The sequence below is a fragment of the Spirillospora sp. NPDC047279 genome (assembly GCF_040643285.1).
Classification (GTDB): domain Bacteria; phylum Actinomycetota; class Actinomycetes; order Streptosporangiales; family Streptosporangiaceae; genus Spirillospora.
The window spans coordinates 394864-449826 of record NZ_JBEYUA010000007.1; the positions used below are offsets into that span (position 1 = coordinate 394864).

A 54963-nucleotide genomic window follows, 5' to 3' on the forward strand; every position below is an offset into this window, starting at 1 on the left:
GAGGAGCCGTACCTGCGGCGCGTCCACGGCGCCGCCTACGCCCGGTACTCGGCGAGGGTCGGCCGGTTCCTCCCCGGCGTGGGCCGCCTGGCGCCGGGCGCCTGACCCGGCCGCGTGACGCGTCCATGGGCTCTGACCAGGGGAGACCGTCCGTTGCGCAGCGGTCGCAAGAGCGGCGTCCCGCAGGAGCGTCCGCTGCGCACCTGTCGAGATGCCGCAGCGGGATATTCCGGCCATGATGCGGTCATGGGCGAGCACCACCACCACGGATTCCGTCACCTGATGCGCCCGCACTCGCACGAGGCGGCCGACAAGGTCGACGGCGCGCTCGAGTCCTCCGCCGAGGGCATGCGCTGCCTGTGGATCTCCCTCGCGGTGCTCGGCGCGACCACCGTGGTCCAGGGCGCCGTGGTCGCCCTGTCGGGCTCGGTGGCGCTGCTCGGCGACACCCTGCACAACGGGGCCGACGCCCTCACCGCCGTGCCGCTCGGCATCGCGTTCCTGCTCGGCCGCCGCGCGCCGACCCGCCGCTACACCTACGGGTACGGCCGCGCCGAGGATTTGGCCGGCGTGGTGATCGTGCTGACGATCGCCGCGTCGGCCGCCGCCACCGCGTACACCGCGTTCGACCGCCTGCTCCACCCGCGCGACGTCACCGATCTCGGCGCGGTCGCCGCGGCGGCCCTGGCGGGGTTCGCCGGGAACGAGCTGGTCGCCCGCTACCGGATCCGCGTCGGCCGCCGGATCGGCTCCGCCGCGCTGGTCGCCGACGGCCTGCACGCCCGCACGGACGGGTTCACCTCGCTGGCGGTGCTGGCCGGCGCGGCCGGGGTCGCGGCGGGCTGGCGCCAGGCCGACCCGCTCGTCGGCCTGCTCATCACGGTCGCGATCCTGGTCGTCCTGCGGCAGGCCGCCCGCGAGGTCTACGGGCGGCTGATGGACGCGGTCGACCCCGCGCTGGTCGACCGCGCCGAGAGCGCGCTGCGCGCCACCGCCGGGGTGCTGGACGTGGGTCAGGTGCGGATGCGCTGGATCGGCCACCGGCTGCGGGCGGAGTGCGACGTCGTCGTCGACCCCGCCATCACCGCCGCCGCGGCGCACCGGGTCGCCGTCGCGTCCGAGCACGCCCTCGTCCACGCGATCCCGCGCCTGGTCGCCGCGACCGTGCACGCCGACCCGTTCCCGCACCGCGACCACCACGCCCTGCGGCACTGACGGATCGTTGCCGCGCGGCATTGACGGGCCGTGTTCGGCCAGGTCAAGCCCATCCCCCTGGGGCGTCCTCGTGGCCCCCCGCGGTCCGGCGCGGTACAGTTCCCCGAGGTTCGAGTATTGCGGTGGAGGCTGTGCGGTGGAGTCAGGCAGGGTGCTGCGTTTCGATGAGGTCCGTGGATACGGCTTCATCGTGCCCGATAGTGGCGGTCCCGACGTCTTCGTCCACGCCAACGAGCTGCTGGACGACAAGGCGCTCTTCAGCCCGGGCACGCTGGTCGAGTTCGAGGTCGCCGAGAGCGACCGCGGGCTCAAGGCCTTCGCCGTGCGCCGGCTGGACGGCGACGCCGCGCCGCCGTCCACGTCGAGCCGGGGCACGCCCGACGGCGTGGGTCCCGATGACGACGACGTGCTGTGCGACGTGCTGTCCACCCGCGAGTTCCAGCAGGAGCTCACCGAGCTGCTCCTGGACGCCGTGCCCGAGCTGACCGGCCGCCAGATCGTCCAGCTGCGCGGCAGCCTCCTCGGCACCGCCCGCCGCCACGGCTGGGTCGACGACTAGGACGCCGCCGGTGGCGCGGCCGGGGCCGCCGCCTCCTGCGACCCGGACGACCAGACCGTCCAGTGCTTGATCGTGGAGAGCCGCCAGCCGTCCGCCGTGCGGACCGCGTCCCAGCGGGAGCGCCCGCCGAGCTGGAACTCCGCCTCTGCCGCCAGGGCGCCCGGCGCGGCCTCGCCCGGAGCGAAGGTGACCATCGCGTTGGAGTGCACCACGGCGCGGTCGCCGTCCACGTCGACCAGCACGTTGGTGAGCAGGTGGTGCACCCTCTTGTCGGGGGAGTGGTTGCGGGTCGCCAGCGCCACCACCGCGTCGATGCCCGCCACCTGCCCGCCCGGCGTGTCGGCCGTGGCGTCCTGGGCGAAGACCGACGAGGGCTCGCCGATGCCCTCGTCCAGCCAGCGATAGGTCCGGTAGACCAGCTGCGTGATCTCGCTGCGGTCCGCGAGTTCCTGAATCCGTGCGTCCATGACGTCCCAACCGTTGGTAGAACCTATATTGGCACGGCCAACGATAACCCTATTTCATTGGGGACGCCAACCTTCTCACCCGGTCAGGGTGGCGGAGTGGTCGGGGACATAGGTCTGCACGTCGCGCGGCGAACGTTCGTAGCCCTTGGGCGGCGGCCGCTCCGGCAGCTTGATCCGCTCCTGCTTCACCGTCGTGTACGGGATGCTGGACAGCAGATGGGCGATCATGTTGATGCGCGCGCTCCGCTTGTCGTCGCTCTCCACCACGTGCCACGGCGCCTCGGGCAGGTCGGTGTGCACCATCATCTCGTCCTTGGCGCGCGAGTAGTCCTCCCAGCGGGTGATCGACTCGAGGTCCATCGGGGACAACTTCCAGCGGCGCATCGGGTCGTCGAGCCGGCTCTGGAAGCGGCGCTGCTGCTCGCGGTCGCTCACCGAGAACCAGTACTTGCGCAGCAGGATCCCTTCCTCGACCAGCATCCGTTCGAAGATCGGGCACTGGTGCAGGAAGCGCGTGTACTCCTGCTGCGTGCAGAACCCCATGACCCGCTCGACCCCGGCGCGGTTGTACCAGGACCGGTCGAACAGCACGATCTCCCCGGCCGCGGGCAGATGCGCGACGTACCGCTGGAAGTACCACTCGGTCCGTTCGCGCTCGGTCGGCTTGGGCAGCGCCGCGATCCGGGCGACCCGCGGGTTGAGCCGCTCGGTCACCCGCTTGATCGCGCCGCCCTTGCCCGCCGCGTCCCGTCCCTCGAACACCACCACGACCCGGGCGCCCTCGGTGCGCACCCACTCCTGGAGGTCCACCAGCTCGCTCTGGAGCCGGTAGAGCTCCTGGTCGTAGATCTTGCGCGGCAGCCGCTTGACCTTGCCCATGCGCGCCTCACCCATCCGCACCCCGGGTCATCCGCCCCGTGCTCATCGCACCCCTACCCGTTGGCCTTACCGATCCGCCCTAAAAGTTCGCGCCGTCCGCGCGGGTGAGCCGGAACACCGGATGGCGATCAGCCTCCGCCGCGAACGCGTCGAGACCGGCGTCCTTGCCCACGTCGAAGTAGGGTCCCACCGTCCGCGGGTGCTCCGCCAGATAGCGCTTCAGGACCGGCGCCGCCTCCTCGGGGCCCAGCTCGGTGACCGTGTAGCCGAGCTCCGTGCCGCCGCGGCGCAACGACACCCGCCCCGCCGCGCGCGCGTTCCGCGCCCATCCGTCCGGTCCGTACGGGGCGACCAGCCACTTCTGCTCGCCCTCCTCCAGCGGCGCGACGGGCGTGGTCCGTGGGAGCCCGCTCTTCCTCCCCGTCACGGTCAGCAGGTAGATCCCGGGCGGTCCCACCCCTTTGGCCAGCATGAACGTCATTAAGCGATCACGCAGCCGGCCGAGCGGGGTCGATCGATACGTCCGTGCCACACTGCCTCCTTCGTCGGTGATCCCAGTCCATCCCCGACGGAATCCCACCGCAAGCCCTCCCCGGCGCGCGTCGCGGCGCACGATCCCGGTGGCCGGTGGCGGCCAGTCCGCGGACGGATTCTAGCCAGTGATTGCTGGCGGATTTACTCTCGCGGCACGCGGACCGCGTGACGGTTCGTCCGGCCACTGGGAGGCCCCGTGAAACCCTCGGCGACACGAACGCGGCTCTCGGTGGTGCCGCTGCTGGTCCTGGCGTTGTGCGCGCTGGCCCTGCCCGGCCGGGCGACGGCGGCGGAGACGGAGACGGTGGCGGCGGCCCCGGCTCAGGCCGCCGCCACGACCTACACCAACCCCGTGGTGACCGGGTTGTCGGCCAACCCGTCCGTCATGAAGTCGGGGTCGACGTACTACGCCTACGTCAGCGGCTTCGACTACTACGTGCCGTTCCCCGTGCTGGCGCTGTCGTCGACGGACCTGGTCACCTGGACCCAGGTCGGCAACGTGCTGCCCACCGCGCAGGCCGGATCGTGGGCCGACGTCTCGTCCGGCTGGAAGTTCCGTTCGCCGTCGGTCCGGCACATCCCGGGCAACCCGGCGGCGAGCCGGTACGTCATGTACTTCAGCGGTACGCACAAGACCACCGGCGCCACGTGCATCGGTGCGGCGACCGCCGCCGGGCCCGCGGGACCGTTCACCGGAGCGGCCGAGCCGCTGATCTGCCCGCAGGGCGGCGCGACGGACCCCAGCGCGGTGCCGCTGCCCGCCGACGCGCCGATCCAGGAACTGGTCTACGTCAAGAAGGGCACCGACGCCGGCATCTACAACCAGGTCCTCAGCGCCGACGGGCTGTCCCTCTCCGGTGCGCCCTTCCTGCTCTACAAGGCCAACCCCGGCTGGTGGCACCAGGGCGTCGTGGAGCGCCCGGCGATCACCCTGACCGCCGACGGCAGGATCTACCTGCTGTTCGCGGGCGGCCCGGCCGGCACCAAGGGCCGCGCCATCGGCTGGACCACGTGCACGCAGGGATTCGGCGTGGTCAACGACTGCCGCCGGCAGACGCGGTTCGGCGGCTGGATCGGCGGCACGGCACAGGCCGACAGCCCGAGCGGCCCGCAGGTGTTCAGCGACGGGACGCACCAGTGGCTGGCCTACGACGGCCTGCCCGGCGGGTCGTGCCCGGCCACCGGCGCGTGCACCGGCACCCGTTCGATGCGCATCGACAAGCTCTGCTTCACCGACCGGGGCATCGGCGAACCCCGCACCAACGCGCCGAGCACCACCGCGCAGTCCCTGACCAGGCAGTCCGGCTGCTCGCAGGACCTTCCCGGCAGGCCGTTCGGGATCGTGCCCGGCAGCGTGGCCGACGACACGGTGGTCGGCCAGGCGCCGAAGATCGCGTTCCGGGACGGCGGGTCGACCTCTCCCATCGCCGGCCGGACGGTGTGGAACTTCTCCGACAGCCTCAACACCGGCGGCTGCCCGTCGCGCTCCAACACCGCGGCGCTCGGCGCCCCCGCCGCGGGCGCGACCGGGCCCGCGTGGACCACCGAGATGGTGGACGCCAACGGCTGCCCGCCGCAGTTCATCCCGTACAACGCCGCCGAGACCGCCTACAACCAGAACCCCGCCTGCCCGCCCGACCAGCCGGGCTGCAACTGGCGCATGGCGCTCTGGGAGGTCGGCATGGTGCCGCTGCCCGACGGCGACGTCGCGGTCTTCTTCCTCAAGCTGATCGACAAGCGCTGCTGGGCCTGTTACGAGTTCCTCGGCATCGGCGTGACCCGGATGAAGGCCGCCGACGTCTCGTCCGGCAACACCGTCGTCACCCGGAACACGCCCGGCGCCTGCAATCCCGACTGCCTCTTCCAGGGCGCCGACAAGCACTACTTCCGCCCGTTCGCCGACCGCGGGTACGTCTACATGTACGCCACCGCGACCCTGACGCGCGCACCGCTGGCCGAGCTGCAGGACCGTTCGAAATGGAGGTTCTGGACGGGCTCCGCCTGGAGCGCCCAGCAGTCGGACGCCGTCGACGTCCCCGGCCTGTTCGAGGGCGGATGGGACAAGGGCGCGGGACAGATCGTCTACAACCCGCACCTCGACCGCTACCTCAACATCGTCGCCGACAACTGGCCCGAGACCTACAAGTTCGTCGCCCAGACCTCGCCCGAACCGTGGGGCCCGTGGACGGCCGAACAACCCGTGCACGACGCCACCCCGCACAAGTGCGCCGACGGCGGCGACCCCTACGGCGCCCTCCAGGCCCCCGAGTTCTGGGAGAACAACGGCCGCGGCCTCAACCTGACCTACGCGCGTCCCGGCCCCAACCTCGGCACCAGCCCCACCTGCCCCGGCCAGGTCCGCTACGTCACCGCCCAGCTCCAACCCTGACGGCCATCGACATCGACCGGCCCCCGGGTTACATCTGAACGAGACGAATGGGGGCCACGATGTCCGAGCTCGACGACCTCTCCATCGAAGAACTCCGCGCCCGGCTGGACCGGCGGGGCCTGCGCGACGACCATGCCGAGATCGTCCGCACCCTCCGCGCCAAACAGAAGGTCATCTACGGCGTGGACGACCGCGTCGACGTCTTCCGCGTCACCGACGCCGCCCTCCTCGCCGACGCCGACAGCGTCGTCGCCCTGTTCAGGTCCGCCGACATCACCGACAACTCCGACGGCACCTCGGCCCTCGCCACCGAGAACTTCGGCGAGAGCATGAACCTCTGCGGGGGCGAGCCGTTCCGCGACCAGCCCACCGGCGCGTTCTGCTCGGGCTTCCTCGTCGCCCCCGACGTCATCGCCACCGCCGGCCACTGCGTCAACGCCGGCGACGTCACCCAGATCCGCTTCGTCTTCGGCTTCCGCATGCGCGACGCCGCCACCGCCGCCACCACCATCGACAACGCCCAGATCTACCGGGGCACCGAACTCCTCGGCCGCGAGCTCGACAACGACGGCCCCGACTGGGCCCTCGTCCGCATCGACCGCGAGGTCACCGACCACCCCGTCGTCCGCGTCCGCCGCTCAGGCCGGATCCCCGACGGCGAGCCGGTCCACGTCATCGGCCACCCCAGCGGCCTCCCCACCAAGGTCGCCGACGGCGCCGCCGTCCGCGACAACTCCCCGTCCGCCTTCTTCGTCGCCAACCTCGACACCTACGGCGGCAACAGCGGCTCCCCGGTCTTCAACACCACCACCCACGAGGTGGAGGGCATCCTCGTCCGAGGCGAGAACGACTTCGTCTCCCAGGGCGCCTGCAAGATCTCCCTCATCTGCCCCACCACCACCTGCCGAGGCGAAGACTGCACCCGCACCACCCAGTTCACCCACCTCCTCCCCGACGACTGAGCCGCCTTTGTCGGCCACGCGTCAGCGTCGCATGATGTCACTTTCTGTTGGGAGCTATCTGTAGAATGTGACACGCCGCTGGTGGGGCGGTATCCGGGGGAAACCCGTACCTTCAGCGGGAGCGGCGGGCGATGACGCGGAGGTCGATCGCGGCCGTGACGACGATGATCAGGCAGACGGCGCCCAGGGCCCAGTAGAGGGCGCCGCCGTCGCGGACGCCCAGGACGACGAAGAGCACGGTGGCCGCTCCCGCCCACACCAGCGTGATCACGGAGAGCACGGCTCTCAGACGCAGCGGGCTGCGGGCGGTCACCGGCTCGTCGCCGGGCGGTCGCCCGTGGTCAGGCTTGATCTCGCTCATACCGGGCTCGTGCCCGGCTGGAGCCCGTTGATGCGTCAGGGGGCGGTGGAGTCCTTGGAGTCGGCGAAGTGGCAGGCGACCGTCTGGGGGAGGCCGTCGCGGGTGGTCAGGGCGGGGACCTCGGTGGCGCAGACGTCGGTGGCCATGTAGCAGCGGGTGCGGAACCGGCAGCCGCTCGGGGGCGAGGAGGGGGAGGGGACCTCTCCGGTGAGGACGATGTCGTCGGTGGTGGAGGACGGGCGGTCGGTGACGGAGGGGGCGGCCGAGAGCAGGGCGCGGGTGTACGGGTGCTGCGGTGAGGTGAAGACGTCGGCGGCGGTGCCGTACTCGACGACGGTGCCGAGGTACATGACGGCGACGTCGTGGGAGATGTGGCGGACGACGTCCAGGTCGTGGGAGATGAAGAGGTAGGCGACGCCGAGCTCTGACTGGAGGTCGGCGAGGAGGTTGAGGATCTGGGCGCGGACCGAGACGTCCAGGGCGGAGACCGCCTCGTCGCAGACGATGAGCTTGGGGCGGAGGGCCAGCGCGCGGGCGATGGCGACGCGCTGGCACTGGCCGCCGGACAGCTCGTGCAGGTGGCGGGCGGCGTGTTCGGGCCGCAGGCCGACCAGGTCGAGGAGGCGGGCGACCTCGGCGTCGCGCTCGTCGCGGGCGACGATGCCCGGGTGGACGCTCCAGCCCTCGGCGATGACCGCGGCCACGGTCATGCGGGGGTTGAGCGAGGTGTAGGGGTCCTGGAAGACCATCTGGAGGTCGCGGCTCAGCCGGCGGCGGCGGCGCGGCGGCGCGGCGGCCAGGTCGGCGCCGGCGAACTCGATCGTGCCGGCGAACGGCGGGCGCAGCCCGACGATCGCGCGGGCGAGCGTGGACTTGCCGCAGCCGGACTCGCCGACGACGCCGAGGGTGCGGCCCGCGTTCACGGTCAGGTCGACGCCGGCCACGACGGGGACGCGGGTGTGGCCGAAACCGTGCCGGCCGGGCCGTTCGTAGCCGGCCTCCAGGCCGCTGACCTTGAGGACAACGTCGGTGACGGTCATGCGGTCTCCTTGGTCACCTGGTCGGAGTGGTGGCAGGCCACGGCGCGGGCGCCGGTCTCGACCAGCGGCGGGTCGTCGGTGCGGCAGACGTCGGTGGCGAACGGGCAGCGCGGGTGGAACGCGCAGCCGCCGGGCGGGCGGCGCGGGTCCGGCGGGAGTCCGGGGATCGGCTTGAGCCGGGTGTCCTCGGCGGCCTCCGGCATCGCCTGGAGGAGCCCGAGGGTGTACGGGTGCGCGGGCCTGGTGTAGACGTCGTCCAGCGGCCCGCGTTCGACGATGCGGCCCGCGTACATGACGGCGACGTCCTGGGCGAGGCGGGCGACGACGCCGAGGTCGTGCGAGACCAGCAGGGTCGCGAGGTCCGCCTCGCGCTGGCGCTGGGCGAGCAGCTGGAGGATCTGGGCCTGGACGGTGACGTCGAGCGCGGTGGTGGGCTCGTCGGCCAGCAGGACGGCGGGTTCGAGCGCGAGGGCCATCGCGATCACCGCCCGCTGGCGCATGCCGCCGGAGAACTGGTGCGGGTGGTCGCCGAAGCGGGCCGGGGCGTCGGCGATGCCGACCTCGCGCATCAGGGCGATGGCACGTTCCCGCGCCGCCCTGCGGTCGAGGCCGAGGCGGCGCCGGAACGGCTCGGCGATCTGCCAGCCGACGGGGAAGCCGGGGTTGAGCGCGGCCATCGGGTCCTGGAACACCATGGCGACCTGGTCGCCGCGGGCGTCGCGCCAGCGGCGGGACGAGAACCCGGTGGTGTCCTCGCCGCCGAGCGTGACGGTGCCGCCGGTGATCTCGGCGCCGGGCGGCAGGAGCCCGATGAGCGCGAGCGAGGTCAGGCTCTTGCCGCTGCCGGACTCGCCGACCAGGGCCAGCACGCGGCCGCGGCGCAGGGTGAGGGAGATCCCCCGGACGACGGGGGTGACGTGCTTGCCCGAGCGGAACCCGATGTGGACGTCGCGCAGTTCGGCGGCGGTCTCGCCGGCGGGGGCGGGGCGGGTTTCGGAAATGGTCATGGGTGCCTCTCAGAGCTGGGCGCGCGGGTCGGCCAGGTCGCGGAACGCGTCGCCGACCACGCCGACGCCGGTCACCACGGCGGCGAGCGCGAGCGCGGGCATGGTGGAGATCCACCAGGCGGAGCCGAGGTAGTCGCGGCCCGCCGAGACCGTCGCGCCCCACGAGGCGGCGTCCGGCGGGATGCCGAGGCCGAGGAAGCTCAGCGACGCCTCGGCGACCATGGTCAGTCCGATCTGCACGGTCGCCGCCACCAGCAGCGGCTGCCAGCAGTTGGGCAGGACGTGCCGGGCCAGGATGCGCAGGTGGCCCGCGCCGAGGACCCGGGCGGAGTCGACGAACTCCAGGTCGCGGGTGGCCATCGCGGAGGCCCGCACGACCCGGGCGAAGATCACCCAGCGGGTGACCGCGAGGGTGATGACGACGTTGGTGATGCTGGGACCGAGCACCCCGGCGATCAGGATGGCCAGCAGGATCGAGGGGAACGCGAGCTGGACGTCGCCGATCCGGGACAGGACCGTGTCGGTCCAGCCGCCGAAGTAGCCGGCGGCCAGGCCCGCGACGAGGCCGATGGCGCCGCCGATGACCACGGTGGCGAGCGCGACGATCAGCGAGACGCGGCTGCCTGCCAGCAGGATCGCCAGCATGTCCCGGCCGACCTGGTCGGTGCCGAGCCAGGCGACGGAGCCGTCGCCGAGCTGCGAGCCGGGCGCCAGCAGGCGGTGCGGCAGGTCGGTCGCGACCGGGTCGTACGGCCGGATCCAGGGGCCGACGATCGCCGCGAGGACGAACAGGGCGAGGACGGCCAGGCCGATCCAGGCGGTGACGGGCAGGCGGCGCCGGCGCGACGCCGTGCCCGGAGCGGTCGCCGCGGCGGGTACCGCGGGGGCGGGTGCGATGGTGCTCATGAACGATCCCCTATGCGTTCTCGGGGGTGAGGCGCGGGTCGAGGGCGACGCACAGCACGTCGACCAGGAGGTTCAGCGCGATGTAGGAGACGGTGATCGTCACGATGGCGGCCTCGACCACCGCGTAGTCGCGGTTGGTGATGGCGTCGACCATCAGCGACCCGATGCCCGGCCAGGAGAAGACGACCTCGACGATGACGGCGTTGGCGATGAAGTTGCCCATCAGCAGCCCGAGCACGGTGACGACGGGCAGCGCGATGTTGCGGGCGACGTGCACGTACATGACGGCGGTCTCGCCGGTGCCCTTGGCGCGTGCCGTCCGGACGTAGTCCTTGGCGCTCTCCTCCAGGGCGCCGTTGCGCACCAGCCGGGCGAGCCAGCCGACGAACGGCAGCGCGAGCGTCACCGACGGAAGGATCACCGCCAGGGCGCCGCCGCCGGCCGTGCTCGGCAGCCAGCCGAGCGAGCGCGCGAAGATCAGGATCAGCACGATCCCAACCCAGAACGAGGGCAGCGCCTGCCCGACCAGCGAACCGGTCGACACGACCAGGTCGGCGACCTTGCCGGGACGCCGGGCGCAGGCCATGCCGAGCGGGAACCCGACCGCGATGGTGATCAGCAGCGCGAGCAGGGCGAGCGCCAGCGTGGCCGGGAACCGGTCCAGCGTCGCCGCCATGGCGTCGCCGCCGAGCCGCCACGACTCGCCGAAGTCGCCGCGCAGCACCTCGCCCATGTGCGTGAGGTACTGCTGCCACAACGGCCGGTCGAGGCCGAAGTCGGCGCGGACCGAGGCGATCTGGTCGGCGCCGGCGTCCGGGCCGAGAATGAGGGTGGCCGGGTCGCCGGGCACCACCCGGACGACGACGAACACCAGGCTGATCGCGCCGAGGGCGACGACGACCGCCTGCCCGGCGCGGCGGAGCAGGAACCGGCCCATCAGGGCACCTCCGGGGTGGAAGCGCGGACGACGACCTCGGCGGGCAGCAGGGTCTGGCGGGGCGGCGGGCCGGGGACGTCCCGGTCCGGCCGCGCGTCAGGGCCCGCCATCCGTTCGAGGAGCCGGTCCACGGCGGTGGCGCCGACCTGGGCGGCGGGCAGCCGCACGGTGGTCAGCGGGGGAGCGAGGTAGGCGGCGAAGGGGTGGTCGCCGTGGCCGACCACGGCGACGTCCTCCGGGATCCGCAGACCGTGCTCGGTGAACGCCCGGTACAGCCCGAGCGCGAAGTAGTCGTTGCCGGCCAGCACGGCGCCGCCGGGCTCGATCCGGCGGGCGAGGTCGCGGCCGATCGTGTACGAGTCGATCGGGTCCCAGGGCTGGGAGCTGGCCTCGCGGCGCCGCGTCGGCACCCGGATCAGGTGGTCGTCGCCGACGGTAACGCCGTGCTCGGCCATCACCTCCTGGAATCCCCGGACGCGCTCGGCGACCGGGGAGATGTCCAGGTCCTCCTCGACCAGGTACACGTCGCGGGTGCCGGTGGCCATGAGCAGCTCGGTGGCCCGCCGGGCGCTGTCGCGGTAGTCGACCGCGACGAGGTCGGCCGCCAGGCCGGGCAGGTCGCGGTTGACCAGGACGACCGGGGTGCCCGACTTCTCGAGCCGTTCCCAGTGGTCGGTGCCGTGCTGTATCGGGACGGCCAGCACGCCGTCCACGCCCCACCGCATGAGCTCCTCGGCGACGCGCCGCTCGTTGTCGGCGCTGTCCTCGGTGACCATCAGCATGAGCGAGTAGCCGTGCACCCGCCCGCGCGCCTCGATGGCGCTGATGAGCCGCGCGTAGAACGGGTTGGACGGGTTGGTGATCACCAGCCCGATCGTCATCGCGTTCTGCAGCACGAGCGACCGGGCCATGGTGTTGGGCACGTACCCGAGCCGGTCGGCCTCCGCGCGCACGCGCTCGCGGGTCTCCTCGCTCACCGCGTCCTTGCCCGCCAGGGCGCGGGACACGGTGTTGACCGACAGGTCGAGCGCGGCGGCGATGTCGCGCAGGGTGGCCCTGCGGCGCGGGCTCATGGCGTCCTCCCGGGGGCGGCGGTCTGGGCGTGGCGGTTCATGCGATCACCCTCTGCGCACCGGGGCCAGGTCCGGCTGGTTGTTCGCGGCGGGCGTGAACCCGCTGACGTCCGACCGCAACCCGTACGCGGTGGTGAGCGCGGCCGGGAAGATCCCCACCGCGTCCGACCAGATCGTCTTGCAGGCCTCGGCGTACAACCTCTCGCGCGCCGCGGTGTCTGGCTCGGCGCCGGCCGCGGCCAGGACCTTGTCGAGCGCGGGGTTCTTGTAGCCCATCCGGTTGGCCTTGGAGGTGTAGAGGCGGCCGAGGGTGAACGCGGCGTCGCCGGTCGTCACCGTGTTGGTCTGCAGCTCCATGTCCCAGTCGAGGGTGTTGAGCCGCTGGAGCCACTGGGCCTTCTCGATGCTCTGCGGCGTGACCTTGACGCCGATCTCGTCCCAGGCCGAGATCATCGACTGGGCCAGCTCGCGGGAGAGCGGCCCGGTGGCGTCGAACCACATCATCGTGGTGGTGAAGCCGCGGGCCAGGCCCGCGTCCGCCAGCGCCCTGCGGGCGGCGCCGGGGTCGTGGGCGAACGGCGGCTGCTCGGCGTACCCGAACACGGTGGACGGGATCGGGGCGCGCATCTGCTCGGCGCCCGCCCCGAACAGCTTCCCGACGATCTCGTCCAGGTCGAGCGCCTGGATCATCGCGCGCCGCACGCGGGGGTCGTCGAACGGCTTGCGCCCGCAGTTGAACCAGGTCAGGTAGTAGGTCCAGCTCGGCACCGTCTCGACCCGGACGCCGCGCTGCCCCCGGACCTCGCCGAGCTGGTCGGAGGGGACCGGCCACAGCAGGTCCACGTCGCCGTTGCGCAGCGCGGTGATCGCGCTGGAGGTCTCGGCGATGAACGGCATGGAGATGCCCGGCACTCCGGCGGGACCGCCCCAGTAGGCGTCGTACCGGGCGAGTTCGACGTTCGTCGACGGGGTGAACCCGGTGACGCGGAACGGCCCCGAGCCCACCGGCCGGCGCTTCTGCTCCGGGTCGGCGACGAGCCGTGCCGGGACGATGAACAGCAGGGTCAGGTTGACCGGCAGCGTCGCCATCGGCCCGTCGGTCTCGAACGTGATCCGGTGGTCGCCGTCCGCCCTGGCGGACATGACCGTCGCCCAGAGCGCGCTCTGCGCCGACTTCACGGCCTTGGTGCGTTCCAGGCAGGCGACGACGTCACGCGCGGTGACGGCGCTCCCGTCGTGGAAGCGCACCCCCTGCCGCAGCTCGAACACCCAGGTCGTGTCGCCGGTCCGCCGCCACGACGTGGCCAGGCCCGGGACGAGACGCTCCCCGTCGCGGCGGACCAGGGTGTCGAACACCAGCCGCTTGACGATCAGCGACGCCTCGTCCACCGCCGTGCCCGCGTTGTACGGGTCCAGGTCGGTGACGGGCTGCCCGAACGCGGCGCGCAGCGACCCGTCCGGCGCGACCGCGCCCGCCCCGCCGCAGCCGGCCAGGGCGACGCTGGACGCCGCCAGCCCGGCCAGGGCGAGGAACTCGCGCCTCCGCAGCTCCATGCCGCCTCCTCTCAGCGCTAGCTCTTGAGCGCCAGGTAGATCATCACCTTGGCGCCGGGATCGGTGGCGCCCGGCTCGGACTCGACCGTGCCCTTCAGCCGGAGCCAGCCGCCGAACCCCTCGGAGGTCCAGCTCTCCAGGTCGCCCGCCAGTTCACGGGCGGGGTCGAGGTCGCACCAGTTCAGCCCGTCGGGGGAGATCTGGGTGGTGACCCGCAGCCGGGTGCCGGGGTCGGTGCGTTCCAGGGTCCGGACGAACCAGCGCGCCTCGGCGGCCCAGGCCACCTCGTACGGCTCGGTCGCGAACTCGCCCGTCAGGGTACGGGCACGTTCGAGGACGGCGGTGAACGACTCACGCATTTTGGTCATGCTCCTTACCAGTCCACCGAGATCAGTACCGAGTCCAGGTACAGGAAGTTGCGCACGTCGGTGTGCGTCCTGACCGAGACGTAGAAGTTGAGCAGGTTCTCCAGCGAGCCGTACTCCTCGTCGTACGGCGGGACCGGGACGTCGCTCATGTCGTACACGACGTCGTTGACCTGGAGCTCCACGTTGGAGCGGGTGCTGGTGTCGATCACCCAGCGCACGTAGTGCCAGTTGACCTTGGTGGGGACCTCGTTGTAGCAGAGCTCCTGCGGCCCGCCGAACGCCGTCCAGTCCTCCGGGTTCGGGGCGGTGAAGTCGGCGGTCGGCGGCAGCTTGAGCTTGCCCTCGAAGTGCTCGCGCGGCGTCGGCTCCGGCACCGTCGGGTAGACCCACTCCCGGCGCAGCTCGTTGTCCAGGTCGGTGTTGAGGTAGCGGGCGACGCAGTGGTAGCGGACGCCGTCGCAGATGTCGGTGGCGATGGTGAACGCGCCGAACTGCTGTTCGGAGGGGTGCAGGTTGGCGTCCCACTCGCCGGCGCCGGCCTTGGTCGCCGCCTGGTTCTCCGCCGAGTGCGCCTCGGTCTTGAACGTCAGGTACGCCTCGAACTGCACCTTGCCCTTGCCGGCCATGGTCAGCCGCCGGATCGCGACGGCGGTGTGACCGGTGACCGGGCGGGTCGCGACCTTCAGCGCGTAGGTGCCCGACATCGCGCCGTGCGTGCCCACGTCGAAGAAGTTGCAGGAGCTCAGCTGCGGCGGCCGGAAGTCGCGCATGTGGTCGTCGACGGTGTCCAGGTCGCCCCGCCCGTCGTAGTTGCCGAGCAGCTCGATCCAGCCGTGCGTGCCGGTGTTGAACTGGTCGTGCACCAGGATCCGCTTCAGCGGGCTGAAGCGCGAGATCTCCGGGTCGGCCAGGCGCAGCTCGGCGGCGAGTGCGCCGGGTTCGATGGTCATCGGTTGAGCTCCTCGATACGGACGGTGGCGTGCACCAGGTTGTGGTCCGAGCGCAGCAGGTCCCAGGCCGCGCCGGACTGCGCGGTCGTCTGCGGGACGAGCGTCCACTGGCGGACCGGCGTCCCGGACTTGACGAAGATGTGGTCGATCTTGTCGTCGCCCAGCGGGACCGGGATCTTGCCGCCGTTGAACGACAGGTACTGATCGCCGAAGCGCACCCGCGCGGTCTCGTGGGCGTCGGCGTAGCCCAGGTCGGCGAACGCGTCGTAGGAGCTGGCGCCGTCCTCCTGGGAGGCGGAGTTCATGTCGCCGGCGAAGACGACCGGCAACTCGCGGGTGTAGGCGTTGTCGCGCGTCAGGTACTCGGCGGTGCGGCGCGCGTCGGCGTAGCGGACCTGGTCCCAGTTCTTGGTCCAGCCGTTGGGGTCGGTGGCGCCGTTCTTGCGGTACTCCAGGTGCATGTTGACCACGACGAAGCGCATCCCGGTACGGCGGTCGCGCAGGGTGTTCCACGTCATCGTCTTGCCGTAGATCTCGGTCGAGTCGGGCAGCCACAGCAGGTCGTGCGGCAGCTCCCGGCCCCGCTCGTCCTTGTGGGAGAAGCGGCGGGCGTCGTAGTAGGTGTAGCGCCCGGCGCCGGACTTCAGTGGGTAGCCCAGTTGCGGGTGGCGGGTCCCGGCGTAGTCGGCGGGGGCCTCCTCGTAGCCGCGGGCGCGCATCGCGGCCGTCAGCGGCGCGCGGAAGGACTCGACGTCCACGATCGGCTGCGTCGGGGTGGCGTTGTTGCCGATCTCCTGGGTGACCACGACTCCGGCGCGGGCCCGGACGACGTCCTCCACCACGGCCGCCGCGCGCCCGTCCGCCCACGGCGGGAGCTTGGTCGCGCAGTCGCGGCCGATGGTCGCCTCGCAGATCTCCTTGGTCGGCAGGCAGCCGTGCCCGCACACGTTGTAGGTGGCGATCCGCAGGTCGATCTTGTCCCGGCCGTGGTGCGAGGCGGGAGACCGGTCGGGCGCGGGTGACGAGGCGGACGCGGGGGCGGCGGCCAGCGCGACGGCGCAGGCGGCGGCCGCGAGGGTTCCTATCAGGCGGGCGGGGGGACGCGACGTCCTCATGCTTCAGGGGGCCTTTCCATGTCGGCTGTGTCACATTAACGTTAACGTGAGCGTTCACAAACCATGGATGGTGCGCCACGAAGCTGTCAAGACCCGAAAAGAAACCACCCCATCCGCTCATCCGAGCGAATGGGGTGGTCACGACGGCGCGGGAGGCCGTTCAGGCGGTGGTCAGGTGACCATCGCGAGGGTGTCGTGGTCGCGGATGGCGGCGCACGACCGCGACGCCATGGCCAGGAACATCTCGTCGCCCCGCTCGGTCGGGGTGCCGTACGCGCAGCCCAGCACGGTGATCAGCGGGCCCTGGAGGTGGGAGAAGGTGTAGTCGTCCCAGCACTGTTCGAGCGGGTAGCCGGTCACGCCGTGCCCGGTGAGGGCGTCGTGGTAGGCGGCGACCAGGTCCCGTTCGCAGGCGCGGCGGTCCTCGACGGTCAGGCTGGTGCCCAGGAAGTAGGCCAGGTCGCGCGCGGGCAGGCCCACCGAGAGGGTCTGCCAGTCGACCGCGGCGACGCCGGGCAGCCCGCCCGGCGGGAAGATGAGGTTGTCGAGCCGGTAGTCGCCGTGCACGAGCGAGAACCGTTCGGGCCGGGCGGCGATCCAGGGCCCGGCGAGGCCGGCCACCGCGCGCAGGGTCGCCTTGTCGTCGGGGGCGAGCCGCCCCTCGAACCGGTCGATGAAGATGTCGGTGGCGGGGCCGAGCGCCTCGGTCACCCCGTCGACGTCCTCGGGCCCGGAGCGGTGCAGCCAGTCCAGGCCGAGCAGGGACGGGTCGCACCAGCGGGGGCCGTGCAGGCCGGCCAGGTTGGCCACGCAGTCGAGGGCCGGGCCGGCGCCGCAGCCGGCGAGCTGGTCGCCCTGGGCCGCCGGGTAGAGGTCGTCCAGCAGCAGGACGAAGTCGGCGGTCTCCTCGTCGAACGCCCCGTACCGGCAGCGCGGCGCGCGGACCGCGACCGTCCCGGCCAGGTCGAGGTAGAACCGCGCCTCGGTGCGGTAGATGCCCTTGATCATCTCTCGGGTCGCCGCGTCCCCGATGGGCAGCTTGGCGACCAGGCGCGCCGGCACGCCCTCCCCGGCGAGCACGCCGCGGTAGCAGCCGCTCATCTGCCCGGTGCCGACCGGCTCCCACCGGACGTCGGTCACCTTTCCGCCGAGCACCTCGCTCAGCCAGCCCGCGTCGAGCGGGGCGAGCGCCGTGCCGATCATGACAGGCCCTCGCGGACGCGGCCCGGGTTGCGGGGCAGGCCCTTGAAACGTTCGGCGAGCCGGACGCCCCGGTAGGCGTCGATGACCGGGGCCAGCTCCGCCGGGGTGGCGCCGTGCAGGATCACGCTGTCGGCGCCGGCCTCGAACTGGTCCAGGACGCGCCGCGCGCAGCGGTCCGGCGATCCGACGGCGGCGGCCCCGGTCCACTCGTCCGGCAGCAGCGCGGCCAGCCGGCGCAGCTCGTCGGGCGTGGCCAGGGCGTCGAACGCGCCGGGGTAGCCGTTGACCAGGTCGTCGGCGCGGAAGCGGGCCAGGACCTCCGGATCCCACCGGTTGACCCGGACCAGCAGATCCCCGTAGCCCTGGAGGTAGGTGGCCAGCCGGCCCACGATCTTGCGCAGCCGCGCCTCCTCGTCCAGGTGGTCGCCGACCGTCGCCAGCACCGACCACACGCGCACCGACGCCGGGTCGCGCCCCGCCTCGGCGGCGCCGCGCCGGACCAGCGCGACGGCCCTGGCCAGGGTCTCGTCGGTGAAGAAGGTGTGCAGGACGACCCCGTCGGCGACCCGCCCGGCGAACTCCAGCGTGCGTTCGCCCATCGCCACCAGGATGATCGGGATGTCCTCGCGGAACGCCGCGTCCTGGTTGAGGTAGGGGAAACGCCCGGCCGGCCCGTCGTGACCGGCCACGGCCTCGCCCCGCCACAACCTGCGCATGATCCCGATGAAGTCGTCCAGCCCGTCCTGGGTCACCCTCGGCAGGCCCATGACGTCGAAGAGCATGTCGAAGCCGCGGCCCAGGCCGAGCGCGAACCGCCCGCCGCTCAGCCGGTGCATCGTCGTCGCGAGCGTCGCGGTCACCAGCGGATGCCGGGTGTTGTGGTTGGTCGCCGCGGTCGCGATGCCGATCCGCTCGCTCACCGCCGCCGCCGCGCCGGACAACACCGCCGCGTCCTTGGTGTTGAAGCGCTCCGACAGGAACACCGAGCCGAGACCGGCCCGCTCCGCCGCGGCGACCTCGCCGAGCAGATCCCTGGGCGTTCCCGAATGTCCGGCGAGCCCGTAACATCCGAGCTCTGGCAGGTCGTCCACCGCACCCTCCTCCGGCCGAGCCAGGCCCCGAACGTACTGCAACTGGACACCCGTCCGGAAGGGTGTCCTGTGATCTATGGCACTCTCTCAGTGGGCCCGGGGAGAAGGCTCACTTCTGGGCGTAGGCGGTGTCCATGCGCTTGAGGACGTCGTCGGGGGAGTCCTTGCCGGAGAACATGTTCTGGACTCCGGTGAAGTGGGCCTGCTGGACCTTGGGGTTGGGCCACAGCTGGTCCATGAACGGGACGGTCCGGCCGGCCTTCTGGAAGTCGATGAGCGGCTGGAGGGCCGGGTCGGCCTTGAACTGGGCGTTGGGGATGCTCGGCAGGTTACCGGTCGCGTTCGCGTACAGGTTCATGGCCTCGGGCGTGGCCATGAAGTCGATGAACTTCCCGGCCAGGCCGGGGTTCTTGGCCTTGGCGTTCTGGGCGAACGCGCCGCCCGCGGCGCCGGGCATCCGGGTGTCGGCGGCGTTCCCGGTCGCGGGGAGCGGGAACAGCCCGAACTCGGTGCCCTGCGGCGCCTCGGACTTGAGCTGGTTGAGGGTCGAGGTGACCTGGACGGCGGCGACGGCCTTGCCGGTGGCGAGCTGGGAGACCGAGCTCTCGAAGCTGGTGCCGAGCGGGTCCTTGGAGAAGCAGCCGCGCTCGTTCATCTCCAGGTACTTGTCCATGGCGGTCTTCCAGCCGGAGCCGGCGAACGTGGCCGCGCCGGACTTCATCTTCTGGTCGAAGTCGGGGACGGTCGCGTAGACCGTGGTGGGAACGAGGGCGTAGTCGACGAGCTGGGTGACCCAGTCGGTCTGGTTGCCGAGGGCGAAGGCGACCTTGCCCCTGGCCTTGGCGGCGTCGCAGAACGCCAGCGTCTCGGGCCAGGTGGCCGGGATCCTGGCGCCGGAGTCGGCGAGCGCCTTCTTGTTGTAGAGGGCGCCGATGCCGACGAACGTGAGCGGGGCGATGTAGGTCTTGCCGTCGACCTGGGCGACGGACTTGATCCCGGCCGGGAGCCGGGCCGCCCAGGGGCGCCCGGACAGGTCGGCCAGGTAGCCGGTGGGGGCGAGCACCTGGATGGCGCCCGGGTTGCCGTTGCCGGGCCAGGCGAAGAAGACGTCGGGGGCGGTGCCCGACGACAGCTGCGTGCGCAGCGTGCCCTGGTACTGGTCGGTGTCGGCGTAGCTGGTGGTGATCTGGACTCCGGCGTTCCTGGCCTTGAACGCCTGGATGACGGCCTCGGTCCCGGCGCGGTCGGTGGCGACCGCCGCCACGCGCAGGCTCTGGGAGCCGCCGGACGAGGAGTTCGTGCCGCTGCTGCAGGCGGTGGCGGTGAGGGCGACGGCCGACACGGCGCACGCCGCGGTGAGGCGATGGATCGTTGACATGGCTACCTCAAGGGGTGGGCAGGTCCTGAGCCAGGACCGGGGATGGGGTGGGGCCGCCGGAGGCGGGCGGGACCGCGGTGAACCGGTGGCGGCCGCCGCCGAGCCGCACGGTCAGCGTGCCCTCGGTACGGTCGTCGATCCGGATGTCGTCGCGGCCCGTGACCGGCGCGCCGCCCTCGCGGACGGTGCCGGGATCGCGGGTCGGGACCACGAGCGTGGCGCTGATGCCGGGCGGGACGGCGACATCGACGCGCAGCTCGCCGTCCTGGAGCGCCCAGCCGCACTCGACGGTGCCGCGGGCCGTCTCCTGGCGGGCCCGGGCCCACGTGAGACGGCCCCCGACGGTGGGCTGGAGCAGCAGGGCGGAGTAGGCGACGGAGTCGGGGCGCTGGCCGATGCCGGCGACGCCGCCGTACAACCATTCGCCGACCGAGCCGAGGCTGTAGTGGTTGAAGGAGTTCATGGCCGGTGACTGGAAGCCGTGGTCCTCGGTCCAGCCGTCCCAGCGCTCCCAGATCGTGGTGGCGCCGTGATGGAGGGAGTGGTTCCAGGACGGATAGGTGTCCTGGTGCAGCAGGGCGTACGCCAGGTCCGCGCGGCCGTGCGCCGCCAGCACCGGGCACAGCAGCGCGACGCCGACGAACCCCGTGGTCAGGTGATGACCGCGGGCCTCGATGTCGGCGGCGAGGTGGCCGACCGCCGCTGAGACGGCGTGCGGCGGCAGCAGGCCGAACGCCAGGGCGAGGAGGTAGCCGGTCTGCGTCCCTCCGTCGACCCGGCCGTCCTCGGGGTCGACGAAGGCGTCGATGAACGCGTCCCGGACGGCCGAGCGCAGGACGCGGTACCGGGCGGCGTCCTCCCCGGCGCCGAGGACCGCGGCCGTCTCGGCGACGAGCCCGGCGCTGTGGGCGAAGTAGGCGGTGGCCAGCAGGTCGCGCGGGGTCTCCGCGTTCACCTGGAGCCAGTCGCCGTAGTGGTTGCCGACGCGGTGGCGCCAGATCAGCCCGGGGTTGTGCCGGTGGACGTGGTCCACCCAGCGCTTCATGGCGGGGAAGGAACGTTCGAGGACGCGCCGGTCCCCGTAGAGGCGGTACAGCAGCCAGGGGATGATCACTCCGCCGTCGCCCCAGGCCGGGGCGCCCTCCCGGGTCATGCACAACTCCGGGACCACGTCGGGGAACGCGCCGTCGGGATGCTGGGCGTCGGTCACGTCGCGCATCCAGCGGGCGAAGAACGCCGACACGTCGGCGTTCCGGCAGGCCGTCGGCAGGAACACCTGGGCGTCGGCCAGCCAGCCGAGCCGCTCGTCCCGCTGCGGGCAGTCGGTCGGAACGGACACGAAGTTGCCGCGCTGGCCCCAGCGGATGTTGGAGTCCAGCCGCGTGACCAGGTCGTCGGAGCACGCGAACTCGCCGGTCCACGGGGTGTCGCCGGACAGCACCCGGCCGGTGACGTCCTCGGGCCGCAGGTCCCCCGGGTAGCCGGTGACCTCGACGTACCGGAACCCGTGGAAGGTGAAGCGCGGCTCGAACACCTCGACCGGCCGGCCCGCGGCCACGTACACGTCGGTGGCCTCGGCGGTGCGCAGGTTGTCCACGTACGGCTCGCCGTCCGCGGAGAGCATCTCGGCGTGCCGCAGCCGGATCCGCCGCCCGGCGGCGGCGCCCCGGACCGTCAGCCGGACGCGGCCGACCATGTTCTGCCCGAGGTCGACGACGAACCGGCCGTCCGGGCGCCGTTCCACCGTTCGCGCCGCGAGCTCGTCCAGCACCCGGACGGGCCGGTCCGGCGAGGCGGCCAGGACGCCGGTGTCGTGCCCGGCGACCGCGACCGGCCGCCAGCCGCGGTCGTCGTGACCGGGCTCGTCCCAGCCGGGCAGCTCCTGGCGCGCGTCGACGTACTCGCCCATGAGCAGGTCGGCGTAGCGGATCGGGCCCGGATGCTCGCGCCAGGACCCGTCCGAGGTCACCCAGCGGCGCGAGCCGTCGGCGAAGTCCAGCAGGAGCTGGACGATCAGCTGGGGCGCGTCGCCGTAGTGCAGCGCCTGCCGGCGCGAGTCGAACCCGACGAAGCCGCTCCACCAGCCGTCGGCGAGCACCGCCCCGATGGTGTTGGCGCCCTCGCGCAGCAGGTCGCCCACGTCGTAGGACTGGTAGAGGACACGGTGCCGGTACTCGGTCCAGCCGGGCGCCAGCTCGGCGTCGCCGACCCGGTGGCCGTTGACGCGCAGCTCGTACAGGCCGCGTGCGCTCACGTACGCGCGTGCCCGAACCAGGGGCGGCCCCTCCAGGGTGAAGTCGCGCCGCAGGTGCGCGCAGGGGAGCAGGTGACGGGTCCGCTCGCTGCGGGCCTGATCCTCCGGCGGGTCCTGCACCGGCATCGCCCGCGGGTCGGCGGCGATCCATGCCGCCCGCCACTCGTCGGCGTGCAGCAGGCCGGTCTCGAACCAGGAGTCGGCCCGCCCCGCCCGCTCGCCGCCGGCGTCGTGGACCTCGACCCGCCAGTGGTAGCGGGTCGAGGACTGCAACGGCGGGCCGTCATAGGCGACCAGCAGGGTGTCGCCGCTCTCGCGGCGGCCGGTGTCCCAGAGGAGGCGGCCGTCGTCGAGGTCGGCCTCGCTGAGCGCGACGGTGATCCGGTACGCGCTCTGGGCGTCGCCGCGGCGCTCCGAGCGCAGCTTCCACGACAACCGCGGCAGCCGTTCGTCCAGGCCGAGAGGCTCCTCGAGCATCTCGCAGGTCAGCCCGTAGGGGGTCAGCGCGGTCATCCCTTCAGCCCTCCGGCGAAGCCCTTGATGATGTGGCGCTGCATCGCGAAGTAGACGACGAGGATCGGGAGCATCGCCAGGACCAGCCCGGCGAACACCAGGTTCCACTGCGACACGTACTGGCCGAGGAACCCGAAGATGGCGACCGGGATGGTCTGCTGGTCGCTGCCGCTGAGATACAGGAAAGGAGTCAAGAAGTCGTTCCAGACGAAGATGGCGTTCAGGATGATGACGGTTCCGGTGATGGGCCTGAGCAGGGGGAAGACGACGCGCCAGAAGACCTGCACCGGCCCGGCGCCGTCGATCAGCGCCGCCTCCTCGTAGTCGCGGGGCAGGGCGCGCAGGAACCCGGTGTAGAGGAAGGTGGCGAACGGCACCTGGAGCCCGCTGTAGAACAGGACCAGCGACCACAGGGTGCCGAGCAGGTGCAGGTCGCGGACCGTCTGGTAGAGCGGCAGCAGCGCGAGCTGGAACGGCAGCAGCAGCCCCAGCATGACCAGCAGGAACAACCACCGCGACCAGCGGGCGGTGACCCGCGCGAGCAGGAACGCCGCCATCGCCGACACGGTCACGATCACCGCCACGCTCAGCGCGGTCACCACCGCGCTGTTGACGACGGCCCCGGCCAGCCCGGCGTCCCGCCAGGCGTCGCCGTAGTTGCGCAGCGTCGGCGACGTCGTGGGCGCCACCACCGACGCGCCGTCCCGCGGGTCCCGCAGCGACAGGTTGACCAGGACGTACAGCGGGAACGCCATGACGACCGCGACCGCGATCATGAGGATCTCGCGCAGCAGCGTGCGGACCGTGTACCGGCTCACCGGGCCGCCCTCTCCTGCCGGCGGAGCAGCCCGTACTGGCCGCTGGAGATCACCGCGACGAACGCGGTCAGCACGATCGCGATCGCGACGCTGTAGCCGTACTCGTTGAACTGGAAGGCGTTCTTGTACATCAGGGTGGACAACGTCTGGGTCGAGTCGCCGGGGCCGCCCGCCGTCATCACCCACACCTGGTCGAACAGCTTGAGCCCGCCGATGATCGAGAGCATCAGGTTGATCGTCGTCGCGGGGGCCAGCAGCGGGAGCACGACGCGGCGGAACCGCTGCCAGGCGCCGGCGCCGTCGACCGCGGCCGCCTCCTGGATCTCGGCCGGGATGCTCTGCAGCCCCGCCAGGAAGATCACCATCGAGTAGCCCGCGAACTGCCAGACGATCACCCCGATGACGCTGGCCAGCGCCAGGTTCGCCTCGCCCAGCCAGTTCTGCCGCCAGGAGTCCAGCCCGACCGCGCCCAGCAGGCCGTTCAGCGCCCCGTCGGGGGCCAGCATGTACTTCCACAACGCGGCGGTGACCACCGGCGTCATCACCGCCGGCGCGAACAGCAGCACCCGCAGGACGAACCGGCTCTTGATCCTGCTGTGCACGCCCAGCGCCAGTGCCAGGCCCAGCGCGTTCTGGAGCACTGTGATCGCGACCGCGATGATCAGCGTCTGCCGCAGCGCGCCGCGGGCCGCCGGGTCGTCCCACATCTGCCGGAAGTTGCCGAGGCCGACGAAGTGCCGGGCGGGGTTCAGCCCGTCCCAGTCGGTGAAGGCCAGGCCCGCGCCCTGGACGGACGGCAGCAGCACCACGAAGACGTACAGCCCGAGCGCCGGCAGGACGAACCAGACCGGAACCCGCGCGTGTCGCACCGGCATCGGGCACCCTCCCAGCGCCGCGCGGACCGGGGCGCGGCGTACGGCGATCCGTGTTCACCAGCCGGTGAACGGCGTCACCGGCTAGTGATGGATCGTGCGCCCGGTGCCCGTCACGCCGATAGACCGGAATGGCCCTCCGGTAGCACGATGTTCACCTCGGCCATCGCACCGCCGCACGAGTTAGGGTGCCCGCCATGGAAGAACCCCCCGTCGGGACCGCCAAGGGCCTGCTCTACTTCACCGACGGCTCGCTGGCGTACGCCGGCCATTACCTGCACGAGGGGGACCACCCGGTCCACACCCACAGCTTCGTCGAGATCGCCGTCGTCACGGGCGGCGAGGGGGTGCACCGCTCCCTGGACGGGCGCAGGCAGTTGCAGGTGGGGGACGTCATCCTGCTGCGCCCCGGGGTGTGGCACGGCTACGAGGACTGCCGGGGGCTGGACCTCTACAACTGCTGTTTCAGCACCGAGTTGCTCCACCGCGAGCTGGCCTGGACCCGCGAGGACCCGCTGCTGGGCTACCTGCTCTGGACCGCGCCCCGCTCCATGCAGCGCCGCGGGATGCTCACCACCCGGCTGGACGAACAATCGCTCAAAGCGGCCGTCGTTCACCTCGACGCCCTGGACCGGCTCGGCCACCAGAGCGTCGACCGGCACCGCGGCGACATCATCGGCCGGCTCACGCTGTTCGTCAGCCACCTCGCCCGGACGGTCGCCGAGCAGCGCGCGAACGGCTCCGGCCCGGCCCATCCCGCCGTCGTCCAGGCGATGCGGCTCCTGGAGGCCCGGCCGGCGCACCGGTGGACGCTCACCGGCCTCGCCGAGGAGCTCCACCTGTCGCCCCGCTACCTCGTCCGGATCTTCAAGACCACCACCGGCCTCCCGCCGATGGCCTACCTCGCCCAGCACCGGGTGGAGACCGCCGCGACGCTCCTGCTGCACACCGACCGGTCGATCACCCAGATCGGGCAGGCGGTCGGCTGGGGCGACCAGAACTACTTCGCCCGCCGCTTCAAGGCGCACTACGGCCTGTCGGCCACCACCTACCGGCAGCGCTTCACCCACAACGCCGTCGGCCTCCACCCGGACAAGGGCCTCGCCTACCGGGAACGCGACCTCTGAGGACGCCCGATCAGCCGGGGAGGTCGGCGCCCCGGGCGGCGACCGTGCCGAACAGGTCGCCGATCGTCGTCAGCGCGGCGGCGTGCAGGGCGTCCGCCGGGATCGGCGTCCCGTCCGGGCCCGCCAGCGGCCTGGTCGCGCACGCCTCGGCCACGACGGTGGGCCGGTACCCGAGGTTGAACGCGCCCTGGGCGGTGAACTGCACGCACATGTGGGTCATGAAGCCCGCCAGCACCAGGTCCGGCCCGGCGCCCATGCCCCGCAGCACCTCCAGCAGATCGGTCTGGTGGAAGGAGTCCGGGAACCCCTTCACCACGACCGGCTCGCCGTCCCGCGCCGCGACCCGGGACTCGATCCGCCCGATCTCCGCGCGGATGTCGTACGGGCTGCCCTCGCCGCCGTCGTTGACGACGTGCACCACCGGCGTCCCGGCGGCGCGGGCCCGCTCCAGCAGCCGGCCGGCGGCGTCCAGGGCGGGACCTGCCTCCGGCAGCGCCATGACGCCGGTGGTGTAGGTGTTCTGGAAGTCGATCATGATCAGGGTGCTGGCGGACAGCGCCGGCAGCGTGCCGTCCAGGCCGATCACCTGGCGCAACGTCGTGGAAACGGTCATCGTGCTCCTCCTTGGATTCGGGCAGGGTGAATTCCGGGTAGGGTGAACCCCCGGCCGGACCGGCCGGGGGACGGGCATGAAGGTCAGGCGGCGGTGCGGAACCGCCGCCGGTAGGCCGCCGGAGTGGTGCCGAGCCGCCGCCGGAACGCCCGGTGCAGCGTCTCCACCGACCCCATGCCGCACGCGGCGGCGACCTGGTCGAGCGGCTCGTCGGTGGTCTCCAGCAGCCGCCGGGCCGCCTCCACCCGCGCCGCCTCGACGTAGGCGGCCGGGGTGGCGCCGGTCTCCTTGCCGAAGACCCGGCTGAAATGCCGTTCGCTCAGGCACATCCGCTCGGCGAGCGCCGCGGCCGACAGGTCCGCGGTCAGGTGGGCGGTGATCCACCCGCGCAGTTCGTCGATGTCGCGGCGCTCGGTGGGCGCCTGCCACAGCGGGACGCTGAACTGGCTCTGCCCGCCCGGCCGCTTGAGGTACATCACCAGCTGCCGGGCGACCGCCAGGGCGAGCCGTTCGCCGTGGTCCTCGGCGACCAGGGCGAGCGCGAGGTCCATGCACGCGCTGATGCCCGCCCCCGTCCACACCTTCCCCGACCGGACGTAGATCGGGTCGGGGTCGACGGTGACGTCGGGATGGTCGGCGGCCAGCCGGGCGGCGGTGGCCCAGTGCGTGGTCGCCGTCCGGCCCGCCAGCAGCCCGGCGGCCGCGAGCAGGTGCGCGCCGACGCACACCGAGGCGACCCGGCCCGCGTGCCCGGCGGTGGCGGCGATCCAGCCGACCAGGTCCGGATCGATCATCGGCGCGCCGGCGGCGTCCAGCGCGCCGGGCACCACCAGGGTGTCCACCCGGTCGCAGACCTGGTCGAAGGTCACGTCGGTCGCGATCCGGACCCCGGCGAAGGTCCGCACCTGGCCGCCGTCCGCCGAGGCCAGCACCACCTCGTACGGCCGGCCCGGCATCTCCCGGTTGGCCACCGCGAACACCTCCGCGGGGCCGGTGACGTCGAGGAGATCGACGTCGGGGAACACGGCGATGACGACACGGTGCGGAGTGGACATGCGTCCATTGTCACCGGGAACGCGGATGACCGCCATGACGAGGTCCTGTCACATCCGGACACGGGCGTCCGGGCGGCGCGGTCGTGGGAGGACCGGGGCGAGGCGCGCCCTAGGGTGGGGGCAGCGGGATCCGGCCGGTGACGGCCGGGCGGCGACGTGGTGGGAAGGGCGGCGACGGGATGCCGAGAGAGGCTCCACCGAGGGTCATGCGGCTGGTGCTCAACCGCGAGCTCATCGTGCACACCGCCGTCGAGGTGGTCGAGCGCGAGGGGCCGGGTGGCCTGTCGATGCGCGCGGTGGGGCTGGAGCTGGGCGTCACCGCCATGGCGATGTACCGGCACGTGCCCAGCAAGGACGCGCTCATCGAGGGCATGGCCGAGTACGTGATGGCGGCGCTGGAGGTTTCCGAGGACGAGCCGGACGACTGGAAGGCCGGTGCGCGGGAGCTGGTCCGCGCGTTCCGGGCCGTCGCGCACGAGTACCCGCGGAGCCTGGCGCTCGTGCTGGAGAGCGGGACGAGCATCCCGGTCGGGCTGCGGGCGATCGAACGGGGGCTGGCCCTCTGCGACAGGGCCGGCGTCCAGGGGTCCGCGGCGGTGCACGTCGTGCGGTCGCTGATGGCGTTCACCCTGGGGTCGCAGCTGCGGGAGGCCGGGTTCACGCGGGTGCTGCGCGCGCAGGACGGCGACCCGGCCGAGAAGGTGCGGGCACTGAGCCCGGCACGGTATCCGCACGTCGTGGCGCTGCCGGACGAGCTGGTCGACAACCCGCCGGACACCGACTTCGAGTTCGGGGTGGAGCTCTTCCTGTCGTCGGTCGAGGAGATGGGCGGGCGCACCGGCTGACCCCGCGGGTCAGGAGCACTCGCGCGGGTCAGGCGTTCTGGCGCGGGAGCCGGTCGAGCGCCGACAGCAACATCTCCAGCCCGCGGTCGAAGTCCGCGTCGCCCGGGGGCCGGGCGAGCTCGTGGGCCAGGGCGATCGCGTGCGGGTAACGCTCCGGATCGGCCATGACGGTCTCGATGACCTCGGCCTGCGCGGTGCCGGGCACCCTGACGACCCCGTGCACCATCATCTGGGCGCCGATCGCGAACGACATCAGGGCGCGGAGCGCGCGGACCGACGTCTCGCCGTCGAACCCGGCGGAGGCCAGGTAGGCGAGCGCCTGCTCGGCCGCCGTCCACTTGAACTCCAGGTCGATGCGGCTGGTGAAGACCAGGTGCATGCTGCGCGGGTAGCGGTGGGCCGTCGCGCGGAAGGCGTCGACCATCAGGCGGGCGTTGACCTTCCAGTCCGCGGCGGGATCGAGGCCGGACGGCGGGTTGAGGCCCGCGAGCACCGTGATCGCGATGCCGTCGACCAGCGCCTCGCGGTCGGGCACGTGGTTGTAGAGCGACATCACCCCGACGCCGAGCTCGGCCGCGACCTTGCGCATGGACAGGCCCCGGGCGCCGTCCCGCTCGACGAGGACGATCGCGGCCTCGATGATCAGCTCGCGGGAGAGGGGCCGCCGCTCCGTCCGGCCGGCCGCCTTCTTGCCCATCGCGGCACTCCCTTGATCGTCGCTGCTCGGTCCCGCGCCACCGGCCACCGTAGCAGCGGGTCGCGCCTCCTCACCGTACGCCGCCCATGGCCTGGCCGTACTTGATACATCTTGTTTACGGCGTACGTCCTATGTCATCGTGACCGGGAGCGTCGAACCTCCTGGAGGCGTCATGAGTTCCGCGACCGCCGATGTCGCCGACATCGCCTGGACCGACAAGAAGAAGTACCTGTGGCTGCTCGGACTCGTCATGCCGGCCATGCCCCTGGTGTCATGGGGGCTGGTCGAGGCGACGGGCTGGGGTGGTTTCTGGTTCCTGACCGTTTTCCTCTTCGCCTACGTGAATCCGCTGCTGGACGGCGTTCTCGGCAAGGACTCCGGCAACCCGCCGGACAGCGTGCTGGCGTGGCTGGAGGAGCAGAGGTACTACCGCTGGTGCGTCTACGCCTTCCTGCCGCTGCAGTACGCGGGCGTGGTGCTGGCCTGCTGGATGTTGTCACGCGGTGACGTCGCCCTCTGGGAGAAGATCGGCATCACCATGACCATGGGCGCCGTCGGCGGCGTCGGCATCAACGCGGCCCACGAGCTCGGCCACAAGAAGGAGTCGGCCGAGCGGTGGCTGTCGAAGGTCACGCTGGCGCAGACGGCGTACGGGCATTTCTTCATCGAGCACAACCGCGGTCACCACGTCCGGGTGGCCACGCCCGAAGATCCCGCGAGCGCGCGGCTGGGGGAGAGCTTCTACCGGTTCCTGCCGCGCACCATGGGGGGCAGCCTCAGGTCGGCCTGGAGACTGGAGAGGGCCCGCCTCGCCCGCGCCGGCCACGGCCCCTGGACCTGGCGCAACGACGTGCTCAACGCGTGGGCGATGACCGTCGTGCTGTTCGCGGCGCTGGCCGCGGTGTTCGGCGTCGGCGTCCTGCCCTTCCTGATCGTCCAGGCGTTCCTGGGGGCGGCGGCCCTGGAGGTGGTCAACTATCTGGAGCACTACGGGCTGCTGCGCGAGAAGACCCCGTCGGGACGTTACGAACGTTGCGCGCCCCGGCACAGCTGGAACAGCAACAGCATCGCCTCCAACATCCTGCTCTACCACCTTCAGCGGCACAGCGACCATCACGCCAACCCCACCCGCCGCTTCCAGGCGCTGCGCCACTTCGAGGAGGCGCCCGAGCTGCCGTCGGGCTATTCGGCGATGATGCGGCTCGCCTACTTCCCGCCGCTGTGGCGCCGCGTGATGGACAAGCGCGTCATCGCGCACTACGGCGGCGACGCCTCCCGCGCCAACGTCCAGCCCGGCAAGCACGCCCGCTACGGGGTCGCCGCCCCGGACCGCGCGGAGGCCGGACGCGCGGAGGCCGAGCGCGCGGCGCGGTGACACGACGTCATGACCGGCCCCGGCGGCGCGACCGCGCCGCCGGGGCCGGTGCCGCGTTCAGGCGCGGCTGATCTCGACCATCTCGAAGTCGGCCTTGGCGGCCCCGCAGTCGGGGCACGCCCAGTCGTCGGGGATGTCCTCCCACCGGGTGCCGGCCGCGATGTCCTCGTCCGGCCAGCCCTCGGCCTCGTCGTAGACGAAGCCGCACACCTGGCACTCCCACACCTTGTAGTTCACCGGCCCACCAGCTCGAAGTCGACCTTCTCGCGCACGCCGCAGTCCGGGCAGCACCAGTCGTCCGGGACCGCCGTCCAGGCGGTGCCGGCCGGGAAGCCCTCGCGCGGTTCGCCGCGCTCCTCGTCGTACCGGTAGTCGCATACCGGGCAGCGGTAGGTCACCTGATCACCTCGTTCACCGGAAGTGTTCGCACGCATGCCCTCACGGTGCCACACGACGTACGCTGTAAACAAGGCATACGACGTACGTGCCCGTTCGGTGGATCAGGGGCGGATCGGGTCAGGGGCGGGTGAGGAACGCGAGTTCCTCCGCGATGTTCGCCCACGCGGCCAGGGCCTCGTACGCGGTGTCGAAGCAGTGGGCGATGTGGCAGCCGAGCCCGGCCCGGATCGCCAGGTGCGCGGGTCCGCCGGCGTCGCGGTCCAGGACGACCGCCGCGCTGGAACGGCCGACGCGCATGTCCGCCAGATGGTCGTCGGACGCGTGCATGGCCGAGGTGAGCACGTCCCAGAAGGCGTTCTCTGCGGACGCGTAGCACGCGAAGTCGTCCAGGTGCTGGATGCCGTCCCCGCTGACCCGCAGGAGGCCCGGCCGCGGCGCGTCGGTGAGCATGTACCTCCACTGCCGCCACCTGTACTCCAGTGCGATCGCGCCGTGGCTCATGAGGGGCCCTACCTGGGGATGTGGCTGCGGGGTGGGGTCGCGCCGTGGTACTCACCGGTACCGAGAGCGTGGTATCCATGCGTACCACGCGTCCGCGAGGCGGGGCAATGTGACCCCCATCTCGGCGCTGCCCCTAGCGCGGGCGGGTGTCCGGTGCCAGCAGCGCGGTCGCGGCGGCGACCGCGGTCTCGGTGATGTCGCGGACGTCGCCGCCGCCCTCGACGACGCTCGCCGTCAGCTCCCGGAGCCCGCCGAGCAGGACCAGGGCCATGGAGCGGCTGACCGGCGCCACGTCCGCACGCGCGCTCGCGCTCAACCCCACGAGCAGCGTGATGAGCGACTCCATGGACTCGCGCTGCATGCGCCGCGCGGTCGTGGGGTCGAGGCCCTGCAGCTCGCGGATCCAGCTGAGGGTCAGCTCGGGCTCGGACGCGACGAGGCCGACCCAGGCCTCGATGCCCTGGCGGACCTGCGCGCGCCACGGCGCGTCCCGGTCGATGGCCTCGGCGATCCGCCGTTCGAGGATCGTGCTGACGGCCTTCAGCAACGCCACGTAGCACTCGTCCTTGGTCGCGAACTCCTCGTAGAAGGTCCGCCGGGACGTCCGCGCGTGCCGGACGATGTCGCTCACCTTGGTCTCGCGGAACCCGCGTTCGCGGATCGAGGCGGCCAGCCCCCGCAGCAGCCGGCCGCGAGGGGACCGCGTGCCCGGCTCGGCGGCCGGGCTCGCGTCGTCCAGCCCCGCGTCGTCCAGCGGAGTCGCGTTCGCCGTCATACCCCGCAAGCTATCCCAGTCAAGGCGCCGCCTCGATGGCTGGCAGATGTCGATGACGATCTCGCAGACGCCCAGCGGGAGCGTGCCGGACCCGTGCACCAGCAGGCTGCCCTCCGGCCCGGGGTGGCGATGATCGGGTCGATTCCAGGAGAGTGGTGGGATGACGGAGAACCAGCCGTGGCCGCCGACCGCCCAGGCGGCCCACGGCGAACGCAAGGGGCCGAATTCCGCCCTGGTGGCGCTCGCCATCATCCTGTCGATCGCGCTGCTCGGGGCCGTGGGCGTGGCGGTGTTCCGGCTCCTGGACTCCGGCTCCGCGAAGGACCGGCCGTTCTCCGGCCGGCTCCGGACCCCGATGGAACTGCGGCCCGTCACGGCCGAACGGCCGGCGCCGTGCCAGGCCGGTCAGGTGGCCGGGCAGGACGGCCGGACCTGCTACGGACTCGGCGCGGGGTTCACCGTCACGACGGTCAAGAGCCTCGAGATGCTCCCACCGGACCCCGCGAAATCACGGACCCGCCCCACCCTCTCGGTCCGGCTCCAGGAGCAGGACGGCCGGCGGTTCACCGAGATGGCCGCGACGGCCGCCGCGGCCTACACCCGTGACCCCACCGCACCCGGAGGGAAGATCGCCGTCGTCGTGAAGGGCCAGGTGGTCATGGCGCCACAGATCACCACTCCGATCACCGGCGCGGGCTTCGAGATCAACCCCGGCGAGTCGACGGACGCCGCCCGGGCCCTCCTGGAGTCCCTCACCGGCGAATAGACGTCGGGGTCGCCGACCGGACGCCGGGGTCGCGTCCGGCGGCGGAGGAGGGCTCTTCACGCAGCGCGTCCCACAGGTCGGCGTTGATCGCGTTGCGTTTCTCCGGCCGGTTCAGCGTGAGGGTCAGGACGCCGTCGTCGCGGTCGGAGCAGGACGTCGTCGGTCAGGGCTCGCTCCGTCGTGTCAGGTGCCGGCGGGCGGTCTCGGCCAGGTGGACTTCGTGGTCGGCTCGGGCGGACACCTCGTAGCCGTCGTCGGCCATGTGGCCGGCCAGGTAGCGGGCGCGCACCCCGACGCTGATGCAGGCCGAGCGCCACTGCGAGAACGCGACCCAGTACGGGACGTCCGTCACGTCGTGTCCCGAGAGACGGGCGTATTCGTCGACGAGGCCGGCGCGGGAGGCGAAGCCGGGGACGACGGAGGGGGCGGGCGGCGCGCCGGCGGCGGGGTCGCCGGGCTCCTGCCAGGTCGACACCAGGTAGCCGAGGTCGGCGAGCGGGTCGCCGGAGGTGGCCAGCTCCCAGTCGAAGACCGCGCGCACGGTCCCGTCGGGGCCGAAGGACAGGTTGCCCGGCCGGTAGTCGCCGTGGACGATGCCGGTGCGCTGCTCGGGCGCGCGGGCGATGAGGAGGTCGTGGATCTCCTCGAGCAGGGGCAGATGGTCGACGGGCGTCTGGCGCACCTGGTGCAGCCAGCGGCGCAGCTGGCGCTGGGCGTAGCCGGTGGAGCGCACCATCGGGCCGAGCCCGACCTCGTGCGGGTCCAGCGCGTGCAGGGCCACCAGGACTTCGACGAGGCTCTCGCAGGCCCGGGAGCGGGCGTTTTCGTCCAGCCGCCGGGCGCTCTCGGGGTCGGCGAGAACGGTGCCCTCGACGTATCCCATGACGTAGAACGGGGCGCCGGTGACGCTCGCGTCCTCGCAGAAGGCCAGCGGCGGCGCCACGGGCACGTCCGTCCCCGCGAGGGCCGAGATGAATCTCCACTCCCGGCCCATGTCGTGCGCGCTGTCCAGGACTCCGCCCAGGGGCGGGCGGCGCAGCGCGCGGCGTTCTCCCGCGGCGTCGGTGATCTGGAAGGTGAGGTTGGAACGGCCGCCGGAGATCAGCGCGAACTCGACCGGGGGACGCAGGCCGTCGACGTTCGCCGCCAGCCAGCGTTCGACACGGCCGGTGTCGAGGCCCGGCTGAGGCTCAGCGGCCGACATAGCGGGCCTCCCGCTTCTCCAGGAACGCCCGTACGCCTTCGCGGTGGTCCTCGGTGGCGAACAGCTCGCCGAGCGTGGTGCTCACCCAGGCGCCCAGGTCGTTCCAGTCCGGGTCCAGCGCGCGCCGCAACCCGCGTTTGAGGGCCGCCACGGCCAGCGGCGGGTTGGCGGCGATCCGCCCGGCCAGCTCGACCGCCTCCGGCAGCACCCGGTCGTCGTCGACCACGCGGCCGACCAGCCCGATGCGCTCGGCCCGCTCGGCGTCCACGACCTCGCCGGTGAACAGCAGCTCGGCGGCGCGTTCGCGGCCGACGAGCTGGGCCAGGCGGGCGATGCCGGCGACGTCGCTGCACAACCCGCGCTTGACGAACAGCTCTCCGAACCGCGCCCGCCGCGCCGCGACCCGGAGGTCGGCCATCAGCGCCAGCTCCATGCCCCAGCCGACGGCGGGGCCGTTCACCGCGGCGATCACCGGGACGTCGGTCTCCAGCAGCGCCCCGGCCGCGGGGGTGAGCCGCGGCTCGGGAGCCGGCGCGGTCCCCTCGCCGCCGCCCATCAGCTCGCGGACGTCGTCGCCGGAGCAGAACGACGGGCCGGCGCCGGTCACCACGAGCACCCGCGCGGTGGTCGAACGCACCAGGCCGGTCAGCTCGTCATAGGTCCGGCGGCGCAGCGCGTTGTGCACCTGGGGTCTGTCGAGCGTGATGATGCCGACATGTCCGTCGGTCTCGTAGCGGACATCGCCGTCCATGGCGGCCGCCTTCCTTTCGTGTCCAGGCGCGGCCCCGGCCGGGGCCGCGCGTTCAGCCCGGTTGTGACAGGTAGCGCGGGTTGGCGGGTCCTCCGGCGGCGGGTCGGTCTCGGCGGGCCGTCCCAGGGCCAGCAGCAGGTCGTGCTCCTGCTCGCAGACGCGGCGGCCGATCGCGGCCAGCTCGACCGAGGGAAGCTCTCCCGACAGGTGGCGTTCGGCCATCTGCCGGCACCCCACCGCCCACCGCGCCGTGCCGTAGATCTGCCACCACGACACGTCGCGCGGACGCGGACGCCAGCCCGCGACCTCGGCGTACCCGTCCAGGAGCTGGTCCACGGTGCCGAACCCGCCGGCCGGGAGCGGCGACCCGAACCGCCAGCACTTCACGCACAGCCAGCCCAGGTCCTGCCTCGGGTCGCCGCGGTGCACCAGCTCCCAGTCCAGTACCGACCGCAGGCCGTCGGCGGCGATGACGAGGTTGCCGGTACGGAAGTCACCGTGCACCAGCCGGTCCGGTACCGGGGGAGGCCGGTGCCGCTCCAGCCACCGCAACGCGATCTCCACCACCGGCAGCGGCTCGCCCAGGGCGTCGTAGCGCTCCCGGAGCCATGGCAGCGGATCGTGTTTCTCCAGGTCCGGCACCGCCTTCAGCGGGATGGCGTGAATACGTGCCAGCGTGCGCCCCAGCTCGGCCGCCAGTGTCGCGCGGGCGCCCGCGTACCGGCCGTCGCGCAGCAGCCTGCGCGCTATCGTCTCGCCCTCCACGTGCTCGGTGAGCATGTACGGCGCGCCGAGCACGGCCGGATCGGTGCCCCAGTCGACCAGCCGGGGGACCGGCACCTTCGCGCGTGCGGCGGCGCCCACCGCCGCGGCCTCGCGGGCCATGCCGTCCGGGCGGTCCTGGCCCGCCGGGTCGCGGCGGAGGACGAGCCGCCACAACGCGTCACCGGTGCGCGCCTCGAACGACCAGGTCTCCCGGCTGGCCCCGCCGGTGAGCCGGTGGAGCCCGGCGATCGCGACCTCGGTCCCGAACACCGCGGCCAGCCGCCGGGTCAGCAGCCGCGCCAGCACCTGGGGCTCCTGCGCGCCGATGAGGTCGCCGGCGCCGCCGGGCGCGCTCACCGCGCCTCCCGGCCCGTGCCGCCGGTCAGGCCGCGCGGGCTCCGGCCATGTCCAGCGCGAGCCGCCGGTAGCGCCCCGCGATCTCCTCGCCGCTCAGCGGCCCGTCCGGCGAGTACCAGCCGGCCACGCCGGTGCACATCACCACGATCGCGCGGGACGCCTCCAGCGGCAGCGGCGTGGTGAAGACGCTCTGCTCGGCGCCCTCCAGCAGCACCCCGTCGAACAGGCGCTGCTGCTGGTGCCGCTTGGCCAGGTGCGCGGACAGGACCGGCTCCCGCAGCGCCCGCAGCTCGCTCGTGCCGAGCATGGTGCCGCGCTGGTCCTCCAGATGGAACAGAACGTGCGTCTGGACGATCGCGCCCAGCCTGCCCGCGGGGTCGTCGCCCGCCCCGGCCAGCGCGGCCCGGGTCCGCAGGAGCAGGGAGTCGATGCCCCGCTCCATGATCGTGGCCAGTACCTCGTACTTGGACTCGAAGTGGTAGTAGAGCGCCGCCGGGCTGATCCCCGCGCGCACCGCGATGTCGCGCACCGAGGTGCCGTGGTAGCCGTGCTCGCTCATCACCGCGATCGCGGCGCGCAGGACGCCCTCCTCGCCCGGCCCCTGCGCCGGCCGCGGCGCCGGGGAACCGGAGGACGGGGACGGAGCCGGATGGGCGTCCGGGTCGGGCACGATGCGACTCGCCACGCGGCCGTCTCCTCTTCACCGCCACAGGGCTGGGAATTCGCCAGGTTACACGCACCCTCGGGCACGTCCGGCCGTCAGGCGAGCGGCCTGAGGGCCGGCCGGGGGAGCCCGCGTCCGCCATCGCCCTCAGCCGCCTCGCTTGCGCGGGCCGGCGAAACCGAAGAGGTACCCCGCGACCTTGCGCATCTGGATCTCCTCGGCTCCCTCGGTGATCCGGTAGCGGCGGTGGTGCCGGTAGATGTGCTCGAACGGGGTGTGCCGGGTGTAGCCGAGCCCGCCGTGCACCTGCATCGCGCGGTCGGCCGCCTCGCACACGAACCGGTTGGCGCGGTAGTTGCACATGGAGACCCGGTCGCTGATCTCCATGTGCGGCACCCGGTCCAGTTCCCACGCGGTCTTGCGGACCAGCCCGCGCACCATCTCGGCCTCGGTCTGCAGCTCGACCAGCGGCCACTGGATCGCCTGCCGCGTCGCCAGCGGCCGCCCGAACGTGGACCGGCTCAGGGCGTACTCGACGCTGCGGTCGATGCAGTACTGCCCGGCGCCGACGCCCGAGGCGGCCTGCCGGATGCGGTTCTCGTGCACGAACGTCTGGGCCACCGCCAGCCCCTCGCCCTCCGCGCCGAAGATCGCCGAGCCGGGCACCCGGACGTCGCGCAGGGTCACCTCGGCGTGGTCGGTGGGCATGTTGAACGTCCACCAGTGGAAGTCGACGGACAACCCGGGGGAGTCGACCGGCGTGAAGAAGGCGGTGATGCCGCGCGCGTCGCCCGGCTTGCCGGAGGTGCGGGCGAAGACGACGTCGTGGGTCGCCGAGTGCATCCCGGAGTTGAACCGCTTGGCGCCGTTGATGACCCAGTCGTCGCCGTCCCGCGTCGCCGTGGTCTCCATCCAGGTGGCGTCGCTGCCGTGGTCGGGTTCGGTGAGCCCGAAGCCGACACGTTTCTCCCGGGTCAGCATCGGCTCCAGGAACTCCTCGCGCTGGGCGGGCGTCCCGTACTCCAGGATCATGTGGACGAACGGGAAGTTGCCCACGACCGACGACTCGTTCTGCAGGTCGTTGTGCAGGCCGAGCCCCCGGTGCGCCAGGTGCTCGCGGATCACCGCCATGTCCAGGTTGGTGCCGTCCCGTCCGCCGACCTCCTTGGGCAGGCCATAGCGCAGCCAGCCGGCGGCGTCGGCGCGCCGGAACATCTCGCCCAGCAACTCCTCCCACTCCGGCCGCGGGACCCCGCCGTTCTCGAAGTCGGTGCGGGCGTACTCGCGGCGGTGGTCGAAGAACCGCTGGTTGTCGTCCTGTTCCTGGAGCGGGGTGATCTCCCGTTCGATGAAGCCGTCCAGGTCGGCCAGGAGACGGACCAGGTCGGCGGGGAGGTCGAAGTCCATAAATTCTCCTTAACGAGCGTTCAGCCAGCATGGCATCGCGCCCGCGCCGGAGGAAGGGGGAACGGCCGCCGTCCGCCCCCGTCCGTGCGGCGGTCTCCGGTCAGAGGAACGCGGCGGTGGTCCCGCCGAGCGGCAGCGGGTCCAGGCCGAGCTTGCGGTGGTCCCACGAGCGGACCCGTTCCACGTCGAGCCGGACCGCGACCCTGTTGTGGAGCATGTACTCCACCAGCGGCTTCACCTCGTCGCTGTAGGGGCCGTTGTAGCGCTCCCAGACGTTCACGCCGACCGCCCACAGCGCGTCCGCGTCGTCGACGATCGTGGCGGCGCCCTCCAGGGAGACGCCGCGGAGCGCGTCGTAGGTGTGGCCCGCCTCGACCATGACCGTGACGCGGGGGTCGCGGCGCAGGTTGACCGCCTTCTGCGACTTGGCCTTGGTCTCGAACCACAACGCCCCGTCGACCACCGCGTACCACATGGCGACCAGGTGCGGGCGCCCCGAGGAGTCCACCGTGGCCAGCGTCGCCACCCGCTGCTCCTCCAGGAACCGCGTGATCTCGTCCTCCGACATGACGATCTGGCGCCGCTGATTCTGGCCCATGGCTCTTGTCCCCTAAGCTAGACAAAGTCCAAAATGAGACTATGTCTCATAGTGAAGCGGAGGGGCTGAAGATCCGCAAGAGGCGGGCGACCACCTCCCGGATCGCGGCGTCGGCCGCCCGCCTCGCCGCCGAGCAGGGGCTGACCGGCACCACCGTCGACCAGATCGCCGCCGACGCCGAGGTCGCCCGCGCCACCTTCTTCCGCTACTACCAGGCCAAGGAGAACGCCGTCGCCGACGGCATCGCCGGGCCCTGGCTGGAAGTGATCACCGAGGCCATCGCGCGCCAGCCCGCCCGGCTGGGCGCGATGGAGGCGATCATCGCCGCGTTCACCGAGCTCACCGACGCGCTGCCGATCCACTACGACCAGATCCGCGAGCTGGCCGACCTCACCCGCACCTCGACCACGCTGACCGCGTGGACGCTGCGCACCTACCACCGGTACGAGAAGGCCATCGCCGGACTCGCCGCGGACCGGATCGCGGACCTCGCCGGCGACGACCCCCGGCCCCGCATGATCGCGGCGATCACCATGGGCGCCGTCCGGATCTCCCTGGACGACTGGATCCGCCAGGGCGGATCGCTTCCCGACCTGATCCACCGCGCCCTCACCTCGGTGTCCGTCACGCCCTCGGAGAACGCGGCGCACGAGGTGCGCGCAGACTAAAGAATCCGTGCGCTCCCTCGTAACGACAGGACCGGCTCCGGCGGTCACCCTCACGGAAGGAAGCACCCCGCGCCGGCACCGATCAGCCTATGGAGGGACGCGATGTCGCATCGCGAGAGATTCGGCAGACTGCGCGGCGTGGTGGTCATGTCCGCGCTCGCCCTGGCCGCGCCGCTGGTGTTCACCGCGACCGCGGCGCAGGCCCGGCCGGTCACCGCCGCCCCGGCGCGGACGGCCGCCGAGCCCAACGCCGTCATCATCTGGGACGTGCACGCCCAGACCGCCATCTACGAGGTCGCCCGGCAGTCGCCGACCGCGACCGCCCGCAGCTTCGCGATCGTCCAGGGCGCCGTGTACGACGCGGTGAACGCCATCGCCGGCACCCCGTACGAGCCGTACCTGGTCGCGCCGCGCAGCAGGCCCGGCGACTCGACGCCCGCCGCCGTCGCCACGGCGGCCTACCGCGTGCTCGTCTGGCTCTTCCCCGCCCAGGCCGGCTGGCTGCGCGCGCGGTACGACGAGTCTCTCGCCGCGATCCCCGACGGCCGTGCCAAGAGCGGCGGCATCGCCGTCGGCGAGGCGACGGCCGCGGCCATGATCGACGCCCGCCGCGACGACGGCGCGTTCTCCGACGCGACGTGGAGGGTCGGCACCGCCCCCGGCCAGTGGCGGCCGACCCCGCCCGGCTATCTCCAGGTCGGCGCCTGGTTCGCCACGCTGGAGCCGTTCGTCATCCGCTCCTCCGGCGACTACCGCGTCCCGGGCCCGCCGGCGCTGAAGAGCGCCGCCTACGCGCGCGACCAGAACGAGGTCCAGGCCGTCGGCTCGGCCACCAGCACGGTGCGGACGCCCGACCAGACCGAGGCCGCGATCTGGTGGGACGACCCGCGGCTGGTGGAGTGGTCGATCATCCGCCAGCTGGCGACGACCCGGCGGCTCAGCACGCTGCAGACGTCCCGCCTGTTCGCGATGGTGGACGTGTCCGCCGCCGACTCGCTGATCGCCTGCTACAAGGAGAAGAAGCACTGGAGCTTCTGGCGTCCGGTGACGGCGACCCCGCTGGCCGGCGCCGACGGCAACCCGGCCACGCACGCCGACCCGTCCTGGACCCCGCTGCGGACCACGGCGCCCTCGACGGAGTACCCGTCCGGGCACGCCTGCTTCACCTCGGCGGTCACGACGAGCCTGCGGACGTTCTTCGGCCGCGACGACCTCACGTTCAGCGCCTACAGCGCCGACTCCGGCACCACCCGCCGCTACGACAGCCTGTCCGCCGCCACGGCCGAGCTGCTCGAGGCGCGGATCTGGGCCGGGGTGCACTACCGCACCGCCTCCGTGGACGGGGAACGGCTCGGCCGGACCGTCACCCGCGACGTCCTGGACCGCGCGTTCGGGCGCCGCGGCCACTGAGGGGCACCGGGGCCGCCGTCGCGGCGGCCCTCACGCGGGTCGTCCTGGACGTCCGCCTCAGCCGGTCAGCCGGCTGAAGTGGACGTCCAGGACCAGCTCCTGCAACCGGGTCATGCAGGCCCGGAACTCGGCGCGCGCCTTCTCCTGCTCGGCGCCGACGAGCGAGCCGTCGCTGCGGTAGACGCCGCTGGAGACGAAGCCGTACAGGCTCCAGGTGAAGACGTTGGCCATCATCTGGAAGTCGCTGTCGCCGATCAGCTCGGCGCCGATGATGCCGGCGACCCTGCGGTACACCGGGGCGCGGTAACTCTCCTCGATGTCGTGCAGGTCGGCGGCGTCGTCCATGAGCCGGTGGTTCCAGATCACCATCAGGTCGAAGTGGTCCAGGTAGAAGTCCAGGACGTGTTCGAGGAACCGGCGGATGCCGGCCGGGTCGCGGGAGAAGTCGGCCTCCGCGGCGTCCAGCATGGTGTTCTGGGCCGCGTAGAAGTCGGCGATGATCGTCCGGTAGAGGCCGCCTCGCCCACCGGCCGCCGCGACCGCCGCGACGGGCACCCCGGCCGCGTCGGCGATCATGGTGTTGGTGGTGTTGTCGTAGCCCAGGCCCGTGAACAGCCGCCGCGCGGCCTGGGTGAACTCGGCGGTGCCGTTCGCGGCCGCTCTGCTGGGTGGTCCGGCCATGCTTCACGGTATGCCGGGCGATCCGCCGGCCTGGTAACCGGGCGGCAAAGTCTCCGACAAGGTGATCGGCCCGGGGCCGATCAGGCCCCGGAGGCCGGCCTCACGGCGCCAGCTCCTGCCGGATGGACCGGCCGGTGGCGCGGTGCCCGGCGGCGGTGGACGGATCGCTCTCGTCGAGAACGGCGGCGATCCCCTCGTGGGCGAGGGCCTCCGCCAGCCGGTAGCCCAGTCTCGGGGCCAGCTCCAGCGCCTCCCGGTGCAGCCGCAGCGCCTCGCCGGGCAGGCCCGCCAGCCGGCAGGTCTCGGCGTAGCCGTCCAGGAAATGGATCTTCCAGTGCTCCTCGAACAGCTCGTCCAGCAGGGCGAACGCCCGCCGGTGGCTGTCGAGCGCCTCCTCGTACCGGCCCATCCGGCGCAGCGCGACGCCCAGGCAGTTGAGGCACCACGCCTCGTTGTGCTTGTGGCCGTCCTCGCGGGCGAAGGCGAGCGCCTGCTCCAGATGCCCCATCGCCTCCTCGGGCTCCTCGCCGGCGATGGCCACGCCGAGGGTGATCCGCGCCGTCAGCGTGGGCGGCCAGGCGGGGTCGGCGTGCGGGACGTCCAGCGCCGCGCGGGCCAGCCGGGCGGCGTCCTCGCGGTGCCCGAGCTGCAACATCGCCCAGGCCTCGTACGCGGTCGCGTGCGCGGTGCCCATCGGGCAGCCGGCGTCCTCGTACAGCCTGCCCGCCAGCCGGAACAGATCGAGGGGCTCCTCGACCTGGCCCTCGTCCCACCTCAGGTAGCCGCGGCGCATGGTCAGCTCGGCCTCGGAACGTACGTCCCCGGTCTGGGACACCAGCGGCGCCGCCGCCTCGTACGCGGCGCCCGCCTCCGCCATCCGGCCCGCGTTGTAGCGGGCGAACCCCAGGTCGCTGTGCGCCTCGGCCAGCTGCAGCGGGTCGCCCAGGCGCCGCGCGGCGACCAGCGAACGTTCGAACAGGACGTTGAGGTGCGTGGTGCCGCAGCGCCGCGCGAAGAAGGCCCGCATGTAGCGCGGCAGCTCGCACACGTGCACGTCGGCTCCGGCGCCGACCGCCGCTTCGAAGGCCGCCATCAGGGTGGTGTACTCGGTGACGCACCAGTAGAGCGCCTGGTGCTTGCCGGTGAACGTCGGCAGCTCGGCCGGGGGACGGCCCGCGGAGACCTCCCGGCTGGGCGGCAGGTACGACATGGCCGCGTCGGCGGCGGCCGCCGCGTGCACGTAGTAGTCGAGCACCCGGCCGAGCGCCTGCTCCAGCCGCTCCGGCGAGTCCTGCTCGGCGGCGGAGCGCAGCGCGTGCTGGCGGACGAGGTCGTGCAGCCGGTAGCGGCCTGCGGCGGGCTGCTGGACCAGGTGCGCGTCGAGGAGGTCTTCGAGCATGGCCCGGGTGCCGCGCAGCGGCAGGTCCGCCAGCGCCGCCGCCGCGTACTCGTCGAACGTCGAGCCGGGCAGCAGGCCCAGCAGCCGGAAGAAGCGGTGCTGGGCGCGGTCGAGCTGCCGGACGGACATGTCGAACGCGGTGTCGAACTCGGTGGCGCCCTCCGCCATGCGCTCGACGAGGATGCCCACGGTCCAGCCCGGCCGGTGCCGGAGCCGCGCCGCGGCCAGCCGCAGGGCCAGCGGCAGGTGGCCGCACAGCCGCAGCACCTCGGCGGCGGACTCGGGCTCGCGGGCCAGCCGGCCGCCGGATCCGCCCGGGTCGCCGCTGGCGCGGGCCAGCAGCTCGGCGCTCTCCTCCGGCGTCAGCACGTCCAGCGACACCGGCGGCACCTCGTCCAGGCCCAGCAGCCGGTTGCGGCTGGTGATCAGCGCAACGGACGGGCCGGCGCCGGGCAGCAGCGGGCGGACCTGGTCGGCGTCCACGGCGTTGTCGAGGACGACGACGGCCCGCCGGTGGGCCAGCTCCGAGCGCCAGCAGGCGGCCAGCGGCTCGATGCCGCCCTCCTGCGGGATCTTCTCCGACGGCACGTCGAGGGCGGCGAGCAGGGCCCGCAGCGCGGGGTCGGGGCCGAGCGGCTCCCGCCCGGCGGTGAACCCGTGCAGGTCGATGTAGAGCTGGGCGTCGGGGTGGCCGTCGGCGAGCCGGTGCGCGGCGTGCACGGCCAGGCAGGTCTTGCCGACGCCCGCCATGCCGTCGACGCTGACCACGCGGCTGCCGTCCACCGCGGCGAGCACCGCGGCGAGCTCGGCCTCGCGGCCGGTGAAGTCGGGCACGTCGCGCGGCAGGTCGTTGCGGGGCGGCCGCACCGCGCCGGTGGGCGGCGGCGGGGGCTGGACCTGCCGGCTCGTCTTCGGCGGCGCCGGCAGCGGGTTGGAGGCCCGTTCCCACAGCGGGCGCAGCGGGCGGGGGTCGCGCTTGACCAGGCGGCAGATCTCGATCACCGCGGGCCAGGGCGGCACCGTCTGGCCGCCCAGGTAGCGCGACAACGACGACGAGCTGAGGCCGGTGTCCCGCGCGAGGGCCCGCACGCCGCGTCCCGACAGCTCCTGGAGCATGCGCAGCCGCGCCGCCAGCTCGTCCTGGGGGTCGGCCTTCCTCGAAGGTTGCTGTTGCACGGCCACTTGTCCCGCCTCCCTGTCCCGCTCCGGCGGAAGTTATCAGGGCGGCGTCTCCCCAGGCCAGAGCCGTTGCGGCTGTCCCAGGGCGTCCCACCGCCGTCGCCATCGTAGGCCGCCCCGGGCTGTGATGGAGCCACGCCCCCGGACGAAGGAGGCGCCGGACCACGGAGGAGAGAACATGACCACCACGCGCAAGGCCGCCGCGACCACGACCGCCGCCAAGTTCGACGGGTTCACCGAGGACGAGCGCGCCGCGATGAAGGAGCACGCCCAGGAGCTGAAGAAGGCAGCCCGCCGCGCCCCTGGCAAGGCCGGCGCGGACGGCGAGCGGGACGTGCTCGCGAAGATCGCCGAGATGACCGACGCCGACCGCGCCCTCGCCGAGCGCATCCACGAGATCGTCAAGTCGAGCGCGCCGCACCTCACCCCGCGGCTCTACTACGGGCAGCCCGCCTACGCCAAGGACGGGAAGGTCCTCCTCTTCTTCCAGCCCGCGCAGAAGTTCAAGACGCGCTACGCCACCGTGGGTTTCAGCGACGTCGCCGCCCTCGACGACGGCGTCCTGTGGCCGGCCTCCTTCGCGCTCGCCGGGCTGACCGCCGAGGCCGAGGCGCGGCTCGCCGAGCTCGTGAGGCGGGCGGCGGCCTGAGATCCCGCCCACCGAGGCCGGGCCCACCGCCGTCGGGCGCCCGGGGACGAGAGTCCCGGGCCGCCCCGCGCGCGTGCGCGGGCCCGTTCTCAGCCTTCGGGCTCGCCGGCGGGAGCGCCCTCGGGCCGGAGGATCTCCAGGGCCTGTTCGAGCGCCTTGCCGATCGGGCCGCTGGTGTCGATCCGATGGGCGCCGGGCCACGCGGACGCCTCCGCGGCCATGGCCGCCGCGATCTCGGCGGTGGCGTCCGAGGGCCCGTGCGGACGGTTGCGGAGGCGTTCGGCCGCGAGCCCGGCCGGGGCGTCGCAGCGCATCGCCACCAGGTCGGCGTCCACCGCGGCGGCCAGCGCCTCCGCGTCCTGCCGGTGGCCCGCGTCCGTCCAGGAGGCGTCCAGCACCACGGTCTCGCCGAGGCCGAGCAGCCGCCGCGCACGGTCCAGCAGGACGGAGTAGGTGCGGCCGGTCGACTCCCGGTCGTACAGGCCGGTGCCGTACGGCGCCGCGGCGGAATGCTCGGCCGGGAGGCCGCCGAGCTCCTTGCGGGTCCGGTCCGAGCTGATCAGCGTCGCGCCGAGCCGGTCCGCGACGGCGCCGGCGAGGGTCGACTTGCCGGTGCCGGGGAGCCCGCCCACCAGGATCAGCCCGACCTCGCCGGCCCGCAGATGCCGCAGCGCCACGGCGGTCAGCCGCGCCGCTTCGCGCGCCGCGTGCGAGTCGCCCTGGGCGTGCCGGAAGCACGCGACCTTGGCGCGGACGAAGGCGCGGTAGGCGACGTAGTGGTGCCGCAGCGAGGGCGGGGCGGGGTCGGCGGCGTACTCGGCGTACCAGCGCACGAACCGCTCCGCCAGGTCGGGCGCGCCGAGGCGTTCGAGGTCCATCGCGAGGAACGCGGCGTCGTCCAGGCCGTCCAGGTAGCGCAGGCGGTCGTCGAACTCCAGGCAGTCCAGGATCCGCGGGCCGTCGTCCAGCACGAAGACGTCGTTGGCGAGCAGGTCACCGTGGCCGTCCACCACCCGGCCCGCGGCGATGCGCGCGTCGAAGAGCGGCGCGCGCCCTGCGAGGAAGCGCAGCGTGAGCCGCTCGACCTCGGCCGCGCCGGCCGCGTCGATGGAGCGCCCGTGGAACGGCCGCACCTGGTCGAAGCCGGCGGTCCACCGGCCGCGCAGCGCGTCCCGGGTGCCCTCGGCCGAGATCTCGGCGTTCCGCGGCGCCCGCGCGTGCCACGCCGCCAGCCGCCTGGCGATGTCGCGCAGGGCGTCGTCGACGGGCCGGCGCGCCCGCACCAGGCCGGCCAGCCGGCGGTCCACCGGCATGCGCCGCATCACCACGAGGTGGTCGCGGACGTCGCCGGCCGGCCCGTGCACGTCGGCGACGCCGAGGTAGACGTCGGGGGAGAACCGGCTGTTGAGCTCCACCTCGCGGCGGCAGGCGCGCTCCCGCGCCTCCCGGGTGGTGAAGTCGAGAAACCCCAGGGCCACCGGCTTCTTGACCTTGTACGCACGGTCTCCGGCGAAGAACACGATCCCGGTGTGGGTCTCGCTCACGGCGGCCGGGGCGGTGGGGGAGAACGTCACGTCCCCGGCCCTGTGGCGTTCCATCCCAGCCTCCTCCGAGAACGACCGGCCCGTCGATCTCTCCAGTGCCAGCGTGGCGCCGCCGGGGCCGGGCCGGCAGTGTCGGGAGGTCCCTTGAATCCAGGACCTTCGCCCTTGATTCGGCCGCCTCGCGTGCGCGGGGACCGCCCGCGCGCGCCGGTGGCGGCGCGGCGAGGACCAAGGTCCCTGGTGAGCGCCCGGCGGCAGGACGAGGCTGGAACCAGACCGGTTCGGAAGGGAGTGACCATGCCTCCGTATCCCAACGTCCTGGTCGGCTACGACGGCACGGCGGAGAGCGACCGGGCGCTCCGGTGGGCGGCCGACGAGGCGCGGCTGCGGCACCTGGACCTGACGGTCTGCCACTGCTGGCGCTGGCCGTACCCGATCAGCCACGTCGACGTCGGCATCGAGGCGGTCGTCAAGCGCAAGGGCGAGCGCCTCCTCGACCACGGCGCCGGCCAGGCCGCCCGGCTCGCCCGCTCGGTGAAGGTCCGCACGAGGCTGATGGACGGGCCGGCCTACGCCGCCCTCGTCCACGAGGCCCACGAGGCGGAGCTCGTCGTGATCGGCTCCCACGGGCAGGACGAACCGCCCGTCGGGTCGACGGTGCTGCAACTGCCCGCCCGCGCCGTCCGTCCCGTGATCGTGGTCCGCCGGGCCGGGGCCTTCCGCGAACGCGTCGTCGTCGGCGTGGACGGGTCTCCCGCCTCCGACGCCGCGCTGGCGTTCGCGTTCGAGGAGGCCGCCCTGCGCGGATGGAACCTGCGGGCCGTCTACGGCTGCTGGGAGCCGGGCGCCGTCGCCGACTCCGAGCTGGCCCTCTTCGCCGACGAGGACAAGCTGACGCGCTCCTGCGGCACCCGCCTGGAACGGGCCGTCGCCCCCTGGCGAGTGAAGTACCCCCAGGTCGACGCGCGGACCGCACTCGTGCTGGAAGGCCCCCGGACGGCCCTCCTCGAAGCGGCCGCCGACGCCGACCTGATCGTCGTGGGCGACCGCGGCACGGGCCGCGTAGACCCGCTCCTCCTGGGCGCCACCAGCACGGCCCTCCTCCGGCACGCCCCCTGCGCCGTCGCCATCGTCCACGCCCCGCCGGCCTGACCGGCCGCGGGAAGGCGGTGCCCGGTCAGCGGTTCATGAACCTGGTCTGCATCTGCTTGAGCTTCCTCCCGCACACCTCGGGATCGCATCCGAGGCGTTCGAGCTCCTTGCAGGCGGTCGACTTGAGAAGGTCGCGCGAGAGGCCGAAGTCCGCGAGCCTCCACACGTCCCCGAAGGCGAGGACGTTCGCGGGCTTGAGGTCGCGATGGAGCATGGGAACCCCGGCCAGCTCGACCAGCCCCTGGCCGACCTGGCGGAGCACGTCGAGGGCCGCCATGCCGTCGAGACTCCGGGACTCGATCGCGCCCGTCCCCCGAAAGACCTTCCCCGAATCCACTTTCCTTCCCCAGCCTCGCCGCGGCGTCGTACCACCATTTCGACCCATTTTCACCCCGGAAAGCCACCACGTTCACCATCGTTGCATAGGCATTGAAGTCGCAATCGCTGACCGGCCTGAAGAGGGCAGGCGCGATCCTCGTGATGACATTCCGGCGGGGCCGGTCTGTGAGGCGGTGGGCAAGGGGAGACCCCGGGGGACCGGGTTCGCGGTCTTGGCCCCGGGGTCCTGGTGGGGGGTCAGGTGGTCAGGCGCTTTCTGAGGAGTTCCTTCGCCTGCTCTGCTCCCTTGCGGCTCTCCGCCTGCGCGCGCTGGAAGAAGGCGGTGAGTTCCTGGTCGCCGGCCTGCTCGGCGTCCTTGATGTAGATCTCCAGGCGCAGGACGTTGCTGAGGCACGCCTCGGTGAACCAGATCAGGTTGTAGTCCTTGTCCTTGGTGCCCGTGACCTGACCGGTCTCTTCGGTCGCCATGAGCCTCCTCCTTCGTTGGGGACGCCCCACCTACCCGGAAGTCGGGTTAATACCCCCTTTGGCGCTTTGTGGCTTGGGTGCGGGAGCATGCTCGGGGACCCATTCCAGGTGAGCGCGCGGGACGGAGATCGGTCAGTGAAACTCGACGTTCAGTTGGACGGCCGGCCGGACGAGGCGGCGCGGCGTGCCCGCGAGCTGATCGCGGCGGGGGTGGACGGACTGTTCACGTTCGAGGGGCCGCACGACGTGTTCCTGCCGCTGATCGTCGCGGCGGGTTCGTCGGACGTGCCGCCGACCGACCTGATGACCAACGTCGCTATCGCGATCCCGCGCAGCCCGATGAACCTGGCCAACATGGCCTACGACCTGCAGCTGCTGAGCGGGGGCCGGTTCCGGCTCGGCCTGGGCTCGCAGATCAAGCCGCACATCGAGAACCGGTACGGGGCGACCTGGAGCAGGCCGGCCGCCCGGATGCGGGAGACGGTCCTCGCGGTGAAGGCGATCCTGAACTCCTGGCAGGACGGCACGCGGCTCGACTTCCGCGGCGAGTTCACCAAGCACACCCTGATGCCCCCGACGTTCGTGCCGGGACCGAACCCGTACGGTGTCCCGCCGGTCCTGCTGGGGGCGCTGGGGCCGGTGATGACCCGGACCGCGGCCGAGGTCGCCGACGGGCTGCTGGTGATGCCGTTCCACAGCCACCGGCATTTCCGCGAGCGCACGCTCCCGGCCGTGGCCGAGGGACTGGAGCTGGCGGGGCGCGAGCGGATCGACCTCTACCCGCAGGTGATCGTCGCGATGGGCGGCACCGCCGAGGAGGTCGATGCGGCGGCCTTCGGGGTGAAGGCGCTGCTGGCGTTCTACGGCTCGACCCCCGCGTACAGGCCGGTGCTGGACGTCGAGGGCTGGGGGGACCTGCAACCCGAGCTGAACGCGCTGTCCAAGACCGGCGACATCATGACGATGATCGGCCTGATCGACGACACGATGATGCGGACCCTGGCGGTGGCCGGAACGCCCGCCGAGTGCGCCGCCGAGATCAGGGCGCGGTTCGGTGACGTGGCCGAACGGGTCTGCGCCTACTTCCCCGGCTCGACACACCCGCAGGAGACCATCGCCGCCCTCGCGAACGAGCTGAAGCGAACGCCCTGAGCCGCCCGCTCACCCCGCGCGCCGGCCGTTACGGCCCGTGAGGAGGTCCGTGGGCTGCGCTGAAGGCGAAGTGGGGGATCAGGCGGCCGCCGCGCGTCCTCACGGGGGTCGGCGCCGATCACGCGCGCGGCGGTGGTCGCCTCGAGGACCTGGACGAAGGTCCGGCAGATGTCAGGAGTTCCCGTTCCTGGCGCGGTGGATCATCGGCTCGATGAACCAGAGCCAGGCGGCGAGCGCGGCGGCGCCGGCGGCCGTGACCAGGGGCAGCGCGCCGTTGAAGATGTAGTCGACCACCATCATGGTGGACGCGGTGATGGAGACCGCCAGGGCCAGCGTGCCGATCATCCCGTAGAGGTTCGAACGGCGGACGAGCGATTCCTTGAGGCCCTGCCGGAACAGGATCCGATGCTGGGCGACCGGGGCGATGAAGAACAGCGAGGCGACGGCCGCGCCGACCAGCGCCACGTAGTACAGCCAGCGGTCGAACGAGTCGAGCTTGGCGAAGCCGACGGAGAACGGGACCGTCAGCAGGAAGGCGAACAACACCTGGATGCCGGTGACGGCCACCCGGAAACCTTGCAGGAGTTCGACGAAGTTGCGGTCGGCTCGCTCGGCGGGGCTTTCTTCCTGGGTTCCTCTGCGTGCTGGCTGCTCGGGGTCGCTCACGCTCAGCTCCTTGAGGGCACGGGGGTGGATGAGTTTGCGCAGATCGTACGTTCGCGACCCTCGCGGTTCCAGGGCGAGCCGACGGGCGCGCAGGAGAGGCGGTGACCGGCCGGTGCCGGTCACCACGCGGCGAGAGTCAGAGCTTCTTGGCGAGCTTGGTGTCGGCGACCCGCTTCCACGTGCGGGGCAGGTCTTCGAGCGTGTCGGTACGGTCCTGGACGGCGATGAGGATCCCGAGCGCGTAGGCGTCGGCCGGGCCGTCGGCCCTGGCGTCCTCGATCCCCGACAGGTGGTCGGCCGCGACGATGCGGTCCTGGTGGGCGCCGAGGACGTCCTGCAGCTTGCTGGCGCGGCGGGAGATGCGGCGGGCGGGCTTGCCGAGCACCGGTTCGGCCGCGTCGGCGGTGTAACGGAGCCGCTTGGCCGCCTTGCGCGTGCCGTGCAGCGCCGCGTCCCGGTCCGGCCCCTCCGGCAGACCCTCGGCCGCCCGGTACTTCTTGATCATCTTGCGCCGGGCGCGGGCCACGATCTCGCGTTCCTGCTTGCGCGCCTTGCGGTGGGCGTCCCCGGTGACCGGCGGGTCGGTCAGGACGTCGTCGAGCCGTTGCAGCAGCGCCATGTAGCGCGCGCTCCGCAACCGTTCACGGAGCCCGTCCCGCGCGGCGCTCTCCTGGTCGGCCAGTTGCTTCAACCAGCCCGGCCGGCCGGGCGGATCGGGGTACGCGGCGAGCTGCCCGTGGAAGCGGGCCTGGAGCACCTCCAGGTCCCGGACCTCACCGAGGGCGTCGGCCAGCCATTTCAGCTCCGCGTCCAGGACGTCGGTGCGGGCGCGGTCGAGCAGGCGCCGGTGCGTCCGCAGGATGCTGCGCACCCGGCGGATCGACGTGCGCATCTTGTGCACCGAGTCGTCGTCGTGATCGGCCAGCCGTACCAGCGGGTCGTAGGAGAGCATCCGCTCCACGAGCGCGTGCAGGTAGGTGGTCATCGTCTCGGCCGCCGTACGGTACCTCTCGGGCCGTTCGGCCGGGGCGGCGTCGTCGCCGAGCACCACGACGAGCTTGGCGGGCGCGTCGCTCGACCGGGCGCCGGAGCCCACCAGCTGGTCGCCCACGTCGCTCAGCAGGTCCGGAGAGCCCTCCACGAGCTCGACCTCCAGCTCGCGCCACGAGGTGACGCCGTCGCCGAGCCGGTCGAGCCGCAGCCCGGTGACGCGGTCGTCGGCGAGCTGGCCCAGGACCGAGCCGTCGTCGGCCAGCAGCGCGTGCTCGGTGCGGTCGGTGCGCAGCTCCGCCACCGTGGTCAGCGGCGCCCCGCGGGTCCGGGCCAGGACCAGCTCGGCCAGCTCCGCGGGCACGTCGTCGTCGGGGTCGCCGGCGGGCCGGCTGATCTCGTGCCGCTCGCCCTTGGTCTTGGGCAGCTTGAGATGCCAGCCGTCGTCGTCGCCGCCCGTCCGCCGGCGCAACGTGATGCCGTGGCGGGCCAGGCGCAGGTCCTGGGTGTCGTAGTAGCGGGCCAGCAGCGTGTGGCGCACGGGCGCGGCGACGTTCGACAACCCCGGAACGTCGCGTAGATCAGGGAGGGTGAACTCGTGATCGGTCTCGTACTTGCGTTCGATCTCGACATGGCCGGCCATGTCGGCTCCTCCTCCTAGGACGATTCAGCTCAGATCCTCTTGCCTACCCCTTGAGGAGGATCTACACGGAACCAGAGGAAGAACCCAGGTACCGGCCCACGGCCCCGCAAGGCCTGGTCCTCAGCTCGGGTATGGGGGGAGTCGGCGGAGGAGGTAGAGCCAGGCGGCTTGGAGTTGGGGCGGGGCGTAGCAGCGGGCGCGTTTGGCGAGGGACTCGGCCTCGTCCGAGTGGTCGTAGGTCGTTGTGACGGCGGCGGTCTGGAGCTGGGTGCGGCAGGCTTTCTCGAGGAAGATCGCGGTCATGACGGCGGTGGGGACGTCGGGGCCCGCGGTGACCAGGCCGTGCCGGTGGAGGAGGAGGGCGTTGCGGTCGCCGAGGGCGTCGGCGACCGCCCTGCCGAGCGCGCGGTCGCGGATGAGGTCTCCGGTGGTGGTGAAGCGGGCGATGTCGGGGGGCCAGAACAGGGTGCCCTCGTGGCCGATCGGGTGGAGGGGGAGGCCCGTGGCGGCGAAGGCGACGGCCGACTCGGCGTGGCTGTGCACGACCGCGCCGACGTCGGGGCGCGCGGCCATGATCTCGGTGTGGATGGGGTATTCGAGGTGGACGGAGCCGTCGCCGTTCAGGCGTGTCCCGTCGCGGTCGATGAGGACGACGCGGTCGGGGGTGATCTCTTCCATTCCGTGGCCGGCGGCCTTGAGCCAGAGGCCCGCGCCGTCCGGGTCGCGCAGGGAGAGGTGCCCCCAGATGAGGTCGGCGTTGCCGTGCGCGGCCAGCACGCGGCAGCCGAGGGAGACCTCTTCGGCAGGGGTCACCGGGGGGCCCTGGTGAGGAAGTCCCCGACGATCCGGTTGAACTGGGCGGGCTGTTCGAACATCGGCCAGTGCCCGGCGTCGGTGATCATGTCGAACGTGGCGTTGGGCAGGATCTCGGCGGCGCGGCGGCCGACCTCGGCGGGCGTGGTGGGGTTGTGGTCGGTCCATACCACGAGGGTCTCGTGGGTGATGCGGGCGAGGTCGTCCTCACCGAGCATGTGGACCCGGTTGGCCTCGCCGGGCTGCTCGGCCACGAGCTTGGCCAGCGCCTTCTCGGTGCCGGGCAGCGTGTAGTAGCGGTAGCGGCATTCGACGAGCTCGTCGGTGACGGTGGCCGGGTCGACCATCAGCCACTCCAGCCGTTCGCGGACGCTCTCGCGGGTCGGCGCCGAAGCCGCCTTGGTGGTGACGGCCTTGACCTGGGCGTGCACCTTCTCGCTCTCGGTGGCGCGGCCCGGGTCGGAGAGGAGGAGCCCGGCGCCGGTGACCGAGACGAGCCTCCCGACGCGGTCGGGGTGCTTCAGGGCGGTGTGCAGGGCCGTCCACCCGCCGAGGGACTGGCCGACCAGGTGCGCGCGTTCGGCGCCGATGGCGTCGAGGAAGCCGATGAGGTGCCGGGTGAAGACGGGGGCGTGGTAGGTGACGTCGGTCGGACGGGCGGTGAGGCCGTGCCCGAGCGCGTCGATCGCGTAGACCCGCAGGCCGCGTTCGGCGAGGGGGACGATGTTGCGGAGGAAGGCCTCGGCGTGGCCGGTGAGGCCGCCCATGAGGATGACCGCGTCGCCCTCCCCGGCCTCGATGGAACGGGTGCGCCAGCCGGCGGCGTCGCGGAAACGGGTCTCGGCGCCGAGGGAGTCGGTCCAGAGTGACATCAGTTCTCCTTGCTGAGGAATTCGATGAGGGCCTCGTTGACGAGCTCGGGCCGCTCGAACTGCGGCCATTGCCTGGCCCCCGGGACGGTCAGGACGTTCGCGTCCGGGACCGCCTCGCGGGCGGCGGCGACCACGGCTGGAGGCGTGTGGCCCTCGTCGCCGCGCACGAACAGCACGGGCATGGTGAGCCAGGCCAGCCGCCGGGGTGTCAGGAGCGAACGGTCGTTGCCGGCGGCCCGGACGAGGCGGTGGACCTGCCGGGCCTGCTCCGGCCGGTAGAGGACGGTCCGGACCTCCACCAGCTCGGGGTCGACGCGGCCGGGGTCGGCGAGGAGCCCCGCCAGGCGGGTGCGGACGCTCTCGGGCGTGGGGTCGGCATAGGCGCGGCCGCCTCGTTCGTAGGCGGCGCGGGTCGTGGCGTCGGTGAGGCGTTCGGCCTCGGACTGGAGCCCGGCCGGCTCGATGAGCACCAGCCGCCGCACCCGTTCGGGCGCCCGAAGCGCGAGCAGCGCCGCCGTCCAGCCCCCGAGCGACTGGCCGACGAGGTCGGCGCGGTCGAGCCCGAGCGTCTCCAGCACCGAGAGGGCGTGCGCGGTCAACTCCTCGACGGTGTAGCGGGCCGCGGGAGGGCGGCCGGTGAGCCCGTGGCCCAGGAGGTCGAACGCGATCGCCTGCCGTCCGGCCGCGGCGAGCGCCGGCAGGTTCCGGGCGAAGGTCTCCAGATGCCCGCCGCGCCCGTGCAGGAGGACGACCGGGGGACCGGACCCCAGGGACACGATCCGGGTGGGCACCCCTCCCGCGACGACGTGCCGGACCTCGGCGCCGAGCAGGTCGGTCCAGAGGCTCACAGGTGTTCCCGCAGGAAGCCGAGAGTGCGTTCCCAGGTCAGCCGTGCGGCCTCAGGGTGATGGTTGGGGTGGGTGTCGTCGTGGTACGCGTGCCCGGCGCCCGCGTAGACGTGCACCTCGGCCGGCTGTCCTGAACGTTCGAGCGCCTCCTCCAGCCGCGCGACCTGGTCGAGGGGGATCACCTCGTCCGCGCCGCCGAAGTGCGCCTGCACCGGGCAGCGGACGGTGCCGGCGATGTCGATGCGCGAGCGGACGCGGCCGGTCGGGCTGTAGGCGGCGGGCAGCTCGGGCAGTCCGTACAGCGGAACGGCGCAGGCCAGCCGGTCGGTGCCGGTCGCCCAGGCGAGCGCGAGGCCGCCACCGAGGCAGAAGCCGACGACGGCGGCGCGGGAGGCGTCGACGTCGCCGCGGCCGGCCAGGTAGTCCAGGCCGGCGTCCAGATCGGGCATCGCCTGCTCGTCGCGGGCGGCCAGGAACGCCTTGGCGCGCCGCTCCTCGGGGCTGGAGTAGTCCTGCGGCGGGCGCCCGCCGATGCGGCTGTACAGGTCGACGGTCAGGCAGGCGAAGCCTTCGGCGGCGAAGAGTTCGGTGACGCGTTCCCGGTGGGCGGTGACGCCCAGGTTCTCGTGGGCCATGACGACGACGGGCGGCGGGGCGCCGCCGGGTGCCGCGGGGGGCAGCGCCAGATAGCCGCGGATCTCGTCCGGGCCGCCGGGGAAGCTCACCCAGCCGGCGTCGGCGGGCGTTCGCATAGGTCCTCCGTGAGGTCAGCCCGCTCTGGGCGAGCCCGGCGGCAGGGTGGCCGCCGCTCGTCCGAGCAGGTACTTGATATGGGTGCCGAGGGCTTCGAGCCGGCGCCGCGACATACGTTCGGTGTGGCCGCAGACCGCGACCGCACCGGCCGGGCGCCCGGCGACCATGACGGGGACGGCGACCCCGGCGATGCCGGGGATGAACTCGCCGACCTCGATGGCGTAACCGTGCCGCCGACAGATGCCGAGCTCACGCTGGAGCGCGGCGGGGTCGGTGATGCTGGCGGGCGTGCGCTGCGCCAGGTGCAGCGTGGGGACGATCTCCTCGCTCTCCTCCGGGGGCAGGCCGCCGAGGATGGCGCGGCTGATGCAGCCGTTGCCCAGCGCGGAACGC

57 protein-coding genes (2 of these 57 cut by a window edge) are annotated in these 54963 nt (G+C 72.7%); 14 read left to right on the forward strand and 43 right to left on the reverse strand.

Annotation, left to right across the window (positions count from 1 at the left end):
* From ABZ810_RS20580 to ABZ810_RS20590, 3 genes are all read left to right on the forward strand, one after another.
* On the forward strand, nt 1-105 hold the final stretch of the coding sequence (locus ABZ810_RS20580; RefSeq protein WP_358405182.1) for an isoprenylcysteine carboxylmethyltransferase family protein. It extends 486 nt beyond the left edge of the window; only the last 105 of its 591 coding nucleotides appear in the window; its start codon lies beyond the left edge, outside the window; it ends in the stop codon at nt 103-105.
* Between the two features lie 141 nt (nt 106-246).
* Complete coding sequence (locus ABZ810_RS20585) at nt 247-1215, forward strand: cation diffusion facilitator family transporter (RefSeq protein ID WP_358405185.1); 969 nt, start codon at nt 247-249, stop codon at nt 1213-1215.
* 151 nt (nt 1216-1366) lie between these two features.
* Nucleotides 1367-1774, forward strand: coding sequence for a cold shock domain-containing protein (locus ABZ810_RS20590; RefSeq protein ID WP_358405188.1), 408 nt, complete (start codon nt 1367-1369; stop codon nt 1772-1774).
* Here ABZ810_RS20590 and ABZ810_RS20595 read toward each other — a convergent pair.
* The 3 genes from ABZ810_RS20595 to ABZ810_RS20605 all read right to left on the reverse strand — a co-directional run bounded on the left by ABZ810_RS20595 (nt 1771) and on the right by ABZ810_RS20605 (nt 3592).
* Entirely contained in the window at nt 1771-2241 is a 471-nt protein-coding gene (locus ABZ810_RS20595) for a nuclear transport factor 2 family protein (RefSeq protein ID WP_358405190.1), read from the reverse strand. The two genes, ABZ810_RS20590 and ABZ810_RS20595, sit on opposite strands and share 4 nt — an antisense overlap.
* A gap of 75 nt (nt 2242-2316) precedes the next feature.
* A complete protein-coding gene (ppk2, locus tag ABZ810_RS20600; protein ID WP_358405192.1) occupies nt 2317-3135 on the reverse strand; it encodes a polyphosphate kinase 2 in 819 nt (272 codons plus the stop codon).
* Nucleotides 3136-3199: 64 nt separating this feature from the next.
* A complete protein-coding gene (locus tag ABZ810_RS20605; RefSeq protein ID WP_358405195.1) occupies nt 3200-3592 on the reverse strand; it encodes a nitroreductase family deazaflavin-dependent oxidoreductase in 393 nt (130 codons plus the stop codon).
* Nucleotides 3593-3850: 258 nt separating this feature from the next.
* On the opposite strand from ABZ810_RS20605, the gene ABZ810_RS20610 reads away from it, so the two are divergent.
* The gene (locus ABZ810_RS20610; RefSeq protein WP_358405198.1) at nt 3851-6043 is read left to right on the forward strand and encodes a family 43 glycosylhydrolase; all 2193 of its coding nucleotides are present in this window, start codon (nt 3851-3853) and stop codon (nt 6041-6043) included.
* A 59-nt stretch (nt 6044-6102) separates the two neighbouring features.
* A complete protein-coding gene (locus ABZ810_RS20615; protein ID WP_358405200.1) occupies nt 6103-7005 on the forward strand; it encodes a serine protease in 903 nt (300 codons plus the stop codon).
* 112 nt (nt 7006-7117) lie between these two features.
* Here the strand turns inward: ABZ810_RS20615 and ABZ810_RS20620 are convergent, their stop codons facing one another.
* The 16 genes from ABZ810_RS20620 to ABZ810_RS20695 all read right to left on the reverse strand — a co-directional run bounded on the left by ABZ810_RS20620 (nt 7118) and on the right by ABZ810_RS20695 (nt 24448).
* The gene (locus tag ABZ810_RS20620) at nt 7118-7366 is read right to left on the reverse strand and encodes a DUF6343 family protein (RefSeq protein ID WP_358405203.1); all 249 of its coding nucleotides are present in this window, start codon (nt 7364-7366) and stop codon (nt 7118-7120) included.
* Nucleotides 7367-7401: 35 nt separating this feature from the next.
* Nucleotides 7402-8406, reverse strand: coding sequence for an oligopeptide/dipeptide ABC transporter ATP-binding protein (locus ABZ810_RS20625; protein WP_358405206.1), 1005 nt, complete (start codon nt 8404-8406; stop codon nt 7402-7404).
* Nucleotides 8403-9413 carry an ABC transporter ATP-binding protein gene (locus ABZ810_RS20630; protein ID WP_358405208.1) on the reverse strand — a complete coding sequence of 337 codons (1011 nt, stop codon included), beginning with the start codon at nt 9411-9413 and terminating at the stop codon, nt 8403-8405. The genes ABZ810_RS20625 and ABZ810_RS20630 overlap by 4 nt, the downstream gene beginning before the upstream one ends.
* Before the next feature lie 9 nt (nt 9414-9422).
* Nucleotides 9423-10319 (reverse strand): ABC transporter permease, encoded by an 897-nt coding sequence (locus tag ABZ810_RS20635; protein ID WP_358405210.1) that lies wholly within the window; start codon nt 10317-10319, stop codon nt 9423-9425.
* A 10-nt stretch (nt 10320-10329) separates the two neighbouring features.
* Nucleotides 10330-11256: an ABC transporter permease gene (locus ABZ810_RS20640; protein WP_358405212.1), complete on the reverse strand. Its 927-nt coding sequence runs from the start codon at nt 11254-11256 to the stop codon at nt 10330-10332.
* A complete protein-coding gene (locus ABZ810_RS20645) occupies nt 11256-12329 on the reverse strand; it encodes a LacI family DNA-binding transcriptional regulator (RefSeq protein ID WP_358405214.1) in 1074 nt (357 codons plus the stop codon). Before ABZ810_RS20645 ends, ABZ810_RS20640 begins: the two co-directional genes overlap by 1 nt.
* 45 nt (nt 12330-12374) lie before the next feature.
* Nucleotides 12375-13883: an ABC transporter substrate-binding protein gene (locus ABZ810_RS20650; RefSeq protein WP_358405217.1), complete on the reverse strand. Its 1509-nt coding sequence runs from the start codon at nt 13881-13883 to the stop codon at nt 12375-12377.
* Between the two features lie 17 nt (nt 13884-13900).
* Nucleotides 13901-14251 (reverse strand): hypothetical protein, encoded by a 351-nt coding sequence (locus ABZ810_RS20655; protein WP_358405219.1) that lies wholly within the window; start codon nt 14249-14251, stop codon nt 13901-13903.
* 5 nt (nt 14252-14256) lie between these two features.
* Nucleotides 14257-15201, reverse strand: coding sequence for a DUF6772 family protein (locus ABZ810_RS20660; protein WP_358405221.1), 945 nt, complete (start codon nt 15199-15201; stop codon nt 14257-14259).
* Entirely contained in the window at nt 15198-16316 is a 1119-nt protein-coding gene (locus ABZ810_RS20665; protein WP_358405224.1) for a hypothetical protein, read from the reverse strand. Before ABZ810_RS20665 ends, ABZ810_RS20660 begins: the two co-directional genes overlap by 4 nt.
* A gap of 171 nt (nt 16317-16487) precedes the next feature.
* Nucleotides 16488-17519 carry a phosphotransferase gene (locus tag ABZ810_RS20670; RefSeq protein WP_358405226.1) on the reverse strand — a complete coding sequence of 344 codons (1032 nt, stop codon included), beginning with the start codon at nt 17517-17519 and terminating at the stop codon, nt 16488-16490.
* Nucleotides 17516-18610, reverse strand: coding sequence for a TIGR03857 family LLM class F420-dependent oxidoreductase (locus ABZ810_RS20675; RefSeq protein ID WP_358405229.1), 1095 nt, complete (start codon nt 18608-18610; stop codon nt 17516-17518). The genes ABZ810_RS20670 and ABZ810_RS20675 overlap by 4 nt, the downstream gene beginning before the upstream one ends.
* Before the next feature lie 109 nt (nt 18611-18719).
* Nucleotides 18720-19988, reverse strand: a complete 1269-nt coding sequence (locus tag ABZ810_RS20680) for an extracellular solute-binding protein (RefSeq protein ID WP_358405231.1) — start codon at nt 19986-19988, stop codon at nt 18720-18722.
* 7 nt (nt 19989-19995) lie between these two features.
* Complete coding sequence (locus tag ABZ810_RS20685) at nt 19996-22755, reverse strand: family 78 glycoside hydrolase catalytic domain (RefSeq protein ID WP_358405233.1); 2760 nt, start codon at nt 22753-22755, stop codon at nt 19996-19998.
* On the reverse strand, nt 22752-23573 hold the full coding sequence (locus ABZ810_RS20690) for a carbohydrate ABC transporter permease (RefSeq protein WP_358405236.1): 822 nt from the start codon (nt 23571-23573) through the stop codon (nt 22752-22754). Before ABZ810_RS20690 ends, ABZ810_RS20685 begins: the two co-directional genes overlap by 4 nt.
* A complete protein-coding gene (locus ABZ810_RS20695) occupies nt 23570-24448 on the reverse strand; it encodes a sugar ABC transporter permease (protein ID WP_358405239.1) in 879 nt (292 codons plus the stop codon). The genes ABZ810_RS20690 and ABZ810_RS20695 overlap by 4 nt, the downstream gene beginning before the upstream one ends.
* Before the next feature lie 194 nt (nt 24449-24642).
* Between ABZ810_RS20695 and ABZ810_RS20700 the strand changes: the two genes are divergently transcribed.
* Complete coding sequence (locus ABZ810_RS20700; protein ID WP_358405242.1) at nt 24643-25572, forward strand: AraC family transcriptional regulator; 930 nt, start codon at nt 24643-24645, stop codon at nt 25570-25572.
* 10 nt (nt 25573-25582) lie between these two features.
* Here the strand turns inward: ABZ810_RS20700 and ABZ810_RS20705 are convergent, their stop codons facing one another.
* Entirely contained in the window at nt 25583-26185 is a 603-nt protein-coding gene (locus ABZ810_RS20705; protein WP_358405244.1) for a cysteine hydrolase family protein, read from the reverse strand.
* Nucleotides 26186-26268: 83 nt separating this feature from the next.
* Nucleotides 26269-27240: a helix-turn-helix domain-containing protein gene (locus ABZ810_RS20710; RefSeq protein ID WP_358405247.1), complete on the reverse strand. Its 972-nt coding sequence runs from the start codon at nt 27238-27240 to the stop codon at nt 26269-26271.
* A gap of 206 nt (nt 27241-27446) precedes the next feature.
* Between ABZ810_RS20710 and ABZ810_RS20715 the strand changes: the two genes are divergently transcribed.
* On the forward strand, nt 27447-28085 hold the full coding sequence (locus ABZ810_RS20715; protein WP_358405249.1) for a TetR/AcrR family transcriptional regulator: 639 nt from the start codon (nt 27447-27449) through the stop codon (nt 28083-28085).
* A gap of 28 nt (nt 28086-28113) precedes the next feature.
* On the opposite strand, the gene ABZ810_RS20720 is transcribed toward ABZ810_RS20715, so the two are convergent.
* Nucleotides 28114-28782 carry a TetR/AcrR family transcriptional regulator C-terminal domain-containing protein gene (locus tag ABZ810_RS20720; RefSeq protein ID WP_358405252.1) on the reverse strand — a complete coding sequence of 223 codons (669 nt, stop codon included), beginning with the start codon at nt 28780-28782 and terminating at the stop codon, nt 28114-28116.
* Nucleotides 28783-28954: 172 nt separating this feature from the next.
* Between ABZ810_RS20720 and ABZ810_RS20725 the strand changes: the two genes are divergently transcribed.
* A complete protein-coding gene (locus ABZ810_RS20725) occupies nt 28955-30157 on the forward strand; it encodes an alkane 1-monooxygenase (protein ID WP_358405254.1) in 1203 nt (400 codons plus the stop codon).
* A gap of 57 nt (nt 30158-30214) precedes the next feature.
* On the opposite strand, the gene ABZ810_RS20730 is transcribed toward ABZ810_RS20725, so the two are convergent.
* The 4 genes from ABZ810_RS20730 to ABZ810_RS20745 all read right to left on the reverse strand — a co-directional run bounded on the left by ABZ810_RS20730 (nt 30215) and on the right by ABZ810_RS20745 (nt 31832).
* Nucleotides 30215-30394, reverse strand: a complete 180-nt coding sequence (locus tag ABZ810_RS20730) for a rubredoxin (RefSeq protein ID WP_358405257.1) — start codon at nt 30392-30394, stop codon at nt 30215-30217.
* Nucleotides 30391-30591, reverse strand: coding sequence for a rubredoxin (locus tag ABZ810_RS20735; protein WP_358405259.1), 201 nt, complete (start codon nt 30589-30591; stop codon nt 30391-30393). The genes ABZ810_RS20730 and ABZ810_RS20735 overlap by 4 nt, the downstream gene beginning before the upstream one ends.
* Nucleotides 30592-30673: 82 nt before the next feature.
* Nucleotides 30674-31057 carry a hypothetical protein gene (locus ABZ810_RS20740; protein WP_358405261.1) on the reverse strand — a complete coding sequence of 128 codons (384 nt, stop codon included), beginning with the start codon at nt 31055-31057 and terminating at the stop codon, nt 30674-30676.
* Nucleotides 31058-31190: 133 nt separating this feature from the next.
* Nucleotides 31191-31832, reverse strand: coding sequence for a helix-turn-helix domain-containing protein (locus ABZ810_RS20745; RefSeq protein WP_358405264.1), 642 nt, complete (start codon nt 31830-31832; stop codon nt 31191-31193).
* Between the two features lie 160 nt (nt 31833-31992).
* Between ABZ810_RS20745 and ABZ810_RS20750 the strand changes: the two genes are divergently transcribed.
* Entirely contained in the window at nt 31993-32598 is a 606-nt protein-coding gene (locus ABZ810_RS20750) for a hypothetical protein (protein WP_358405267.1), read from the forward strand.
* A gap of 163 nt (nt 32599-32761) precedes the next feature.
* On the opposite strand, the gene ABZ810_RS20755 is transcribed toward ABZ810_RS20750, so the two are convergent.
* The 5 genes from ABZ810_RS20755 to ABZ810_RS20775 all read right to left on the reverse strand — a co-directional run bounded on the left by ABZ810_RS20755 (nt 32762) and on the right by ABZ810_RS20775 (nt 38344).
* Nucleotides 32762-33802 (reverse strand): phosphotransferase family protein, encoded by a 1041-nt coding sequence (locus tag ABZ810_RS20755; RefSeq protein WP_358405270.1) that lies wholly within the window; start codon nt 33800-33802, stop codon nt 32762-32764.
* Nucleotides 33789-35675 carry an enoyl-CoA hydratase-related protein gene (locus ABZ810_RS20760; protein ID WP_358405273.1) on the reverse strand — a complete coding sequence of 629 codons (1887 nt, stop codon included), beginning with the start codon at nt 35673-35675 and terminating at the stop codon, nt 33789-33791. Before ABZ810_RS20760 ends, ABZ810_RS20755 begins: the two co-directional genes overlap by 14 nt.
* A gap of 25 nt (nt 35676-35700) precedes the next feature.
* Nucleotides 35701-36360 carry a TetR/AcrR family transcriptional regulator gene (locus ABZ810_RS20765; protein ID WP_358405275.1) on the reverse strand — a complete coding sequence of 220 codons (660 nt, stop codon included), beginning with the start codon at nt 36358-36360 and terminating at the stop codon, nt 35701-35703.
* Between the two features lie 126 nt (nt 36361-36486).
* Nucleotides 36487-37746 (reverse strand): acyl-CoA dehydrogenase family protein, encoded by a 1260-nt coding sequence (locus tag ABZ810_RS20770; protein ID WP_358405278.1) that lies wholly within the window; start codon nt 37744-37746, stop codon nt 36487-36489.
* A 100-nt stretch (nt 37747-37846) separates the two neighbouring features.
* Nucleotides 37847-38344, reverse strand: a complete 498-nt coding sequence (locus ABZ810_RS20775) for a PPOX class F420-dependent oxidoreductase (RefSeq protein ID WP_358405281.1) — start codon at nt 38342-38344, stop codon at nt 37847-37849.
* Nucleotides 38345-38385: 41 nt separating this feature from the next.
* Between ABZ810_RS20775 and ABZ810_RS20780 the strand changes: the two genes are divergently transcribed.
* Nucleotides 38386-39012: a TetR family transcriptional regulator gene (locus tag ABZ810_RS20780; RefSeq protein WP_358405283.1), complete on the forward strand. Its 627-nt coding sequence runs from the start codon at nt 38386-38388 to the stop codon at nt 39010-39012.
* A 102-nt stretch (nt 39013-39114) separates the two neighbouring features.
* On the forward strand, nt 39115-40422 hold the full coding sequence (locus ABZ810_RS20785; protein WP_358405286.1) for a hypothetical protein: 1308 nt from the start codon (nt 39115-39117) through the stop codon (nt 40420-40422).
* 57 nt (nt 40423-40479) lie between these two features.
* Here the strand turns inward: ABZ810_RS20785 and ABZ810_RS20790 are convergent, their stop codons facing one another.
* Nucleotides 40480-41103, reverse strand: a complete 624-nt coding sequence (locus ABZ810_RS20790; protein ID WP_358405288.1) for a hypothetical protein — start codon at nt 41101-41103, stop codon at nt 40480-40482.
* A 100-nt stretch (nt 41104-41203) separates the two neighbouring features.
* The gene (locus ABZ810_RS20795) at nt 41204-43684 is read right to left on the reverse strand and encodes a tetratricopeptide repeat protein (protein WP_358405290.1); all 2481 of its coding nucleotides are present in this window, start codon (nt 43682-43684) and stop codon (nt 41204-41206) included.
* Nucleotides 43685-43859: 175 nt separating this feature from the next.
* On the opposite strand from ABZ810_RS20795, the gene ABZ810_RS20800 reads away from it, so the two are divergent.
* Nucleotides 43860-44330, forward strand: coding sequence for a DUF1801 domain-containing protein (locus ABZ810_RS20800; protein ID WP_358405293.1), 471 nt, complete (start codon nt 43860-43862; stop codon nt 44328-44330).
* 89 nt (nt 44331-44419) lie between these two features.
* Here ABZ810_RS20800 and ABZ810_RS20805 read toward each other — a convergent pair whose 3' ends face one another.
* The gene (locus ABZ810_RS20805) at nt 44420-45928 is read right to left on the reverse strand and encodes an AAA family ATPase (RefSeq protein ID WP_358405295.1); all 1509 of its coding nucleotides are present in this window, start codon (nt 45926-45928) and stop codon (nt 44420-44422) included.
* Nucleotides 45929-46171: 243 nt separating this feature from the next.
* On the opposite strand from ABZ810_RS20805, the gene ABZ810_RS20810 reads away from it, so the two are divergent.
* On the forward strand, nt 46172-47026 hold the full coding sequence (locus ABZ810_RS20810) for a universal stress protein (RefSeq protein ID WP_358405297.1): 855 nt from the start codon (nt 46172-46174) through the stop codon (nt 47024-47026).
* Between the two features lie 25 nt (nt 47027-47051).
* Here the strand turns inward: ABZ810_RS20810 and ABZ810_RS20815 are convergent, their stop codons facing one another.
* Both ABZ810_RS20815 and ABZ810_RS20820 read right to left on the reverse strand, forming a co-directional pair.
* The gene (locus ABZ810_RS20815) at nt 47052-47363 is read right to left on the reverse strand and encodes a protein kinase (protein ID WP_358405300.1); all 312 of its coding nucleotides are present in this window, start codon (nt 47361-47363) and stop codon (nt 47052-47054) included.
* Between the two features lie 239 nt (nt 47364-47602).
* Nucleotides 47603-47833 (reverse strand): hypothetical protein, encoded by a 231-nt coding sequence (locus tag ABZ810_RS20820; protein ID WP_358405303.1) that lies wholly within the window; start codon nt 47831-47833, stop codon nt 47603-47605.
* A gap of 135 nt (nt 47834-47968) precedes the next feature.
* Here ABZ810_RS20820 and ABZ810_RS20825 point away from each other — a divergent pair, with 135 nt between their 5' ends.
* Complete coding sequence (locus ABZ810_RS20825) at nt 47969-48985, forward strand: TIGR03617 family F420-dependent LLM class oxidoreductase (protein WP_358405306.1); 1017 nt, start codon at nt 47969-47971, stop codon at nt 48983-48985.
* A gap of 171 nt (nt 48986-49156) precedes the next feature.
* Here the strand turns inward: ABZ810_RS20825 and ABZ810_RS20830 are convergent, their stop codons facing one another.
* The 7 genes from ABZ810_RS20830 to ABZ810_RS20860 all read right to left on the reverse strand — a co-directional run.
* Nucleotides 49157-49651, reverse strand: a complete 495-nt coding sequence (locus tag ABZ810_RS20830) for a DUF6328 family protein (protein WP_358405309.1) — start codon at nt 49649-49651, stop codon at nt 49157-49159.
* A gap of 136 nt (nt 49652-49787) precedes the next feature.
* Nucleotides 49788-51284 (reverse strand): CYTH and CHAD domain-containing protein, encoded by a 1497-nt coding sequence (locus ABZ810_RS20835; RefSeq protein WP_358405311.1) that lies wholly within the window; start codon nt 51282-51284, stop codon nt 49788-49790.
* Nucleotides 51285-51404: 120 nt separating this feature from the next.
* Nucleotides 51405-52097, reverse strand: a complete 693-nt coding sequence (locus ABZ810_RS20840; RefSeq protein ID WP_358405314.1) for a class II aldolase/adducin family protein — start codon at nt 52095-52097, stop codon at nt 51405-51407.
* On the reverse strand, nt 52094-52969 hold the full coding sequence (locus ABZ810_RS20845; RefSeq protein ID WP_358405316.1) for an alpha/beta fold hydrolase: 876 nt from the start codon (nt 52967-52969) through the stop codon (nt 52094-52096). The genes ABZ810_RS20840 and ABZ810_RS20845 overlap by 4 nt, the downstream gene beginning before the upstream one ends.
* A complete protein-coding gene (locus ABZ810_RS20850; RefSeq protein WP_358405318.1) occupies nt 52969-53817 on the reverse strand; it encodes an alpha/beta fold hydrolase in 849 nt (282 codons plus the stop codon). Before ABZ810_RS20850 ends, ABZ810_RS20845 begins: the two co-directional genes overlap by 1 nt.
* On the reverse strand, nt 53814-54569 hold the full coding sequence (locus ABZ810_RS20855) for a dienelactone hydrolase family protein (RefSeq protein ID WP_358405320.1): 756 nt from the start codon (nt 54567-54569) through the stop codon (nt 53814-53816). Before ABZ810_RS20855 ends, ABZ810_RS20850 begins: the two co-directional genes overlap by 4 nt.
* A 15-nt stretch (nt 54570-54584) precedes the next feature.
* Nucleotides 54585-54963 carry the 3' end of an IclR family transcriptional regulator gene (locus ABZ810_RS20860; protein WP_358405322.1) on the reverse strand. Its footprint extends 449 nt past the window's final position, so the window shows 379 of its 828 coding nt (coding positions 450-828); its start codon lies beyond the right edge, outside the window; it ends in the stop codon at nt 54585-54587.

Coding starts and splice junctions, on each gene's coding strand:
- ABZ810_RS20585 (WP_358405185.1), top strand. CDS start 247: ATGGGCGAGCACCACCACCACGGATTCCGTCACCTGATGCGCCCGCAC.
- ABZ810_RS20595 (WP_358405190.1), bottom strand. CDS start 2,241: ATGGACGCACGGATTCAGGAACTCGCGGACCGCAGCGAGATCACGCAG.
- ppk2 (WP_358405192.1), bottom strand. CDS start 3,135: ATGGGTGAGGCGCGCATGGGCAAGGTCAAGCGGCTGCCGCGCAAGATC.
- ABZ810_RS20605 (WP_358405195.1), bottom strand. CDS start 3,592: ATGCTGGCCAAAGGGGTGGGACCGCCCGGGATCTACCTGCTGACCGTG.
- ABZ810_RS20615 (WP_358405200.1), top strand. CDS start 6,103: ATGTCCGAGCTCGACGACCTCTCCATCGAAGAACTCCGCGCCCGGCTG.
- ABZ810_RS20620 (WP_358405203.1), bottom strand. CDS start 7,366: ATGAGCGAGATCAAGCCTGACCACGGGCGACCGCCCGGCGACGAGCCG.
- ABZ810_RS20625 (WP_358405206.1), bottom strand. CDS start 8,406: ATGACCGTCACCGACGTTGTCCTCAAGGTCAGCGGCCTGGAGGCCGGC.
- ABZ810_RS20630 (WP_358405208.1), bottom strand. CDS start 9,413: ATGACCATTTCCGAAACCCGCCCCGCCCCCGCCGGCGAGACCGCCGCC.
- ABZ810_RS20635 (WP_358405210.1), bottom strand. CDS start 10,319: ATGAGCACCATCGCACCCGCCCCCGCGGTACCCGCCGCGGCGACCGCT.
- ABZ810_RS20640 (WP_358405212.1), bottom strand. CDS start 11,256: ATGGGCCGGTTCCTGCTCCGCCGCGCCGGGCAGGCGGTCGTCGTCGCC.
- ABZ810_RS20645 (WP_358405214.1), bottom strand. CDS start 12,329: ATGAGCCCGCGCCGCAGGGCCACCCTGCGCGACATCGCCGCCGCGCTC.
- ABZ810_RS20650 (WP_358405217.1), bottom strand. CDS start 13,883: ATGGAGCTGCGGAGGCGCGAGTTCCTCGCCCTGGCCGGGCTGGCGGCG.
- ABZ810_RS20655 (WP_358405219.1), bottom strand. CDS start 14,251: ATGACCAAAATGCGTGAGTCGTTCACCGCCGTCCTCGAACGTGCCCGT.
- ABZ810_RS20660 (WP_358405221.1), bottom strand. CDS start 15,201: ATGACCATCGAACCCGGCGCACTCGCCGCCGAGCTGCGCCTGGCCGAC.
- ABZ810_RS20665 (WP_358405224.1), bottom strand. CDS start 16,316: ATGAGGACGTCGCGTCCCCCCGCCCGCCTGATAGGAACCCTCGCGGCC.
- ABZ810_RS20670 (WP_358405226.1), bottom strand. CDS start 17,519: ATGATCGGCACGGCGCTCGCCCCGCTCGACGCGGGCTGGCTGAGCGAG.
- ABZ810_RS20680 (WP_358405231.1), bottom strand. CDS start 19,988: ATGTCAACGATCCATCGCCTCACCGCGGCGTGCGCCGTGTCGGCCGTC.
- ABZ810_RS20685 (WP_358405233.1), bottom strand. CDS start 22,755: ATGACCGCGCTGACCCCCTACGGGCTGACCTGCGAGATGCTCGAGGAG.
- ABZ810_RS20695 (WP_358405239.1), bottom strand. CDS start 24,448: ATGCCGGTGCGACACGCGCGGGTTCCGGTCTGGTTCGTCCTGCCGGCG.
- ABZ810_RS20700 (WP_358405242.1), top strand. CDS start 24,643: ATGGAAGAACCCCCCGTCGGGACCGCCAAGGGCCTGCTCTACTTCACC.
- ABZ810_RS20705 (WP_358405244.1), bottom strand. CDS start 26,185: ATGACCGTTTCCACGACGTTGCGCCAGGTGATCGGCCTGGACGGCACG.
- ABZ810_RS20710 (WP_358405247.1), bottom strand. CDS start 27,240: ATGTCCACTCCGCACCGTGTCGTCATCGCCGTGTTCCCCGACGTCGAT.
- ABZ810_RS20715 (WP_358405249.1), top strand. CDS start 27,447: ATGCGGCTGGTGCTCAACCGCGAGCTCATCGTGCACACCGCCGTCGAG.
- ABZ810_RS20720 (WP_358405252.1), bottom strand. CDS start 28,782: ATGGGCAAGAAGGCGGCCGGCCGGACGGAGCGGCGGCCCCTCTCCCGC.
- ABZ810_RS20725 (WP_358405254.1), top strand. CDS start 28,955: ATGAGTTCCGCGACCGCCGATGTCGCCGACATCGCCTGGACCGACAAG.
- ABZ810_RS20735 (WP_358405259.1), bottom strand. CDS start 30,591: ATGCGTGCGAACACTTCCGGTGAACGAGGTGATCAGGTGACCTACCGC.
- ABZ810_RS20740 (WP_358405261.1), bottom strand. CDS start 31,057: ATGAGCCACGGCGCGATCGCACTGGAGTACAGGTGGCGGCAGTGGAGG.
- ABZ810_RS20745 (WP_358405264.1), bottom strand. CDS start 31,832: ATGACGGCGAACGCGACTCCGCTGGACGACGCGGGGCTGGACGACGCG.
- ABZ810_RS20750 (WP_358405267.1), top strand. CDS start 31,993: ATGACGGAGAACCAGCCGTGGCCGCCGACCGCCCAGGCGGCCCACGGC.
- ABZ810_RS20755 (WP_358405270.1), bottom strand. CDS start 33,802: ATGTCGGCCGCTGAGCCTCAGCCGGGCCTCGACACCGGCCGTGTCGAA.
- ABZ810_RS20770 (WP_358405278.1), bottom strand. CDS start 37,746: ATGGACTTCGACCTCCCCGCCGACCTGGTCCGTCTCCTGGCCGACCTG.
- ABZ810_RS20775 (WP_358405281.1), bottom strand. CDS start 38,344: ATGGGCCAGAATCAGCGGCGCCAGATCGTCATGTCGGAGGACGAGATC.
- ABZ810_RS20780 (WP_358405283.1), top strand. CDS start 38,386: ATGTCTCATAGTGAAGCGGAGGGGCTGAAGATCCGCAAGAGGCGGGCG.
- ABZ810_RS20785 (WP_358405286.1), top strand. CDS start 39,115: ATGTCGCATCGCGAGAGATTCGGCAGACTGCGCGGCGTGGTGGTCATG.
- ABZ810_RS20790 (WP_358405288.1), bottom strand. CDS start 41,103: ATGGCCGGACCACCCAGCAGAGCGGCCGCGAACGGCACCGCCGAGTTC.
- ABZ810_RS20800 (WP_358405293.1), top strand. CDS start 43,860: ATGACCACCACGCGCAAGGCCGCCGCGACCACGACCGCCGCCAAGTTC.
- ABZ810_RS20805 (WP_358405295.1), bottom strand. CDS start 45,928: ATGGAACGCCACAGGGCCGGGGACGTGACGTTCTCCCCCACCGCCCCG.
- ABZ810_RS20810 (WP_358405297.1), top strand. CDS start 46,172: ATGCCTCCGTATCCCAACGTCCTGGTCGGCTACGACGGCACGGCGGAG.
- ABZ810_RS20820 (WP_358405303.1), bottom strand. CDS start 47,833: ATGGCGACCGAAGAGACCGGTCAGGTCACGGGCACCAAGGACAAGGAC.
- ABZ810_RS20835 (WP_358405311.1), bottom strand. CDS start 51,284: ATGGCCGGCCATGTCGAGATCGAACGCAAGTACGAGACCGATCACGAG.
- ABZ810_RS20845 (WP_358405316.1), bottom strand. CDS start 52,969: ATGTCACTCTGGACCGACTCCCTCGGCGCCGAGACCCGTTTCCGCGAC.
- ABZ810_RS20855 (WP_358405320.1), bottom strand. CDS start 54,569: ATGCGAACGCCCGCCGACGCCGGCTGGGTGAGCTTCCCCGGCGGCCCG.